Here is a 56,350-nt window from a genome sequence, read left to right as displayed (position 1 = left end):
GCATGGTGGGCACGCCGTGGGTCCTGGAAATCGGCCCTTTGTACCAGATGAATCCCTATCCGCCGGAGTGGCTGGTGCTGATCGCCGCCCTGGGCCTGACGCTGATCGGTTTGATCGTCTATCTGTTGGTGCGCCAGCTCGAGCGACGTTTGCGTGGCCTGGAAGCCGCCGCCACGCGTATCGCCAAGGGCAGCCTGGAAACCCGTGTGCCGGCGCGCGGTGCGGACTCGGTGGGACGGCTGGCCTCGGCGTTCAATGGCATGGCCGAACACTTGCAGCAGTTGCTGGCGATCCAGCGCGAACTGGTGCGCGCGGTGTCCCACGAATTGCGCACACCGGTGGCGCGCCTGCGCTTTGGCCTGGAGATGATCGGTTCGGCCACCACGCCGCAAGCCCTGGAAAAATACTGCCAGGGCATGGACCACGACATCGAGGATCTCGACCGGCTGGTGGACGAGATGCTGACCTACGCGCGGTTGGAGCAGGGCTCGCCGGCGCTGAACTTTCAGCGCATCGATCTGGATGCCTTGGTCGATCAGGTGATCGAAGAGCTGGCGCCGTTGCGCGCCGACGTTACGGTGCAACGCGGGTTGTGCCTGTCGGCCGCCGACAACGACGACGCCTGGGTCGAGGCTGAACCGCGCTATCTGCATCGGGCGATCCAGAACCTGGTGACCAATGCCATGCGCCATGCGCAATCACGGGTGACCATCAGCTATCAGGTAGGGCAGCAGCGATGCCGGGTGGATATCGAGGATGACGGGCCGGGTGTGCCGGAGTCAGCGTGGGAAAAGATCTTTACGCCGTTCCTGCGTCTGGACGATAGCCGCACCCGTGCATCTGGAGGCCATGGGTTAGGCCTGTCCATTGTGCGACGCATCATCCATTGGCATGACGGGCGCGCGTTGATCGGCAAGAGCAAGAGCCTGGGCGGGGCGTGTTTCAGCCTGAGCTGGCCGCGCAATCAGGAGAAGCGTTGAACCTTGTGCTGTCTGTTGCGGCCCCATCGCGAGCAAGCTCGCTCCCACACTGGATCTATGTCACGCCACAAATCCCTGTGGGAGCGAGCTTGCTCGCGATGGGGCCAGAATGGGCGCCAAAAAACCTCAGGCCCTGATACTGACCAGACTCAACAACTGCCCGTCCTTGACCCCGAACTGTGCATCCAGCTCGGTGCCATTGCGCCATTCGCTGGACAGATCAGTGAGCAATCGCAGCCGAACCTCGCCCGACTCACGCCACTCCAGCACTTCGGCATGTTCGAAGTAAAAGCGTTGCTGAACGATCGGATAGAGCGCCTTGAACAGGCTTTCCTTGACCGAGAAAGTCAGGGTGACCAGCAACGCCCGTCGATCGTGATCAGCGGCCGCCATGCGCTGTAGCTCCGGCGGATTGAGGATTTCCCCGGCCAGGCGTTCGGCCCGTTCGGCATTGAGCAGGTTTTCCAGGTCCATGCCCAAGCCGCGCCAATGGTCTTTGTTCGCCACGATCGCCGCGGCCCGGCCAGTGCTGTGGGTGATCGAGCCTGTGATATGAGCAGGCCAGACCGGTGCCCGGTCCTCACCGATGGCGGGAATGAAACTCAAGCCTTCCAGTCGCTGCAACGCGGCCCGGGCGCACACTCGCCCGGCGAGATACTCCGCCTGCCGTTTGGCCACCGAGCGCTGGATGTTCGCCGGTGCCTCGACAGCACTGCGCTGAAAGTCATCGCTGGCCAGTCGGGCGCTATCGAAATGAGTGCTCAGCAGGACCGTATCGGGCAGCAGGAACGGCAGCGGCCAATGGTCATCGAGGGGCGTGCAGCAGAAGGGCAGGGCGGGGGCTGGATTCATATAAGGCATTTTGCCGGGTTGGCTTGAGGCTGGGTAGTGCAAAGCTTCTGATCGGTGGTGCGGCCTTCGCGAGCAGGCTCGCTCACACAGTGGATCTGTGTGAGCGAGCCTGCTCGCGAAGCGGTCTACCGGCTCAGTTGAAGATCTTTTTGAAAAACGCCTGCATGTCCGCCCACGACTTTTCATCCGCGGCCTTGTTGTAGCCAATGTCCGGCCCGCCATGATCGCCATGGCCCAGTCGATCGGCATCCGGGTTGGTGAAGCCGTGCCTGGCACCGTCGAGGCTGACGAATTGATAGTCGGCGCCGGCCTTGTCCATCTCGCTCTTGAACGCCGTGATGTTCTCCGGGGTGACGATGCTGTCCAACGCCCCGTGTTCCACCAGTATTTTCGCTTTGACACTGCCCGGCGTTGCCGGCGTATTGGTTGCCAGCGCGCCATGGAAACTCACCACGCCTGCCAATGGCACGCCCTGTCTGGCGGTATTGAGCACCACGCCACCACCGAAGCAGTAGCCGATGGCGGCAATTTTATTCGGGTCGGTTTGCGGCTGTTTCTTCAGCAGGTCGAGCCCGGCCTGAAACCTCGCGCTCGATACGGCACTGTCTTTCGCCACCGCCTGCATGAAGGCCATGGCGTCCTTGGGGTGCTCGGTATTTTTGCCGTCGCCGTACATGTCGATGGCCAGGGCGCTGTAGCCCAGGCCGGCGAGATCACGGGCGCGACGCTTGGCGTAGTCGTTCAGGCCCCAGAACTCATGCACCACCACGACCCCGGGGCGCGGGCCTTTGATGGCATCGTCATAAGCGTAATAGCCGATCATTTTCGTGCCGTCGGCACTTTGGTAGGGGATTTCCCGGGTCTGGATGGCGGCCTGGCTGAGCCCGCTCAGGGCCAGCAGGAGGACAGCGAGGAACAGGCGCATGGTCGGAACTCCTGTTGAAACGTGTCGAAACATTCGGAAGGGGGCTGTTCAGCCCAGGTTCAGAGTGCGTTCAGGGGGAGTTCAGGGCGCGGTGCGTAACCTTGCTCCGTACCCAAAAAACAAACGGCACATGAGGAAACTCCCCAATGACTGGATTCAAAAAACTGCTTCTGGCATTCACGGTTCTGGGCGCAAGCACTGCGGCTTTGGCGTCCGACGACAACTTTGCCAGCCTTACTCTTGGACAGACCAGCGACAAGGTCAAAAAATCCCACGCACTGAACGACAATCTCAATCATCCGAATGCCGATGGAGTGATCGGAAAGGACACCACCTGGGGAGTTCGTCTCGGCCAGCAAAACACCAAGGGTCGCTACTACGCCACTTACGACAATGTGTCGGGCTCCCACAACGGCATTAAACTGCGTCAGGAAAATCTCCTGGGCAGCTACGATCTGTTCTACCCGGTGGGCGGCAGCACCAGGCTGTTCGGTGGTGCCACGGCCGGCCTGACCAAAATGACTCAGGAGTCGCCAGGCTTCAGCCGCGACAGCGATATCGGCTACGCCATCGGTGGCCAGATGGGTGTACTGCAACAGGTTTCGCAGAACACTTCGGTTGAACTGGGGTACCGTTACCTGCGCAGCAACGCCAGCACCGAGATGAGTGAGCGCGGCGGCAGCAAGCAGGGTTCGCTGGACCTGACCAGCAGCGCCCAGACCTACCTGTCCGCCAACTACGCTTTCTGACAAGCGTTTCGTGAACGGCCCGCGCCGGATCAGTCCGAGTGACTGATCCGGCGTTGCCATGTTAGCTATTGAGGTGCGACGTTGCGCCTCTGGAGATGTTGATTTGCCCGGGAGAGCAATATGAAATTGCTGGTCGTCGAAGATGAAGCGCTACTGCGTCATCACCTGCAAACCCGCCTGACGGAGAGCGGCCACGTGGTCGAGTCCGTGGCCAACGCCGAGGAAGCGCTGTACCAGACGGCACAGTTCAACTTTGACCTGGCGGTGATCGACCTAGGTTTGCCGGGCATGAGCGGGCTCGATCTGATCCGTCAGTTGCGCTCAAGCGGCAAGAGCTTCCCGATCCTGATCCTCACCGCGCGCGGCAACTGGCAGGACAAGGTCGAAGGCCTGGCCGCCGGCGCCGATGATTACCTGGTCAAGCCGTTTCAGTTCGAAGAGCTGGAGGCCCGCCTGAATGCCTTGCTGCGTCGCTCCAGCGGTTTCACCCAGTCGACCATCGTCGCTGGCCCGCTACTGCTGGATCTGAACCGCAAGCAGGCGTCCCTCGATGAACAGCCGCTGGCACTGACCGCGTATGAGTACCGCATTCTCGAATACCTGATGCGCCATCATCAGCAAGTGGTGCCCAAGGATCGCTTGATGGAACAGCTCTACCCGGATGACGACGAGCGCGATCCGAACGTGATCGAGGTGTTGGTCGGTCGTCTGCGCCGCAAACTGGAGGGGCCGGGCGGGTTCAAGCCGATCGACACCGTGCGCGGCCTGGGTTACCTGTTCAACGAGCGTTGCACTTGATCCGTTCGCTGCGCATACGCTTGATGCTCGCCGCCACGCTGTTGGCGGTGTTGTTCATGCTGGCGTTGCTGCCGGCCATGCAGGGTGCCTTCAGCCTGGCGCTGCAGGACTCCATCGAGCAGCGCCTGGCATCCGACGTGACCACGCTGATCTCCGCCGCCCGGGTGGAGAACAACAGCCTGCAGATGCCGGCGCAATTGCCCGACGAGCGCTTCAACCTCACCGACAGCCGATTGCTCGGCTACATCTATGACCGTGAAGGGCATCTGGTCTGGCGTTCGAAGGCGACCCAGGAAGAACGCATCAACTACAAGCCGCGCTACGACGGACGTGGCAGCGAATTTGCGCGGATCCGCGAAGCCAACGGCCAGGAGTTCTTCGTCTACGACGTCGAGGTCAAGTTGCTCGGCGGCAAAAGTGCAGCCTTCAGCATCGTGGCGTTGCAGCCGGTTCGCGAGTACGAGCTGACCCTCGAAGGCCTGCGGGAAAATCTCTATCTGGGTTTTGGCGCGGCACTGCTGGTGCTGCTGGCGTTGCTGTGGATCGGCCTGACCTGGGGCTTGCAGGCATTGCGGCGCTTGAGCCAGGAACTGGACCAGATCGAGGGTGGCACCCGCGAAAGCCTCAGTGAGGAACACCCCCGGGAATTGCTGCGCCTGACCGGTTCCCTCAACCGTTTGCTGCACAGCGAGCGGGAGCAGCGCAGTCGCTACCGTGATTCCCTCGACGACCTGGCCCATAGCCTGAAAACGCCGCTGGCGGTGTTGCAAGGCGTCAGTGAAGACATGGCCCAGCGTCCCGAGGATCGCGATCAGGCCTGGGTGCTGCAAACCCAGATCGAACGCATGAGCCAGCAGATCAGCTACCAGTTGCAGCGCGCCAGCCTGCGCAAAAGCGGCCTGGTACGTCATCAGGTGCACTTGCGGCCGGTACTGAAAAGCCTGTGCGACACGCTGGACAAGGTCTATCGCGACAAGCGCGTGCACGTCGCGTTCGACCTGCCCGACCCGTGCTACGTACCGATCGAGCAGGGCGCTCTGCTGGAGATGATGGGCAATCTGCTGGAAAACGCCTATCGCCTTTGCCTGGGCGAAATACGCATCAGCGTGCGTGAAACCCTCAGCGGCACCGAGTTGTGTGTCGAGGATGACGGCCCTGGCGTACCACAGGATCAGCGCGCACGGATTCTCGAGCGCGGAGAGCGCCTGGACCGCCAGCACCCGGGGCAGGGCATCGGCCTGGCGGTGGTCAAGGACATCATCGAAAGCTACAGCGCCAAGCTGACCCTTGGGGACTCACCGATGGGCGGGGCGGCGTTCAGGATTTACTTTCCGGTGGTTTGACCTGGCGTTTGATAGTGTTCTTTCGGGCCTCTTCGTCGGAACGCCGCCCGGAGCAAGCCCGCTCCCACAGGGTCTTGTGTGAGTCAGATGATTTGTGAACAACTTCGGCCATTGTGGGAGCGGGCTTGCCCGCGAAGAGGCCAGTGAAGACAGCAAAAAATCGGCTCTGAAACTCAGTTTTCCTGCGCCCGATAGGCCCCCGGTGTCAGCCCGGTCCACTTCTTGAACGCCCGGTGAAACGCCGACGGCTCGGAAAACCCCAGCTGCTCGGCGATCTGTTGCAACGAAAGGTCAGCGCGGCTCAGGTGATAAATCGCGATGTCCCGGCGCAGCTGGTCCTTCAACTCCTGAAAGCTCGAACCCTCTTCCCGCAAATGCCGGCGCAAGGTCTGCGGGCTAATGTGCAGGTGGGCGGCCACGGCTTCCAGGTCGGGCCAGTGTGAACTGTCACGACTGAGCAAGCGCCGCAAGCGGCTGCTCAAACTGTCGCCGTCGTCCGGGCGCGAGAGCAGGTCGGCGGGGGAGCGTTCGAGGAAATGCTTGAGGGTGCGTTCGTCCTGCAACAGCGGCATGGCCAGGTAACGGCTGTGGAACAACAGGCTGCTCTGGGGCCTGGAAAACTCAAGCGGACAGGAAAACAGCAGGTCGTACTCGGCGCCGTGTTCGGGCCTTGGGTAGCTGAACGTGGCCTGCTCCAGGCGAATGCGCTGGCCGATCAGCCAACTGCCGAAACGGTGCCAGATCACCAGCAGGCTTTCGCTGAGGAAATGGTCCGGGTCCCAGAGTCGCGAGTCGTCCAGGCTCAGGCGCACCCATTCATCTTCTCGGCTCAGGGTCAAACGCGGAGCCCCGGGGAATAGGCTATAAAACAATAAGCCGCGATGCAGTGCCTTTTCCAGATTGCGGCAATGAATCACGGCATGGCACATCATCGCGAAGCTGCCCGGCCTGCTTGGGGCTTGCCCGAACCCCAGGTACTCGTCGTCCAGCGCCAGCCATAGCGCCTGGATCAGTTGGGTGAACTGCTCCGGAGCGATGCGTGCCCGGGGCTCGTCCAGCAATTCGGGGCTGATTCCCAGTTGCTGTAGCAGGCCCGAATAGTCGTAGCCGTGCCGACGCGCGCCACCCAGGGCGGCGCGGGCAAAATGACTGGCGATGGTGCGTTCACGCATAGGAGGCAGATCCGACCGTTGAACGACGGATGGTAGCTGCGCACCGCGGGCGTGAACAGGGCGGATATCCGCCAAATAGCAGGACGACTTTTAATGGAAGGGCGGAAATCCGCCACATGCTTGTTACCGTCCGGTGACAGGGAATTGGCTGCAACCCCGGATATCAAAAGGCTTGCAGGGATTTTACGGAAGGTGGCACGGGCCTTGCGATACAGCGTGCAGAGGCCTGCCGTTGCGCAGCTCGAAAAAACAAATCCCTCCAGTGCAGGAGGGTTCGCAATTGCGGTGTAGCGGGCAACAGATGGATGTTGACACCGGGCACCCTTGAGGAACTTTGCAATGACGACTCGTCAGCCACTGTACAAATCCCTGTATTTCCAGGTGATCGTTGCAATTGTCATCGGTATCGCACTCGGTCACTTCTACCCACAGCTCGGTGTGGCCGTTAAGCCACTGGGTGACGGGTTCATCAAGCTGATCAAAATGATCATCGCCCCGATCATCTTCTGTACCGTTGTCAGCGGTATCGCCGGTATGCAGGACATGAAGTCGGTCGGCAAGACCGGTGGCTACGCGCTGCTGTACTTCGAGATCGTGTCGACCATTGCCTTGCTGGTCGGTCTGGTCGTGGTCAACATCGTGCAGCCGGGCAATGGCATGCACATCGACGTCGCCACCCTCGATGCCTCCAAGATTGCCACTTATGTTGCAGCTGGTGCGGACCAAAGCGTCGTCGGCTTCCTGCTGAACGTGATCCCGGCCACCATCGTCGGCGCCTTCGCCACCGGTGACATCCTGCAAGTGCTGATGTTCTCGGTGATCTTCGGTTTCGCCCTGCATCGCCTGGGTGCCTACGGCAAGCCGATCCTCGACTTCATCGATCGCTTCGCCCACGTGATGTTCAACATCATCAACATGATCATGAAGCTCGCGCCAATCGGTGCCTTCGGTGCCATGGCATTCACCATCGGTGCCTACGGTGTCGGCTCGCTGGTGCAGTTGGGTCAGTTGATGGCGTGCTTCTACATCACCTGCCTGCTGTTCATCCTGATCGTGCTGGGCTCCATCGCCCGCCTGCACGGCTTCAGCGTGCTGAGAATGATCCGCTACATCCGTGAGGAACTGCTGATCGTGCTGGGTACTTCTTCTTCGGAATCGGTGCTGCCACGCATGCTGATCAAGATGGAGCGTCTGGGCGCGCAGAAATCCGTCGTAGGCCTGGTGATCCCGACCGGCTACTCGTTCAACCTCGACGGTACTGCGATCTACCTGACCATGGCCGCGGTGTTCATTGCCCAGGCAACCGATACGCCCATGGACATCACGCACCAGATCACCCTGCTGGTGGTGTTGCTGCTGTCCTCCAAAGGCGCTGCGGGTGTGACCGGTAGCGGTTTCATCGTACTGGCTGCAACGCTGTCCGCCGTCGGCCACCTTCCGGTTGCCGGCCTGGCGCTGATCCTCGGTATCGACCGTTTCATGTCCGAAGCCCGTGCCCTGACCAACCTGATCGGTAACGCCGTGGCGACCATCGTTGTGGCCAAGTGGGTCAAGGAACTGGACACCGACGTGCTGCAAGCCGAGCTGGCTTCGGGCGGTCGCGGCATTGCCGACGAGCCTAAAGACGATGTTCTGGGCCACGTCGTAGAGGTAGCCCCGGCTAACGCCAAGTAAGCCTTGTCCTGATGAAAAACCCGCTTCGGCGGGTTTTTTCATGCCCGGCGTTTGAGCGTAACGGTCACTGCTCGTGGCGTATAAGGTGATTGCTGCAAAGCGATCGGCTGCCTAGGCTGTGGGCATCGTCAAGGGAGAACGCTCATGCTCGGTCCACTGGCATCACTCAAGGTTCTGGATTTCTCGACACTGCTGCCGGGGCCGTTCGCCTCGTTGCTGCTGGCGGACATGGGCGCCGAAGTGCTGCGCATCGAATCACCGACCCGCATGGACCTGTTGCGGGTGTTGCCGCCCCACGATCAAGGCGTGTCAGCCAGTCATGCCTACCTCAACCGCAACAAGCGCAGCCTCGCCCTGGACCTCAAACAGCCTGAGGCGCTGGATGTCATCAAGCAGCTGTTGCAGGACTACGACATCGTGCTGGAGCAATTCCGTCCCGGTGTCATGGAACGACTGGGCCTGGGATATGACGCCCTGAAGGCGATCAATCCAAAACTGATTTATGTGTCGATCACCGGCTACGGCCAGACCGGCCCCTACAAGGACCGCGCCGGCCATGACATCAACTACCTGGCCCTGTCCGGGTTGGCGAGTTACACCGGCCGCGCCGACACAGGGCCGCTGCCGTTGGGCATGCAGGTGGCGGATGTCGCCGGTGGTTCGTTGCACGGGGTGATTGGCCTGCTGGCGGCAGTCATTGCCCGGCAGCAAAGCGGTCAGGGCCAGCACCTGGATGTCAGCATGACCGACTGCGCGTTCAGCCTGAATGCGCTGGCGGGTGCCGGGTATCTGGCCTGCGGCGTCGAGCCGGGTCCGGAAAACCAGGTGCTCAATGGCGGCAGCTTCTACGATTACTACCGCTCCCGGGATGGGCGCTGGCTGTCGGTGGGCAGCCTGGAGCCGGTGTTCATGAAGCAGTTGTGCGCGGCGCTGGGGCTGGAGGAACTGGCTGGCCTCGGCCTGTCACCGCAACCGGCGCATCAGAAACAGCTAAAAGACGCGCTGAGGGTCGAATTCGAAAAGCATGATTTTGCCGAGTTGCGTGCGCTGTTCGCGGAACTGGATGCGTGCGTCGAACCGGTGTTGAGCCTGGGAGAAGCGCTGTGTCATCCGCAGTTGCAAGCGCGGGAGTTGGTGACCGATGTGCCGCGGGACGATGGTTCAACCCAGGCGCAGATGGCATGCCCGCTGAAGTTTTCAGAGGGCTTGCCTGAGCCGAAGCATATCGGCGTGGCGCTGGGGCAGCATACGGATCAGGTGTTGGGGGAGTTGGGGTTTAGCGTTGAGCGGATTGCTGAATTGCGGTTCGCCAAGGTAATTCTCTAGCGTCTGCTCCGGCCTCTTCGCGGGCAAGCCCGCTCCCACAGGGATTCGCGTCGATGACAGGTTCTGTGGACAACCCCGGCCAGTGTGGGAGCGGGCTTGCTCCGGGCGGCGTTCCGACGAAGAGGCCAGTACAGCCACCGCAAATCTCGCTACTCGACCCGCATCTCCCCACTGAACACCAAGGTGTTGCGACACCGCCGGCACAGATACCGCCGCCCTTGCCGAACCAGGCTGTGGCGCTGGGCCGAGAACGGGAAGTCGCTGTCGGCGCACGGGCACTTGTAGATGTAGCGGGTCACGCTGCGGCGTTTGACGTCATAGGTGTGGCAGCGGTTGGGCGGCAGTTCGTACACGCCGCGCATGATCAATTGCCACTCTTCGCCATGGGGCTGGATGCGGTCGCCGAACAGCTGGTGGGCGATCAGGTGCGCGACTTCATGGGCCACGGTCTGCTTGAGGAAGTCTTCGGCGTTTTCCCGGTACAGCTGCGGGTTGAAGCGCAGCAGGTTCTCGTGCAAATGCGCGACACCGGCTTTTTGCCCGCGCAGCTTGAGGCTCACCACGGGGCGCTTGAAAGGTCGTTTGAAAAAGGATTCGGCTAGTTGGAAACAGTCTTCGACGCGGGTATTGAGTTGCTCGGGCATGCTTGATGGATCTCCAGAGCGCTCGAGTATGCCGCAACACTCGGACCTTGCGAATCGCCAGGTTGATGAATGGTCGTGTGCCGCCTCGTTGCTGAAGAAAGAAAAGGCCGCCTTGCGGCGGCCCTTGTCGGCAGTTCCGATTTTCAGTGATGAGCGGCTAACTGGTGTAGACCGGGCCCACGCCGAGTCCCCAGACAATTACTGTGAATGCCATGATGGCGACCAGCACCACCAGGCCTACGGCGAGCACTGAACTTGAAAACAGGAAACCCTCGTCAGATGGAATGTTCATGAATGTCGGTAAGCCCACATACAGCAAGTACACCGTGTAGCAGATGGCGGCGGTGCCGACGATCATCCCCAGCCACAAGTGTGGGTACAAGGCCGCGAGGCCGCCGATGAACAGCGGTGTAGCGGTGTAGGTTGCAAACGCAATGCAGCGGGCCAGGCTTGGGTTGGCGTCATAGGTGCGGGCCATCCAGTGGATGAATGCGCCCATTACCGCGACACCGCCGAGCATCGCCAGGTACGACATGATCGTCATCCATATCGCGCTTTCTACGGTCAGCATGACGGGCGGTCGATTGCCGATGACCCAGCCGACCTGTGTGGTGCCAATAAAGGCAGACACGGCGGGGATCGCCGCCAGGATCAGCGTATGGGTCAGGTACATGTGGCTGATGCTTTCCTCCTGGTCGCCACGGATTTCTTTCCATTCTTGGTCAGGGTGGGTGAAGAGCCCCACTACGTGATGGATCATGCCAGTCACTCCTCTTGTTTTTACCATCGCCCCCCAGCGGAGCGCCTACGGGCCAATGCGGCCAAGCAAGTCATAGGTCTGAATTTGTACGCGACCTTATGTCGCAGTATAGGGAGGAGTTTCCCCAGTGGGAGTAGGGGCTTTAGAGCAAATCGCGCTGTAAACACAGTTGTTAATCGCCGCGGGGTCTGTGGCGAACAGCCCATTTGGCGAGGCACTTCGCCCCTGAGGTGTTTTTGCGTAAAATGCCGGCCTTTCGTCACACCTCACGGATTTCGCGTCATGGGCACTCTCACGGTCAACCAGAACAAACTGCAAAAGCGCCTTCGCCGACTGGCCGGTGAGGCAGTTGCCGATTTCAACATGATTGAAGACGGCGACAAGGTCATGGTCTGCCTGTCCGGTGGCAAGGACAGCTACACCATGCTCGATGTGCTGATGCACTTGCAGAAGGTCGCGCCGATCAAATTCGAGATCGTGGCCGTGAACATGGACCAGAAACAGCCGGGTTTCCCGGAGCACGTGCTGCCGGCCTACCTCAAGGAGCTGGGGATCGAGTACCACATCGTCGAGAAAGACACCTATTCGGTGGTCAAGGAGCTGATTCCGGAAGGCAAGACCACCTGCTCGCTGTGCTCGCGCCTGCGTCGTGGCACGCTATACACCTTTGCCGATGAAATCGGCGCGACCAAGATGGCACTCGGTCACCATCGCGACGACATCGTCGAAACGTTCTTCCTGAACATGTTCTTCAACGGTTCGCTCAAGGCCATGCCACCGAAGCTGCGCGCCGATGATGGTCGCAACGTGGTGATCCGCCCGCTGGCCTACTGCAACGAAAAAGACATCCAGGCCTACTCGGACTTCAAGCAATTCCCGATTATTCCGTGCAACCTCTGCGGTTCCCAGGAGAACCTGCAGCGTCAGGTGGTCAAGGAAATGCTGCTGGACTGGGAGCGCAAGACCCCTGGCCGTACCGAGAGCATTTTCCGCAGCCTGCAGAACGTGATCCCGTCGCAACTGGCGGACCGCAACCTGTTCGACTTCACCAGCCTGAAGATCGACGAAAGCGCGGCTTCGCGATTCGTCAACGTGGTCAACCTCTGATTAAAACTGTGGGAGCGGGTTTGCTCGCGAATGCGTAGTGTCAGTCGACATCAATGTTGAATGACGCACCGCCTTCGCGAGCAAGCCCGCTCCCACTTTGGTTTTTCGTTTCAATCCTCAGGAGAGGGCATGCGCGATTACAAGTGGCTCAATGAATACTGTCTGAACCGCTTCGGTTCGGCGGCTGAACTGGAAGCCCATCTGCCCGTTCCCAAGACCCCGGCGCAACTGCGCAAGATCAGCGACGATCGCTACCTCTCGATGATGGCGTTGCGGGTATTCCGCGCCGGGCTCAAGCACAGCCTGGTGGATGCCAAGTGGCCGGCCTTCGAAGAAGTGTTCTTCAAGTTCGACCCGGAAAAAGTCGTGCTGATGAGCGCCGAGCACCTTGAGCGCCTGATGCAGGACACGCGGATCATCCGTCACCTGGGCAAGCTCAAGAGCGTGCCGCGCAATGCGCAGTTCATACTGGACGTCGCCCATGAAAAGGGCAGCTTCGGTGCGCTGATCGCCGACTGGCCGGTGACCGATATCGTTGGGCTCTGGACCTTCCTGAAAAAACGCGGACATCAGTTGGGCGGGCTGTCAGCCCCGCGCTTCTTGCGGATGATCGGCAAGGACACCTTTGTGCCGAGCTATGACGTGGTGGCGGCGCTCAATGCGCAGAATATCATCGACAAAGTGCCGAGCAGTCTGCGCGACCTGGCGTTGGTGCAGGACGTGTTCAACCAGTGGCATGAGGAAAGTGGCGGGCGGCCGATGAGCCAGATTTCGATGATGCTGGCTTACACCGTCAATCATTGAGACCGCGTCGCCCCCTTCGTCGGAACGCCGCCCGGAGCAAGCCCGCTCCCACAAGGACCGCGTGAACCCTGTGGGAGCGAGCTTGCTCCGGGCGGCGTTCCGACGAAGGCGTCTGGTCAGGCGACGGAAATCTCGCCCTCGCCAGCCAGCTTACGGTTCAACTGGTACCGCCAGCGCACATACAACAGCGCTGAGCAGAACACCGCCAGGCTCGCGCCCATCTCCAGTAAGCCAAAGATTTGCCGGTTCGGGTCATAGGCAGCCAATGCGCCCTTGATGAAATACAGATTCACCACAAAGCACATCCACGAATGCCCGCGTGGGCTGCCGACGATCATCCCCGGCGCCAGAATCAGCAGCGGCACCAGCTCGATCAACAGAATCACCCAAGGGCGTGCACCGTGCAGGTCGGCGACCACCAGGTAGTAAACGCAAAGCAGCCCCACCAGGCCGAAAAAACACAGCAGGCTGATGACGCGCATCGCCTTGACCCGTGGTTCGAGCCATTCGAGGGCGGGCAGGATCTTCGGTTTCTTGGCCACCTCAGCTCTCCAGTTTCTGCGCAGTCTTGGCCAGACGCATGCCCAGCGCGCGGCACAGCGCCACTTCATGGGTATCCAGGCCGCTTTTGCCGTCGGCACCGGCGTGGTGGCTGGCGCCGTATGGCGTGCCGCCGCCCTGGGTTTCCAGCAGTGCCGATTCGCTGTACGGCAGGCCGGTGATCAGCATGCCGTGGTGCAACAACGGCAACATCATCGACAGCAGCGTGGTTTCCTGGCCGCCGTGCAGGCTGGCCGTAGAGGTAAACACACCGGCCGGTTTACCGACCAAAGCGCCGGTCAGCCACAGGTTGCTGGTACCGTCGAGAAAGTACTTGAGCGGCGCGGCCATGTTGCCGAAGCGGGTCGGGCTGCCGAGCGCCAGGCCGGCGCAGTTCTTCAGGTCGTCGAGGCTGGCATACAGCGCACCTTCGTCGGGAATCTCCGGCGAAACGGCTTCGCACTCGGTGGAAATCGCCGGCACCGTGCGCAGACGGGCCTCAAGCCCGGCCTGTTCGACACCACGGGCGATCTGCCGGGCCATTTCGTTGGTCGAGCCGCTGCGGCTGTAGTACAGAACCAGAATGTACGGTGCACTCATGGCAACAGTTCCAGGATCTGTTCCGGTGGGCGGCCGATGATGGCCTTGTCGCCGACTTCAAGAATCGGTCGCTCCATCAGTTTCGGGTGGGCGGCGATGGCGGCGATCAATTGCGCCTCGCTCAGGCTGCTGTCAGCCAGGTCGAGGGTCTTGTACTCGTCCTCGCCGGTGCGCAGCAATTGCCGGGCGCTGATCCCGAGTTTGCCCAGCAGGCTCTGAATCTGCGCTGCGTCCAGCGGGGTTTCCAGGTAACGGACCACGGTCGGGGTCAGGCCACGGACTTCAAGCAGTTCGAGCGCACCGCGGGATTTCGAGCAGCGCGGGTTGTGATAAAGCGTCAGATCGGTCATGAGCGGGTCGCATCTTGCGTAAGGTGGCGGCTATTCTAACTGTGCGGCGCGCAATCCAGAACCGTGAGAGGCGATGGGTCGCAGGCGCATTCTATTTTTGACAAGGAACACGACATGACAAGGCGACTGGCGGCAGCATTGGCGATCATCGGAGCGTTGATGCTGGGGGGCTGCGGTAATGACTATGGCATCGACCAGGACGGCCACAAGATCGCCGCCGACCGACTGGACGGCAAATGGCTGGTGCTTAACTACTGGGCAGAATGGTGCGGGCCTTGCCGTACCGAAATCCCGGAGTTGAATGCCTTGGCCGAGCAGCTCAAAGACAGGAAAATCGGTGTGTTCGGGGTCAATTTCGACAACGTCCAGGGGCAAGAGCTGAAGGGCGCGAGCGAGAAACTGGGGATCAGGTTCACCGTGCTGGCCCAGGACCCTTCCGAACTGTTCGAGCTTCCGCGCAGCGAGGCGTTGCCGGTGACCTACATCATCGATAACAAGGGCAAGGTGCGTGAGCAGTTGATGGGTGAACAGACGGCGGCGGGGGTGATGGCGAAGCTTGAGGCGTTGCAGGCAAAAAATTAAGGCAAAAGATCGCAGCCTTCGGCAGCTCCTACAGGTTTACGTCTAATCCTGTAGGAGCTGCCGAAGGCTGCGATCTTTTTTGCGGATCAACCCTCCTCAAGCCACCAACGCAACGGCTTGCCTTCGGCTGGCCAGAAGCGTATCTGCTCGATCGGGGAGACGTCCCAGCGCTGGACGTTTTCCAGGGCCTGAAGGAAGCGTTTTTCCTGTTCCATCAGCGCCGGCGCGCACAATTTGCGGGTGCTGCCGATTTTGCCGAAGGTCAGCTTGTCGCCATCGAGGGTGTACGGCGCAAACCAGTGGTTGCAGCCGCCATTGCCGTAGGCCCGGCCGTCTTCGCCGAGGGTGATGGTCAGGTGGCTGTAGTCCATCAACGGCCGCTCGCCGATCCACTCCAGAATGTAGCTGCGATTGTGTTCAAGCTGCACCGGCTCGGCGGCGCAGCCCAGCAGGCTGGCGCCGACCATGGCGGTCAGAGCGAGGCGTTTCATCACGCAGGCTCCTGGCATTTCGGGCACAGGTGTTTCTCGCCGACGGCGGTCCAGCCCAGCTCGGCAATCCGCGCGGTGGCGGCAGGCTTTTCGGCCTTGTTGCCCAGCTTGGCATCGACGGCGAACTCGAAGCTCAGCTCTTTGGCGCAGCTGTCACAGTTCACTTGCCAGGTGTGGATGGCCAGTTCGCCGAACACCGGGCCACTGGCCACCGCGACCCATTGGCCGGGCGGGTTGATCAGGTGGCGAACCGTTTCGACGGTCAGGCGCATGGACAAGTCCTTGGCACCCTTGAGGGTCACGACCAGCACGTCATTGTTGCGAATCGAACCACCGTTGCCGGTGACTTGATAGCGCCCCGGCACCAGGGCGCGGCATTCGGTGAGGGTGTGTTGCGGGTTCATCAGGCTGTAGCGGAAATCGTGTTCGACCATGGGTCCTCCAAATATGCGCGATATGCTATCACGGGCTTGCACACCGCACCGCGCAGGCAGATGACCTTCGATCTGTTTCAGTCTCCCGTCACCTGGTTTTCCGGGGTGCCCGCCGTCCAGGCTGCAATGTTGCGCAATGTGGTGGCGGCAATCGCGTCCAGCGCTTCGTGGGTCAGGAAGGCCTGGTGCGCGGTGACGATCACGTTAGGAAAGGTCAGCAGCCGTGCCAGCACATCGTCTTGCAGCGGCAGGTCGGAGCGGTCCTCGAAGAACAACTGCGCTTCTTCCTCATATACATCCAGCCCCAGGTAACCCAGGCGACCGTCTTTCAGGGCATCGATCAGTGCCGGGGTGTCCACCAGACCGCCACGCCCGGTATTGATCAGCATCGCGCCCGGTTGCATGTGCGCCAGGGACTCGCGGTTGATCAAGTGCCTGCTCTGCTCGTTGAGCGGACAGTGCAGGCTGATGATCTGCGATTCGGCCAGCAGTTGCGGCAGGCTCAGGTAGCGCGCACCGAGGGCTTCGACCTGCGGGTTGGGGCAGGGGTCATAGGCCAGCAACTGGCAGCCAAATCCGCTCATGATTTTAGCGAAGGTGGCGCCAATCTGACCGGTGCCGACCACGCCGACGGTCTTGCCCACCAGATCGAAACCGGTCAGTCCATGCAGGCTGAAATCGCCTTCACGGGTCCTGTTGTAGGCACGGTGCAAGCGTCGGTTGAGCGCCAGGATCAACCCCACCGCGTACTCGGCCACGGCATGGGGCGAGTAGGCCGGGACCCGCACAATCGCCAGTCCCAGGCGTTTCGCCGCTGCCAGGTCGACATGGTTGTAACCGGCCGAGCGCAGGGCGATCAGGCGAGTGCCGCCGGCAGCCAGGCGTTCAAGCACCGGGGCGCCGAGATCATCGTTGATAAAGGCGCAGACCACCTCGTGATGTTCCGCCAGTGCCGCCGTATCCAGGCTCAGTCGCGCCGCTTGAAAGTGCAGCTCGATGCCGGCGGGCAGCTCGGCGGCGAGAAAACTGTCGCGGTCGTAGATCTGGCTGCTGAAAAGAATCGTGCGCATGCTGTCCCCCTGAGAGTTGAAGCTTTCTGTAGCAGCTGGCGGAGCCTGCGTTCGGCGGCGAAGCCGTCGCAAAACAAGCCGCCGCAGTTCTGTAGGTTAGCCGCGGATACGGTTTTTACGACGGCTTCGCCGCCGAACGCAGCCTTCGGCAGCTGCTACATTAGCTTTCATGCAACCTGGCAGGGTTGCGCTGAATCAAGCATTGATACGCGCCTGGGCCGCCAGGCGATTGATTGCCCGGTCGAGCTCATCCAGTGCTACGCCGGCTTTCGGGTCCTGTTGCTTGAGCAGGGTTTCGCTGCGTTGGCAGGCCGCACGCAATTGCGGTACGCCGCAGTAACGCGTCGCGCCATGCAGGCGATGAACCCGTTCGATCAGGGCGCTGTGGTCGTTGCTTTGCTGAGCGAGGCGGATGGCTTCGCGGTCGGCTTCCAGGGATGCGAGCAACATCGCCAGCATGTCCGCCGCCAGATCAGCCTTGCCGGCGGCCAGGCGCAATCCTTCCTCGTGGTCGAGCACCAACAGGTCATGGGCGCCAGCATGCCCATCGCCGGAGCGCTCCGGGCTGTGATTACGCAGTGCCAGACCGGTCCACTTCAGCACCACCTGCGCCAATTGCCGTTCGCTGATCGGTTTGGTCAGGTAGTCGTCCATGCCGCTTTGCAGCAGCGCGCGTTTTTCGTTGGCCATGGCGTGGGCGGTGAGGGCCACGATCGGCAAAGGCGTGCAATGGCGTTCGCTTTCCCACTGGCGGATCGCCTCGGTGCTCTGGCGACCGTCCATGCCGGGCATCTGCACGTCCATCAACACCAGATCGAATGTCTCGTTCTGCACAGCCTTGACGGCGGCATAACCGCTTTCCACCGCGAGCACCCTGGCGCCCATGTCTTCGAGCAGGGTCTGTACCAGCATCAGGTTGGCCGGATTGTCGTCGACGCACAGCACCTTCGGGGCACGGCTGGACACCGGTTCGCCCGGCTCGCTGCGCATCGGGCGCGGGCTGACCAGATCAGACAGGGAGCGTCGCAGCTTGCGGGTGCAGGCCGGTTTCGCCTGAAGCTGGCTGTGGGGGTTGGGCACGGAAAGATGGAACAGTGTCTGTTCCGTGGTAGGGCACAGCACCAACACTTTGCAGCCAAGATGCTCGAGGTCCCAGATGTGCTGGTTCAGGCGTTCCGGCGGCATGTCGTTGCTGGTGATGCCGAGCACGGCAAGGTCGATCGCCTGGTCGGTCTGATGGGCGGCGGTGACGCCATTGGTCAGGCTTTCCAGGGTATTGAACGGTGTGGTGCTGAGGCCGCAGTCTTCCAGTTGATGCTGCAATGCCTGCCGCGCCAGCTCGTGGTTTTCCAGTACTGCCACCCGTCGTCCGAGCAAGGGCGCGCAAGGAAGGTCTTCGACATCGTCGCGGGCTTTGGGCAGGCTCAGGCTGATCCAGAACTCCGAGCCTTCCCCCGGCGTGCTGTCGACGCCGATCTCGCCGCCCATCTGTTCGATCAGACGCTTGGAAATCACCAGGCCCAGGCCAGTGCCGCCGGGTTGTCGCGACAGCGAGTTGTCGGCCTGGCTGAAGGCCTGGAACAGGGCGCGTACGTCCTGGTTCGACAGACCGATGCCGGTGTCCTGAATGCTGATGCGCAACTGCACGGTGTCTTCGTGTTCTTCTTCGAGCATGGCGCGGGCGACGATGGTGCCTTCGCGGGTGAACTTGATCGCGTTGCTCACCAGGTTCGTCAGGATCTGCTTGAGCCGCAGCGGGTCGCCCACCAGTGACAGCGGTGTGTCCCGGTACACCAGGCTCACCAGTTCCAGCTGCTTGGCGTGGGCGGCGGGGGCGAGGATGGTCAGGGTGTCCTGGAGCAGGTCGCGCAGGTTGAACGGAATATGGTCGAGCACCAGCTTGCCGGCCTCGATTTTCGAAAAGTCGAGAATCTCGTTGATGATGCCCAGCAGGCTGTCGGCGGATTTTTCGATGGTGCCCAGGTAGTCAAGCTGGCGCGGGGTGAGCTCGCTTTTTTGCAGCAGGTGGGTGAAGCCGAGAATGCCGTTGAGCGGCGTGCGGATTTCATGGCTCATGTTGGCCAGGAATTCGGACTTGATCCGGCTCGCCTCCAGAGCCTCCTTGCGCGCCAGGTCCAGCTCGATGTTCTGGATCTCGATGGTTTCCAGGTTCTGGCGCACGTCTTCGGTGGCCTGGTCGATGCTGTGCTGCAATTCTTCCTGCGCATTTTGCAGGGTGCCGGCCATGCGGTTGATGCCGGAGGCCAGTTCGTCCAGTTCCTGGCTGCCGAGGGGCGGCAAGCGGGTTTCCAGGTGACCGTCCTTGAGTTGGGCCACTGCCTGCTTGATCTGACTCAACGGCCGATTGATCGTTCGGCCCATACGCAGGGCCAGCAGTGCCGCACCCGTCAGTCCCGCAATGATCAGCATCAGGCTGGCGAACAGGCTGCGGTAACCGCGCAACAGCATGCTGTTATGGGACAGTTCAAGTTCGACCCAGCCCAGCAGGCGGTCGGCCTCTTCGGGTATCACGTCCCCGGCCAGGTTGCGGTGTTTGCCGAATACCGGCAGCAGATAGCGGGTCGCATCGCTGCCACTGCGGCGCAGCATCTGCGTGCCACTGCCTGAGGGTGTCTGGTTGAGCATGGTCGGGCCGGCGTGGGCCAGCAGCGTGCGGTCAGGAGCCAGGAAGGTCACGGCCCGCACGTCGGTTTGTTCCAGGGCCTGGGTGGCGATGCGCTCGAGCAGTTCGTTGTCCTGATGGCCCATGGCTGGCGCTGTCAGTGGCGCCAGTTGCTCGGCGATCATTTCGCCGCGCTGCATGAGTTGGGATTGCAGGTCAGCCTGTTGCATCCAGGTAAAATAACCCCCCAGCACCAACGCCATCAGGCTGGTTGGCAGCAGGGTCAGCAACAGCACGCGGCCTTTGATTCCCAGTTTCTTGAGCACGCATCTCTCCTGCATCCCGCAATTTATTGACCTGCACATGCATCCGCCATGCACCACCTTGCGCAGTGTAGCTATTTGCTCGCGGGCAATCTTCGTAAAAATGGTGCGGTCATTCGTCGGCCCGGGCAACTCTTTGGCAATGCGGACAAACCGTGGGTTGCCCCTGGCGAGGCAATCTTGAATAATCACTTAACTGAGAATTATTTGCAGATAGTCATGACTCCCATCACTGCCGGCCCCCCGCGAATCCTGTCCATCGAAGACGACCTTGTGCTCGGCGCCTACGTTCATGAGCATCTGGACCGCAGCGGCTTCCAGGTGACCTGGTGCCAGAACGGTCAGGAAGGCCTGGACATCGCCCGTCGGCAACCTTTCGACGTGGTGTTGATGGATATTCTGCTGCCGGGCCTGGACGGTCTGGCGGTACTGACCCAATTGCGCCAGAGCCATTCCACCCCGGTGTTGCTGATGTCGGCCCTCGGCGCCGAGGCCGATCGCATCAGCGGCTTTCGTCTGGGGGCCGATGATTACCTGCCAAAGCCCTTCAGCATGGTGGAGTTGCGGGTGCGCATCGAAGCCATACTACGGCGGGTGGCACTCGACCGCCGGCCGGTGCCGACAGTGCCTGCTCCTTCGATGGACAGCCTGCGCTTCGACGATGAAAGCTTCGAGGTCTTTTATGGCGAACAGGCTGCCGGCCTGACCCGCAGCGAGTATCGGTTGCTGGAGACGTTGCACCGCAGTACCGATGAAGTGTTGAGTAAAGCCTTCCTTTATCAACAGGTGCTGCAACGCGGTTACGCGACCCATGACCGCAGCCTGGACATGCACATCAGCCAGATTCGTCGCAAGCTCAAGGCCATTGGCTACACCGAGCGCGAAGTGCGTACGGTATGGGGCAAGGGTTACATCCTGAGTGCCACTGATGAAATGTAACTTGCCGGGCAGGCATTCGCTGTTCTGGAAACTGGCCTGTCTATTGGTCGCTTTCTGTCTGCTGATGATCTGGCTGAGTTGGTCCTGGGGCCGGTACATGGAGCAGCGTAACCAGTTCCTCTCCGATGAGGCCCGCGGCACCCTGACACGCTATGCCGCCGAGGCCGAGCAGGCATGGCGGCAGCGCCAGAGCGCCGGTGTCGATGACTGGCTGCAAGGCATGCATCGGCGGGAAAAAGGCTGGGTCGGTGTCATCGGCGGTGATTTGCAGTCCTTGAGCAACCAATCGCTGACGGACAAGGAAGTCGAACGCCTGACTTTTTTACGCGGTCTCGATTGGCCGATCCACAAGAAAGGCCAACCGTGGATGCGCATACCGTTTCCCGGTGACCCGTCCGCCGGCAGCCTGGTGATCGAGCTGCCCAAGCGCTTCGTACCCGGGCGTTACCGGGTGTTCTGGCGGGTGATCACCAACGGCGTGATTCCCGGATTGTTCACCTTGCTGCTGTGCGTCGGGCTGTATCGCGAGTTGGTGGTGCCGCTCAACAGCCTGCGTGAACAGGCCAATGCCTGGCGTGCCGATCAACTGAACGTACGACTGTCGACCCGGACCACCAATCGATCGGATGAACTGGGTGAGTTGGGTCGGGCGTTCGATCACATGTCTGAACGTCTGCAAAGCACCGTGGCCTTGCAGCAGCAACTGCTGCGCGACTTGTCCCACGAATTGCGTACGCCCCTGAGCCGCCTGCGGGTGGCCAGTGAAAGTGAGCAGGGGCTGGAAGCCTTGCGCGAACGCATCGGTCGCGAGGTCGATGGCATGCAACGCCTGGTGGAAGACACGCTGCAGCTGGCCTGGCTGGACACCGAGCGCACCCGCTTGCCCGACGAAGCGATCCAGATCCAGGCGCTGTGGGAGATGCTCACGGAAAATGCCTGCTATGAAAGTGGCTGGCCTGATACTCGGCTGCAATGCACGGTGGATGCATCCTGCTGGGTACGCGGTCATCTCAACACTCTGGCCCAGGCATTGGAAAACATTCTGCGTAATGCGATTCGGCATTCACCGGCTGGCGGCATTGTCCAACTGAGCGGTCAGCGTGATGGCGATTTCTGGCACCTGTGGCTGGAAGATCAGGGCGGCGGCGTGGCGCAAGCTGATCTGGAGCGGATCTTCCTGCCGTTCACCCGACTCGACGGTTCGCGGCCGGGGGATGGTGGGTTCGGCCTGGGCCTGAGCATCGCCAGGAATGCGGTGCAGCGTCAGGGCGGACAGCTTTGGGCGCAGAACACCGGGAGCGGGTTGCGGATGAATATGCAGTTGGTGGCGGATGATGGAACTGTCAGTGATGACGTCTGTGCAAGCCCGCTCGCGTAGAGGCTCTCCTATCCTCCAGTGCTCTGATTTTGCCAGAGCGTTCCCGAGTTTCTGTACGACATTTCCCAAGGGGTATCACCGGTTATTTCAAGCATCCCTGGCAGTTTAAGCTCACGCTTTTACTCATGTTCAAGGACCCCGGCATGATTGCACCCCACGTTCCCGGCAACCCAGCCGAGGACCGTTTCAATGAAGTGCTTGCGCTCATTCAACGTGCCAGGCGCCAGGCCATGCAGACGGTCAATACCCACCTGATCGAGTTGTACTGGCAGGTTGGTGCCTATATCAGCCGCAAGCTGGAGAAAGCTGAATGGGGCGATTCCGTGGTCGGTCAACTCGCCGTGCACCTGGCTCAGACTCAACCGGGTTTGCGTGGTTTTACCCGTCCCAATCTGTTTCGTATGCGTCAGTTCTACGAGACTTACCGGGGCGACGTGAAAGTCTCACCGCTGGTGAGACAATTACCCTGGACCCAAAATCTGGTCATCTTCAGCCAAAGCAAACTCCCGGAAGAGCGGGAGTTTTACTTACGTATGGCGATCCAGGAGAAATGGTCGAAGCGCGAACTGGAGCGACAGTTCAAGGCAGCGCTGTTTGAACGCAGCGTGACCCATCCGGCCAAAGTCTCCGCAGTTTTGAAACAAGCCCACCCCTCTGCGTTAGAGATATTCCGTGATGCCTACATGGTCGAGTTTCTCGACTTGCCCGGCGCCCATGCCGAAACGGATCTGCATCGGGGCTTACTGGGGCGCCTCAAGCAGTTCTTGAGTGAGCTTGGCCGCGATTTCTGTTTTGTCGGCTCCGAATACCCTTTACAAGTCGGCGGGCGTGATTTTGCACTGGACCTGTTGTTCTTTCACCGCGGTCTCAACTGCCTGGTGGCCATCGAGCTCAAGGTCGGCCGTTTCGAACCGGAGTATTTGGGCAAGTTGGGCTTCTATCTGGAAGCTCTGGATCGCGAAGAACGCAAACCTCATGAAAACCCCGCAATTGGGGTATTGCTCTGCGCCAGTAAAGATGACGAAGTTGTCGAGTACGCCCTCAACCGCAGCTTGTCTCCAGCACTGATCGCTGAGTATCAGGTGCGGCTACCGGATAAACAGTTGTTGCAGGCCAAACTGCATGAGTTTTATGCACTACTGAATACGGCGCAAGGGGAGGGCGGAGAAGCGACTTCAGGTTCTACTTTGTGATTGCCTTTCGGCGCCTCTTTAGGATCGCGTAAGGAAAATGGAAGGGGGGCTTCCCAAAAAATGCCACCCTTATTCCCATAAGCCATAAGCACCACACTTTGCGTGATATGGCCTGGGAACGTTTGCCGGTATGATAGGTGCCCCCGCAGTCTGGATTGCGAATACGCCATGACCTTGCAGTACCCAACCATCGCCGATTGCGTCGGCAACACTCCGCTGGTCCGTTTGCAGCGCCTGCCCGGCGCCACCAGCAATACCCTATTGCTCAAGCTCGAAGGGAACAACCCGGCGGGTTCGGTCAAGGACCGTCCGGCGCTGTCGATGATCACCCGCGCCGAACTGCGCGGGCAGATCCACACCGGCGATACGCTGATCGAAGCGACCTCGGGCAACACCGGGATCGCCCTGGCCATGGCCGCCGCGATCAAGGGTTACAAGATGATCCTGATCATGCCCGACAACTCCAGCGCCGAGCGCAAGGCAGCCATGACGGCCTATGGCGCCGAGCTGATTCTGGTCAGCCAGGAGCAAGGCATGGAAGGCGCCCGTGACCTGGCGCAGAAGATGGAAGCCGAAGGTCGCGGCAAGGTACTGGATCAGTTCGCCAACGGTGACAACCCCGAGGCGCACTACACCACCACCGGCCCGGAAATCTGGCGCCAGACCCAGGGCACCATCACCCATTTCGTCAGCTCCATGGGCACCACCGGCACCATCATGGGCGTGTCGCGCTACTTGAAAGAGCAGAACGACAACGTGCAGATCATCGGCCTGCAACCGATGGAAGGCTCGGCGATCCCGGGTATCCGCCGCTGGCCTCAGGAATACCTGCCGAAGATCTACCAGGCCGACCGCGTGGACCGGATCGTCGACATGGCCCAAAGCGAAGCCGAAGACGTGACCCGTCGTCTGGCCCGCGAAGAAGGCATTTTCTGTGGCGTGTCCTCGGGCGGTGCCGTAGCGGCAATGCTGCGTCTGTCCACAGAAGTTGAAAACGCGGTGATCGTCGCGATCATCTGCGACCGTGGCGACCGTTACCTGTCGACCGGCATTTTCGACGCGCCCAACTGATGGCCAAACATGAAAGAGGCCTGCGCTTCCAGCCCACCGGCGGCAGCAAGGCCCCGCAAGTCCCGACCGGCAAAAAGCAGCGCCTGACCATCGAGCGTCTGGCCAATGACGGTCGCGGTATCGCGTTTTTCGAAGGCCGCACCTGGTTCGTCATCGGCGCATTGGCCGGTGAAGAGATCGAGGCGCGCGTCCTCGGTGCCCACGGCAAAGTGGTCGAGGCGCGTACCGAACGGGTGTTCAAGGCCAGCGAATTACGCCGCGCGGCACCGTGCGCCCATGCCGGCCGTTGCGGCGGATGCAGCGTGCAGCATCTGCCCCACAATGAACAACTCGCCCTGAAACAGCGCATGCTCGCCGAGCAGTTGTCGAGGGTCGCGGGTGTCGAACCCGAAGAGTGGGCGGCGCCATTGAGCGGTGCTGAGTTCGCTTACCGGCGTCGCGCCCGCGTGGCGGTGCGCTGGGACATGAAGGCGAAAAAACTCGAAGTCGGTTTCCGTGCCGCCGGCAGCCAGGACATCGTTGGCATCGATGATTGCCCGGTGCTGGTACAGCCCTTGCAGCCGATCATGGCCAGCTTGCCGGAGATGCTGCGGCGCTTGAGCAAACCTCAGGCACTGGGGCACGTGGAGTTGTTCAGCGGCTCGACGCTGGCGGTTTTGCTGCGACACATGGCGCCGTTGTCTGAAAGTGACATGACCATCCTCAAGGATTTCTGCGCGTTCCATGAAGCCCAGTTGTGGCTGCATGGCGACGGCGAACCGCAACCGGTCGAGGCTGACCAGTCGCTGGGCTATCGTCTTGAACAGTGGGATCTGGAACTGGCTTACCGACCTGGGGATTTCATCCAGGTCAACGCTGGCGTCAACGAAGCGATGGTCGCCCAGGCGCTGGACTGGTTGAAGCCGACGGCGGATGAGCGCGTACTCGATCTGTTCTGCGGCTTGGGCAACTTTGCCTTGCCATTGGCCAAGGCTGCTCGCGAAGTGGTGGCAGTGGAAGGTGTGCAGGTGATGGTCGACCGGGCGGCGGCGAATGCGGCTAGCAATAATCTGCATAACGCGAGGTTTTTTCAGGCCGATTTATCCCAGCCTTTGACGGACGCTGAATGGGCCGCCGAAGGCTTTTGTGCGGTACTCTTGGACCCACCGCGTGACGGTGCTTTCGAGGTCGTGCGCAAGCTCAGGACCCTGGGCGCCGAACGATTGGTGTATGTGTCGTGCAACCCGGCAACGCTGGCGCGCGACACGGTCGAATTGATCAAGCAGGGCTACCGGTTAAAACGTGCCGGGATTCTCGATATGTTTCCTCAAACGGCACATGTCGAGGCCATGGCGTTATTTGAAGCGAGCTAGGATGCTCGTCTGGTCCGACTGGCCCGCCCGTGCAGCCGCGCACTCAGCCCGACGTGGGCGCACGGGCAACGAAGGTCAGCGATTTGACGCATTGAATCTGCGTCGTAGGGAAGGTAAGCAAGATGGTACAGGTGAGAGCACACCAGCCGATCAACACCGACGGCAGTATCAATCTCGAGGCTTGGCTCGATCATGCGGTCAGTGTCGATCTGGCACTGGATCGCGAAGCCTTGAAAGAGGCCTGCGAGTACGCTCGCGAGGCTGAGCAGCAAGCCAATGCGGCACAGAATCTGTGGTCGGAAGGTAACTCGACTTTCCGTACCGGGCTTGAGATCGCCGAGATTCTCGCCGACCTCAAACTCGACCAGGACTCACTGGTCGCCGCGATCCTGTATCGAGGCGTACGTGAAGGCCAGATCAAGTTGCCGGCGGTCAGCCAGCGCTTCGGTCCGGTGGTGTCCAAGCTCATCGACGGCGTGCAGCGCATGGCCGCGATCAGCGACAGTCTGAGCCCGCGCAAATCCCTGGTGCTGGGCACCCAGGGCCAGGTGGAAAACCTGCGCAAGATGCTGGTGGCCATGGTCGACGACGTTCGCGTCGCCCTGATCAAGCTGGCCGAACGCACCTGCGCGATCCGTGCGGTGAAGACCGCCGACGACGAAAAGCGCAATCGCGTGGCCCGTGAAGTCTTCGACATCTACGCGCCGCTGGCCCATCGCCTGGGTATCGGTCACATCAAGTGGGAACTGGAAGACTTGTCCTTCCGTTACCTGGAGCCTGACCAGTACAAGCAGATCGCCAAGTTGCTCCATGAGCGGCGACTGGATCGCGAACGCTTTATCAGCGACGTGATGAGCCAGCTGAAAAACGAATTGCAGGCCACCGGTGTCGATGCCGACATCAGCGGCCGGGCCAAACACATCTATTCGATCTGGCGCAAAATGCAGCGCAAGGGTCTGGAGTTCAGCCAGATCTACGACGTGCGTGCCGTTCGCGTGCTGGTGCCGGAAATGCGCGACTGTTACACCGCGCTCGGCATCGTCCACACCCTGTGGCGACACATCCCGAAAGAGTTCGACGACTACATCGCCAACCCCAAGGAAAACGGCTATCGCTCGTTGCACACCGCGGTGATCGGGCCCGAGGGCAAGGTGCTGGAAGTGCAGATCCGCACCCACGCGATGCACGAAGAAGCCGAACTCGGTGTATGCGCGCACTGGCGCTACAAAGGCACCGACGTCAAGTCCGGCTCCAATCACTACGAAGAGAAAATCTCCTGGCTGCGCCAGGTGCTCGAATGGCACGAAGAGCTGGGTGACATCGGTGGCCTGGCGGAACAGTTGCGGGTCGATATCGAGCCGGACCGGGTCTACATCTTCACCCCGGACGGTCACGCCATCGACTTGCCGAAGGGCGCGACCCCGCTGGACTTCGCCTACCGCGTCCACACCGAAATCGGTCACAACTGCCGTGGCGCCAAGATCAACGGGCGCATCGTGCCGCTCAACTACAGCCTGCAAACTGGTGAACAGGTCGAGATCATCACCAGCAAGCACGGCACCCCGAGCCGCGACTGGTTGAACCCGAACCTGGGCTATGTCACCACGTCGCGGGCACGGGCGAAGATCGTTCACTGGTTCAAGTTGCAGGCTCGCGACCAGAACGTCGCGGCTGGTAAAACCCTGCTCGAGCGCGAACTCAATCGACTCGGTCTGCCGGCGGTGGATTTCGACAAGCTGGCCGACAAGGCCAACATGAAAACCGCCGAAGATATGTTCGCCGCCCTCGGCGCCGGGGATCTGCGCCTGGCGCAACTGGTCAACCTGGCGCAACAACTGGTCGAGCCGGAGCGTGGCAACGAACAGCTTGAACTAATACCGCGCAAGGCCACCGGCTACAAACCGGGCAAGCGCGGCGATATCCAGATCCAGGGCGTCGGCAACCTGATGACCCAGATGGCCGGTTGCTGCCAGCCGCTGCCGGGGGATGCCATCGTCGGTTACATCACCCAGGGCCGTGGCGTGAGCATTCACCGCCAGGACTGCGCCTCGGTGCTGCAACTGAGCGGGCGGGAGCCAGAGCGGATCATCCAGGTCAGCTGGGGCCCGGTGCCGGTGCTCACCTATCCGGTGGATATCGTCATTCGCGCCTACGACCGTTCCGGTTTGCTGCGTGACGTCTCGCAGGTGCTGCTCAATGAGCGGATCAACGTGCTGGCGGTCAACACCCGCTCGAACAAGGAGGACAACACCGCGTTGATGTCCCTGACCATCGAGATTCCGGGGCTGGATGCGTTGGGACGGTTGCTGGGGCGGATTTCCCAGTTGCCGAACATCATCGAAACCCGGCGTAACCGTACGCCGTGAAGACCGGTGCCGATCCAATGTGGGAGCGGGCTTGCTCGCGAAAGCGGTGTGTCAGTCGACAACTGTGTTGCCTGATACTCCCTCTTCGCGAGCAAGCCCGCTCCCACAGGGTCCAGTAGAGTTTGATAAATGTATTCACTTGAAGATTTATTGCACCTGATGAACCGTCTGCGCGACCCGCAGTACGGTTGCCCGTGGGATCTCAAGCAAACCTGGGCCACCATCGTCCCGCACACCCTTGAAGAAGCCTATGAAGTTGCCGATGCCATTGAGCGCGGTGACTTCGATCACGTGCAGGGTGAGCTCGGCGACTTGTTGTTCCAGGTGGTTTATTACAGCCAACTGGCCCGTGAAGAAGGGCGCTTCGAGTTCGCCGGCGTGGTCGATAACATCACCCGCAAGTTGATCCGTCGTCATCCCCATGTGTTCCCCACGGGCGATCTCTATGCACCGCTGGATGTCCCGCGCCTGAGTGAAGCGCAGGTCAAGCAGCGCTGGGAAGAGATCAAGGCCGAGGAGCGTGCGGAGAAATCCTCAGCTCCAGAGCAGCTGTCATTGCTCGATGACGTCCCCGCTGCATTGCCGGCGTTGTCACGTGCGGCGAAATTGCAAAAGCGCGCAGGGCAGGTCGGCTTCGACTGGCCGGACGCCTTGCCGGTGCTCGATAAAGTGCGTGAAGAGCTCGATGAAGTCCTCGAAGCCATGTCGGAAAATGATCCCGAGGCCGTGGCCGACGAGATCGGTGACCTGCTGTTTTCCGTGGTCAATCTGGCGCGGCATCTCAAGGTTGATCCGGAAACCGCACTGCGTGGCGCCAACGGCAAGTTTGAAAGACGCTTTCGTTTTATCGAACAGGCATTGCGCGACACCCGCCGTCCCATGGAAGATTGCACCCTCGAAGAGTTGGACGCCTTGTGGGGCGAAGCCAAACGTCAGGAAAAGAATTTGCCCAGCTGCGGTTGAGCAGTGGCCTAAGTGAGTAATAAGCACCATGAGCATTTCCCTTCGCGACCAGTTGCTCAAAGCAGGGCTGGTCAACCAGAAGCAGGCCAAGCAGGTCAGCAAAGACAAGCAGAAACAGCAACGCCTGGCCCACAAAGGCCAGATCGAGCTGGATGACTCCCAGCAACGCGCGGCACAGGAAGCCATGGCCGAGAAGGTCAAGCGCGACCAGGAGCTCAACCGCCAGCAGCAGGAAAAGGCCGAGGCCAAGGCCCGTGCCGCGCAGGTCAAGCAATTGATCGAAGTCTCGCGCCTGCCGAAATTGACGACCGAGGATTACTACAACTTCGTCGACGACAAGAAGGTCAAGCGCATCTGCGTCAACACCCTGATGCGCAACAAGCTCAGCAGCGGTTCGCTGGCCATCGTGCATCACGCTGGCGGCTACGAAGTGATTCCGCGCGAGGCGGCACTGAAGATTCAGGAGCGCGACCCGCAACGCATCGTGCAGTTGAATGTGCAGACCGAAGAAGTCAGCGTCGAGGATGATCCGTACGCGGCCTACAAGATCCCTGATGATCTGATGTGGTAGTCGCGTCTCTGGCATTACATGTTTGTTAGTACGTTGCTGGATTAATCAATTGAACCCGAAAGATCGCGCCGATACGATCTCTCGGGTTTTCTTTTGCCCGGAATATTCTCAGGGGAGAGAACTAATGGAATGAAGTTCAATGACGGCATGGGCGACGGTGAGTGCGAGGTGGTGAAACTTGAGGCGGGCCGGATCGTCGGTGTTGTTCCTTCGGTGGTGATCGACGACTCCCTTCATTTAGCGGTCATTCAGATTGCCTGAGCCGCGTGCTCCGATCGCAGCCTGCCCGTGGGGGGAGGGGCAGGCTGCACGGTGGTGGAGTCTGTCTTCAACGGCTTGCGAGCTCGCGATCACGCTCGAGCATTTCCAGTTCGGCCCTGTAGTGCTGCGCTTCGGTCTCGGAGTGGAACATCCCGACCAGCAGGTCTTGTTGATGCACGTCCCAGATCCGGATACCGGCGGCTACACCCTCGTGGGATTTATGTGAATCGTCGCGTTCAGTTACTTTTACTGTCATCTGCTAGCTCCAATCTCTGTTATCTGCAGCAAGGCGTGTGCAGGCCTCTGTTATAGGGGTTGGTAGCTTGCTAAGTAAACGACTGAATTTGGTACGGGTTTTTTGCAAAAACGGAAACAGTCCTGCAGCCCGCGGAATCCGCGACATTCAGTCTTCGGGCGTTTAGTTTCATGACAAACGTTTCATGTTGAGAGCACCGAAAATCCTGTTTAGAGCACAGGTATTGCCTCTGTCCCGGGCTTTTCTCAAGGCAAAAAAAACGCCCCGAACCAGTCGGGGCGTTTTCATGTGCGGCTCAGCAGCGGGGAATTACTTGCCTTCCCAGCGCTTCAGTACCAGCGTGGCGTTGGTGCCACCGAAACCGAAGCTGTTGCTCATCACGGTGTTGATGGTGGCGTTTTCGCGGGTCTTGGTCAGCACCGGCAGGTCGGCCACTTCAGGGTCCAGCTCGTCGATGTTGGCGGAGCCGGCAATGAAGTTGCCTTCCATCATCAGCATGCAGTAGATCGCTTCGTGAACGCCGGCGGCGCCCAGGGAGTGACCCGACAGGCTCTTGGTGGAGCTGATGGCCGGAGCCTTGTCGCCGAACACTTCACGCACACCTTTCATTTCCGCGACGTCGCCGACCGGGGTCGAGGTGCCGTGAGTGTTCAGGTAGTCGATCGGAGTATCGACGGTGGAGAGCGCCTGCTGCATGCAGCGGATCGCGCCTTCGCCACTTGGGGCAACCATGTCGTAGCCGTCGGAGGTCGCGCCGTAGCCGACGATTTCCGCGTAGATCTTGGCGCCACGGGCCAGAGCGTGTTCCAGCTCTTCAACCACGACCATGCCGCCACCGCCGGCGATGACGAAACCGTCACGGTCAGCGTCGTAGGCACGGGAAGCTTTTTCCGGAGTGTCGTTGCGCTTGCTGGACAGGGCGCCCATGGCGTCGAACAGGAACGACTGGCTCCAGTGCTCTTCTTCACCGCCACCGGCGAAGACGATGTCCTGCTTGCCCATCTGGATCTGTTCCATGGCGGTACCGATGCAGTGAGCACTGGTAGCGCAGGCAGAAGCGATGGAGTAGTTCAGGCCCTTGATCTTGAACGGAGTGGCCAGGCATGCCGAAACGGTGCTGCTCATGGTCCGCGTTACGCGGTATGGGCCGACGCGCTTGACGCCTTTCTCGCGCAGGATGTCCAGCGCTTCCATCTGGTTCAGGGTCGATGCGCCACCGGAACCGGCGATCAGGCCGGTACGCGGGTTGGACACCTGCTCTTCGGTCAGGCCGGAGTCGGTGATGGCGTCTTTCATGGCCAGGTAGGCATAAGCTGCCGCGTGGCCGACGAAGCGATAGATCTTGCGATCGATCAGTTCTTCAAGGTTGAGGTCAATGGAGCCGGAAACCTGGCTACGCAGACCCATTTCGGCATATTCCGGATTGAACCGGATGCCAGGGCGGCTTGCACGCAGGTTAGCGGAGACGGTCTCTTTGTCATTGCCCAGGCAAGAAACGATGCCCAGACCAGTGATAACGACGCGGCGCATGCGGATAACCCTTAGAAGTTGTCAGTGGAGGTGAACACGCCGACCCGGAGGCCTTCGGCGGTGTAGATTTCGCGACCGTCGACAGTGACCGAACCGTCGGCGATGGCCAGGTTCAGCTTGCCCTTGAGGACGCGCTTGATATGAATGTTATAGGTGACTTTCTTGGCGGTCGGCAGGACCTGGCCGAAGAATTTCACTTCGCCCGAACCCAGCGCACGGCCACGGCCCGGCAGGCCTTGCCAGCCCAGGAAGAAGCCGACCAGTTGCCACATGGCGTCGAGGCCCAGGCAGCCCGGCATCACCGGATCGCCTTCGAAGTGGCAGGCGAAGAACCACAGGTCCGGATTGATATCCAGCTCGGCGACCAATTCACCTTTGCCGTACTTGCCACCTTCTTCGCTGATCAGGGTGATGCGATCAACCATCAGCATGTTCGGGGCGGGCAGTTGCGCGTTACCTGGGCCGAACAGCTCACCGCGACTGCAGCGCAGCAGGTCTTCCCGGGTAAAGGCGTTTTGTTTGGTCATGCGAGCTCCTCAATAGTCCCATGCGGCAGGTGGGGCAAATCTTCCCGGCCGATCGAAGCGTTCATGCCTCGAACCGGCAGCCTACTCATAGACTATTGCGTTGTGGTGAAAGTCACAGCACCAAGGACATGAATGTACACTTGTGCACTGAAATTATTATTCAAGCCCCTTTTCGGGCCTGTTCGGGTGACTAAGACTGCCGCACTTTCGCCTTTCACGCCAGTCGCAGATGGTCGAAAGGCCTGTACTACTGCACCCAACGGTGCAGAATTTGCTGCAGATCAGTCCGTTTGAACGGCTTGGCCAGGTAATCGTTCATCCCCGCCGACAGACAGGCTTCGCGGTCTCCCTGCAAGGCGTTGGCGGTCAGGGCGATGATCGGCAGGTCGGTGCAACCGGGCAGGTTGCGGATTTGTCGGGTGGCTTCATAGCCATCGATGATCGGCAAGCGGCAATCCATCAGGATCGCTTCGAAAATCAGGCTCTCGGCACTGCGAACCGCCTGCGCGCCGTCGGCGGCGACACTGACCTTGAAGCCCAGGCTGCGCAACATGGCTTCGATGACGGTCTGGTTGACCGGGTTGTCTTCGACCAACAGCACATTGCGCCCTTCGCCGTTGCTGTTGCGCGATTGCGCGCGAGGGGGTAACAACGGTTGTGTCTGCTGGTGCAGAGCCAGGGGGATTTCCAGGGTGAACACCGAACCGCGGCCTTCCTCGCTCTGCGCGCGCAAGGTGCCCCCCATGCGTTCGGCCAGGGTGCGGGCAATCGGCAGGCCCAGCCCCGTGCCGCCGTAGCGCCTTGAAATGGAACTGTCGGCCTGCTGGAAGGCGTTGAACATCAATTCCAGGCTTTGCGCCGGGATGCCGATGCCGCTGTCGCGCACGGTGCAGGTGAACCACAGCAGCTCGTGGTCCAGCGACTGCCACTGCGCCTCGATGGTGACGCGGCCCTTTTCGGTGAACTTCAGCGCGTTGCCGACCAGGTTGACCAGTATCTGCCGGATACGCGTCGGGTCGCCCTTTACCTGCAAGCCGCGCATGTCGTCGGGGATCATCAGTTGCAGGTCCAGACCGCGTTGCGCGGCGCTGTGCTGGAACGACTGGGCGCAACTGACGATCAGGTCGGCGAGGTTGAACGGGATGTGCTCGAGTTCCAGCTCCGAACGTTCGATCCGCGAGAAATCCAGGATGTCGTTGATGACCTTGAGCAAGTGCTCGGTGGATTCCGAGGCCAGCGCCGCGTACTCCACCTGCTCCTCGGTCATGTCGGTGGTTTCGAGCAACTGCAGCATGCCCAGTACGCCATTCATCGGCGTGCGCAGTTCATGGCTCATCATGGCGAGGAAATCGGATTTGGCGTTGTTGGCCTTTTCCGCTTCTTCGCGGGTCTGGATCAGCTGTGCCATGGCCTGATGCTGTTCGCGGCTGGCCTGGTCGAGACCACTGGCGAGGTTGTTGATGTGTTGCGACAGCGCCCCCAGTTCGGTGTCGTCGACAATCGGCAGCGGTGTCCTGTAGTCGCCGTCCTGGATTGCCTTGACCGCATTGCCGATATCGCGGATCGGTTGCGACAGGCTGCCCGCCAGGCGTCGGGCCACGAGGAAGGTAAACAGCAGGGCAAACAGCGCCAGGATGGCGGCCTTGAGCACGATTTCCTGTTGGCGTCGGCTGAAGGCGTCGTTGGACAGCCCGACGATCACCCGGCCCAGATAGTCCTCGACCGGGGCCGCGGTGGCGGTTTTGCTGCTCTGGAAAAAATCATTGTGCAACGCGATGCGCTGGAGCCGTATCGGAGCCTGGAACACCTCGAGCTGCTGCGCGCGATTGTGGTGTTCGTTCGGTTGTTCGACGTACACCAGAACCCGGTTGGCGCTGTCCTGGATTTCCAGAAAGCTCACGTTGGGCGTGGCCAGCGTCGCCTTGAGCAAGGTTTCGAGCACTTCGATGTTGCCCGAAATCACTCCGTACTCGGTGGCCGGGGCCAGTTGATTGGCGATCAACTGGCCGGTGTGGGTGATTTCCTGACGTAGATCCTGGATGCGCACGAACGTGAAGAAGCTGATCAGCAACAAGGTCAGCAGCAGTGCAGGGCCGAGGCTGATGAGTTGGGTACGGGTGTTGATGTCCCAGCGACGGCGCAAGCTCATGGACGGCGTTCTCCTTCGGCCAGCAGTGTGGCGACAGACGCTTCGTTTATCTGTTCGATGCCCAATGAACGCGCCACCTGCCGGTTGCTCGCGACCTTGAATCGATGGGGGTAGTGCGTGCGCGGCCAGGTGGCCGGTGGTCGGTCGAGCAATTCGTCGAGGACCGCCAGCCAGTCGCTCTGATCGCTATAGGTGCTGGCCAGGCTCCCGGCCTTGACGAATCCGGCGTTGGGGCCGATCAGCGCCACTTGCCGCGAGTAGCTGCTCAGCAGCAGGTTTTTTGCGGTTTGCGGGTTGTACAGGTCGGCATCGTCCAGGCCCAGCAACACGTCACTGTTATTAAGGAGGGCCTGTAATGGACGACTGTCGTGGATGTTGTCCCAGCGCTGGGTGACCACCTCAAGACCCAGGGGGAGGGCGGCCTGACGCAGCTCATTCAAGAGGAACTCACTGTGGGTGTCGTAGAGCACACCGATGCGTCTGGCCTGGGGCAACAAGGTGCGGGTCAAGCGCAACTGGCGGTCCAGTGGTGGATCGCTCCAAAGCAGGCAAAGGCGCGCAGGCAGCGAGTTGTTCAAGCGTTGCCGGGCTTGCAGGCGGCTGATGCGCAATACGAGTGTCGCCGGGCCCTGGGTGTTTTGCAGGCGCCAGTCGAGGCTGGGCAGGTCGAGCAGTATCAAGCGGATGTTTTCCGGCAGCTTGTCCGGTATTGGCATTTTGGCCAGCGTCTGGAAGCGTACGTTGTCGCTTGGCCGCAGCTCGCTCAGGGCCTGGGTAAACGCCCGCACAGCGGGGCTGTCTTCGGCCCCCGTGAGCAAAATGTCGGCCGCGTTACTCGCCAGGCTGCCCAGCAGGCCGCTTGTCAGCAGGCAGAGTATGGCCAGCAGCCGACCCAGGGGCGGCATTCTGCAGGCCGGACGATTCGGCATCTTAAAGCTCCAGCTCCGCGCTGAAATACATCACGTGGCGCTGGTCATGATTATTGTCGATGAAGGTGGTCGGCTGATTGTCCAGCCGTTGCTGGAGCACCCCGGCCAGTTCCAGGCTGGCCTTGCCCAGGGCGATACGTTTGGCGATGCGCGCATCGACCCGTTCGAAGCGGTAGCCGTTGAGGGCGTCATCGCCATAATAGAAAAGCGCACTGTTCCAGCCCCGACCCCAATCGCGCAACCATCCGGCCGAGCCACTGTTGCTTGCAGTCTGCCTGGCATCCAGCGGGTTGCTGGCGTCGGCATCGACGTAGGCGTAGGTCAGTCGCAGGCGATCGAGGCTGCCGACGCGCCAGTCAAGCTGGGTTTCGGCTCCCGAAAAACGTGCTTTGTTGGCGTTGCTGGCGATGTACTGATTGTTGCGCAGCGGTTCACTGATCATGCCGGTGATTTCGTCGTGGAACAGCTTCAAGTCGAGCGCCAGCCCCTGTTCGGGAAAATAGCCGTTGTAGCCCAGTTCCCGAGAGCGCATGTGCTCTTGGTCGAGGTCGCCTGGGCCACGGGTCTTGACGAAATAACGGGCGCTGGACTGGCCGAAGGCACCGGGCTTGAGATTGGTGACCTGATAACTCCAGTTGACGTTGTTCTCGAACATGTCCGGCGAACGGACGGCCTCGGAGTACACCGCACGCAAGCCGTGGCGCGGATTGATGAGGTAGTTGACCGCCATGCGAGGTGTCAGCGAACTGCCGATCAGCCGTGTGTCCTCGAACATGGCACCGCCTTGCAGCAGCCAGTGTTCGGTGGCACGCCACTCGAACTGGCCGAACGCCCGCCAGATCGTGTCATCGAGAGTGCCATTGAAATAGGTTTCGGAATCCGCCCGGTCGTAACGATAGTTTATCCCGCTGACCAGCCGCAGGTTATCGGCAAGGCTCAGAGTGTCCTGCAATTCGAGGTCGTAACGCGATTCCCGGGTGCTCTGGTCGATGTCGCCGCAAACGGTCTGGCTCGCGCCGTTGCGCCATTGATCGAGTACCTGGTTGGCCAGCGCCTGCTCGGCGGGTGTGCCGGCCGGCGCACCAGGGCCGAGGAAACGCGTGATATTGCGGGCCAGGCGCTCGGTGTAGTTCGGGTTCATTTGCCAGAGTTCGGTCAGTTGCGGGCTGAACGATATTTCAGCGTCGCAGGCGCGCCAGGTTTGCTGGCGATCCCAGTGTTGGGCCGAACCCTGGATATAAAGGCTGTGGTCGGGATCGATGTCCAGATTCCAGCGCAATGACCCGGCGTAATCCTTGGCGGTGACGTCGGAGTCGTTGCCCGCTCGGGTAATTCCCGGGAACACCGGCCGGTAGGTATAGGGCCGCTGGTTGGTGCCGTCCTTGGCATTCACTTGCCAATCGAGGCTTTGCCGTTCGTCGAGGCTCTGGCTGACTGCGAGGTTGAAGCGATCGAGGCGACGACTGTCATGGTAATCAGCGCCGGTTCGGTCGGTGTCGAAGCCGTCGTCTTGCTGGCCGGACAGGGACAGGCGCATGTCACCATCCTCCCAGCCCAGGCCCTGGCTGGCATAAAAATCGTTGATGCCGCGCTGGCCCCGGGTGATCTTCATGCGGGTACCGTGGCTGTCGGCCGGCCGCCGGGTAATGATGTTGACCACCGCCATCAGGGCGTTGGCGCCGTAGCTGACGGTATTGGGCCCGCGAAAGACTTCGATGCGCTCGATGTCTTCCATGGCCACCGGAATGTCGCTCCAGTCCACGGTGGCCAGGCCGGCGCGATACACCGAGCGCCCGTCTATCAGCACTTGCATGCGTCGTGCTTGCGTCGCGTTGGTGCCGTGGTAGTTCACCGCGGCCTGGTTGCCGCTGATGTTGCCGACCATCATCCCCGGCACCAGGCGCAGCAGTTCGCTGATGTCACGGGCACCGCTGGCGTGGATCAGGGCGCTGTCGATCACCGTCATGCTGCCCGGCACTGCCGCCGGCGACTGCTTCAGGCGCGTGGCCGTCAGCACTTGCGGCAGCGGTTCGCTGTCCAGGAACAAGTCGTCGGCCAGCACCGGCGAGCTGAAAATCAGCGCCAGTACCAGAGGCGAATGCGGTGAAGGAGCGCCCGGAGACACAACAGATCCCAGTCAGTGATTGTTGGCGCGCATGTTAACTGAGCCGAATGACTTTTCCATTCACGATGTCTGCATTTTCCTCGGTTTTATCGGTCTTCTTCCTACGGGTGCAGGTATTTGATGTCGGGGCTGGCCGCCGATGGGCTGCCCCGTATAATGCCGACATCGCCACTGGTATGGATTAACGGATTGCATATGACTGAACAGCGCCCGATTGCGGTCCTGGGAGGCGGAAGTTTTGGAACCGCCGTGGCTAATCTGTTGGCCGAGAACGGGCATCAGGTCCTTCAGTGGATGCGTGACCCCGAACAGGCCGAGGCCATTCGGGTCAATCGCGAGAACCCGCGTTACCTCAAAGGCATCAAGATTCTGCCCGGCGTCACACCGGTCACCGACCTGCAAGCCACCCTGGACGCCTGCGACCTGTGTTTCGTTGCATTGCCCTCCAGCGCGCTGCGTTCGGTGCTGGTGCCCCACGCCGAACGCTTGACCGGCAAAATGCTGGTGAGCCTGACCAAAGGCATCGAAGCCAACACGTTCAAGCTGATGAGCGAGATCCTCGAAGAGATAGCCCCGCAGGCGCGCATCGGCGTCCTGTCCGGGCCCAACCTGGCCCGTGAAATCGCCGAACATGCACTGACGGCCACTGTGGTGGCCAGTGAAGACGAAGAACTCTGCCAGCAGGTTCAGGCCGCGCTGCACGGGCGCACGTTTCGTGTGTACGCCAGCGCCGACCGTTTCGGCGTGGAACTGGGCGGGGCGTTGAAAAACGTCTACGCGATCATCGCCGGCATGGCGGTGGCGCTGGGCATGGGGGAAAATACCAAGAGCATGCTGATCACCCGGGCATTGGCGGAAATGACCCGCTTTGCGGTGAATCAGGGCGCGAACCCGATGACCTTCCTGGGGCTGGCGGGCGTGGGCGATCTGATCGTGACCTGTTCGTCGCCCAAGAGCCGCAACTATCAGGTCGGCTTTGCCCTCGGCCAGGGCCTGAGCCTGGACGAGGCGGTCACGCGCCTGGGTGAAGTCGCCGAAGGGGTCAACACCCTTAAAGTGCTCAAGGCCAAGGCCCAGGAGGTTGGCGTGTACATGCCGCTGGTCGCCGGGCTGCACGCGATCCTGTTCGAGGGCCGCACGCTGGAGCAGGTCATCGCTCTGTTAATGCGTGGCGAGCCGAAAACCGACGTCGATTTTATTTCCACCAGTGGTTTCAATTAATCACGCTTGCCAGAAAAGCAGGGAGTTGCGCATGAACGATCCAAAAGTAGAAGCCAAGTACGAATCCATCCTGCTGCGGGTGCTGTGGATGATCGTCTTCGTGCTGGTGTGGCAAGTGGCGCAGTTCATCCTCGGCGCCGTCGTGCTGGTGCAGTTGATCTATCGTTTGTTCTATGGCGCCCCAAGCGCCAGCCTGATGAACTTCGGCGACAGCCTGAGCCAGTTTCTGGCGCAGATCGGTCGTTTCGGCAGCTTTCACAGCGACCAGAAGCCTTGGCCGTTCGCCGACTGGCCGACGCCGCGTACACCGGAAGGTGAGGCGCCACATGTCGTGGCACCGGCACCGCATCCGGCCCGAGATGAGGAACCCAAGCTATGAAACTCTGGGTATTGCGTCATGGTGAAGCTGTATCACACGGCTCCCGTCCCCACGATTCGGAGCGGGAACTGACGGATAACGGTCGTAAGGAAGTATTGAAAATCGCCGCAGAGCTGGTGGGGCAGCCGCTGACCGGCATTTACGCCAGTCCGTACCTGCGAGCGCAGCAAACAGCGCAACTGGTACGGGAGGCATTGGGTTTCGAACCGGAAATCCGCACCGTCGAGTGGCTGACACCGGACACGGAGCCGGACAAGGTGGCCGAACAGATGGTCGCGGTAAGCAACGTGTTGCTGGTCAGTCACAACCCGCTGGTGGGGAATCTGGTGAGCTATCTGCAACATGGCGCCGGACATCCGCCGGAAAGGGTCAGCACTGCCGGTCTGGCGGAGCTCAAGGGTGATGAGCTGTTGGTCGGGTCAATGAAACTCGACAGCATCAAGCATCCATAACACCGCTTTTCTGTGGGAGCGTGGCTTGCCCGCGAAGGCATCGACTCGGTCATACCTGATAAACCGCGGAGCCTGCATCGCGGGCAAGCCACGCTCCCACAGGTACGTCATAACCCGAAAAGTTTTGTATGAAATAGTCAACCAAGCACTTGCTTGGTTGACTACGCTTGCTCCAGACAAAAAACAAAGGAGCGAGTCGCATGTCTGCTGCTTTTCGTTTGCCGCTGGACGTTTTCTACGAGCGTGAGGCCCGTCATCCCCGCCAGCGCTTTCTGGTCCAGCCTGTTGGCGGCGGCCAGGTCGAGAGCCTGACCTGGGCCGATGTCGGTCATCAGGCACGCTGTGCCGCCCACTGGCTGCGAGCGCGGGAACTGCCACAGGGCAGCCATATCGCCCTGATCTCGAAGAACTGTGCGCACTGGATCATTGCCGACCTGGCGATCTGGATGGCCGGGCATGTCTCGGTGCCGTTGTACCCAAACCTGACCGCCGAGACCGTTGCCCAGGTACTCGAACATTCGGAGGCGGCACTGGCATTCATCGGCAAGCTCGACGACTGGCCAGGCATGTCCCGTGGCGTCAGCCCCGACCTGCCCACCATCAGCCTGCCCCTGCATCCTCCCGGCGACTTTGATTTCAGTTGGGACGACCTGCAACGCAACTCGCCCATCCAGGACAATCCCAAACCTGACGCCGATCAACTGGCGACCATCATCTACACATCCGGCACCACGGGCATGCCCAAGGGCGTGATGCACAGCTTCAGCAATCTGGGGTTCGCCACCACACGGGGCACTGCGTTGTTCGGCCTCAACGAGTCGGACCGGCTGTTGTCCTATCTGCCGTTGTGCCACGTTGCCGAGCGGATGTTCGTCGAACTGGCGTCGATCTATACCGGCCAAACGGTGTTTTTCGCCGAGAGCCTCGATACTTTCCTAACCGACCTGAAGCGTGCGCGCCCGACCGCACTGTTTGGCGTGCCGCGCATCTGGACCAAATTCCAGATGGGCGTGTACAGCAAGATCCCGGCAAAACGTCTCGACTTCCTGCTCGGCCTGCCGATCATCGGCAAACGGGTCGGGCATAAAGTCCTCGCCGGGTTGGGGCTGGATGCGTTGCGTGTTGCTTTGTCGGGCGCGGCGCCGGTACCGCAGACCTTGCTTCAGTGGTACCGCAAACTGGGCCTGGATGTGCTGGAGGTCTACGGCATGACCGAGAGTTGCGGCTACTCCCACATCGGCATACCGGGCGAGCACAAACCGGGCTGGATCGGCAAGCCGTGTCCGGACGTCGAAGTGCGGATCGCCGAGACGGGGGAGGTCATGGTGCGCAGTGGTGCAACCATGATCGGGTATTACAAGGAACCGGAAAAAACCGCCGACACCATTACTGAGGACGGTTTCCTTCGTACCGGCGACAAGGGCGAGGAGGACGCCGAAGGCAATCTGCGCCTGACCGGGCGCCTGAAGGAAATCTTCAAGACCAGCAAAGGCAAGTACGTGGCCCCGGCACCGATTGAAAATCGCCTGGCCGTGCATTCGCGCATCGAGCAGGTCTGCGTGGTGGGCGATGGCTTGAGCGCACCGCTGGGATTGTGCGTGTTGTCGGCGGTCGGCCAGCAGGATGCCGGCGGGGCCGCGCGCGCCGGCCTGCATTCGAGCCTGGAAAAACTGCTGGAAGAGGTCAACGGCGCCCTCGACAAGCATGAACAACTGCGGCGCCTGGTGGTGGTCAAGGACAGTTGGGCCGTGGAAAACGGCTTCCTCACCCCGACCCTGAAGATCAAGCGCAACGTGATCGAAGCGGCCTACGGTGAGCGCTTTGAGGAATGGAGCGAGCGCAGCGAAGCGGTGCTGTGGCAGGATTGATCCACGAACAAGACCAACGAGGAACCTCTGCGATGAGCCTGTGGCGCACCATCCCGAACATTGAGCAGTTGAACGCAATCCAGAAAAACACCATTGGCGAGGTGCTGGACATCCGTTTCGAGGCCTTTGACGACGAGTCCCTGACCGCCAGCATGGTCGTCGATCACCGCACCCACCAGCCCTACGGCTTGCTGCATGGTGGTGCCTCGGTGGTGCTGGCCGAATCGGTCGGCTCGATGGCCAGTTACCTGTGCATCGATGCCAGCAAGTTCTATTGCGTGGGCCTGGAAATCAACGCCAACCATTTGCGCGGCCTGCGCAGTGGACGGGTGACGGCGGTGGCCAAGCCGATCCACATCGGCCGCACGACCCATGTCTGGGACATTCGCCTGACCAGCGATGAGGGCAAGGCCAGTTGTGTGTCGCGATTGACCATGGCAGTGGTGCCGTTGGGTGAGAATCCGCCGGCGCGTTGAGCTCAAGCCATCGCTTTGACCGGACTGTCATCATTCCTGTCAGTTACGGTCATTGCTCAAGGACGCGGTCTTGCGGACAATCAATGCCTGTTCTCGCTCATGGATTTGCAGGTATGTCGCAACAGATCTTTTTCGCCCACGCCAATGGTTTTCCTTCGGGGACCTACGGCAAGTTGTTTGCGGCGCTGGCACCCGAGTTTCAGGTGACGCATCTGGAGCAGCACGCCCACGACCCGCGTTACCCGGCGGACGACAACTGGTACAACCTGGTGGATGAGCTGATCCATCACCTGCAACAACAGGCCGAGCCCGTGTGGGGTGTCGGTCACTCCTTCGGTGGCGTGTTGCACCTGCATGCGGCGTTGCGCTGCCCTGAGCTGTATCGCGGGGTGGTGATGCTCGACTCGCCCGTGCTGACCCGCACCGACCAATGGGTCATACGGGCGGCCAAACGCTTTGGTTTCATCGACCGCTTGACCCCGGCCGGGCGTACCCTGGGCCGCCGTGAAGAATTCGCCGACCTGGAAAGTGCCCGCAAGTATTTCGCCGGCAAAACCCTGTTTCGCGGGTTCGACCCGGAATGTTTCGATGCCTACCTGCAACACGGTTTGCATCAAGTCGGCGACAAGTTGCGTCTGCGCTTCGACCCGGCCACGGAAATCAGCATCTATCGCGGCGTGCCGCACACAAGCCCAGGTAGCACCCGGCAGTTGCAAGTGCCGCTGGCGGTGGTTCGCGGGCACAACAGCCGCGTGGTGATGCGCCATCACGCCAGTTCGGTAGACCGCCTGCCCCTGGGTGAGTCGTTGACCATGCCTGGCGGCCACATGTTTCCGCTCGAACGTCCCCTTGATACCGCTGACATGCTCAAAGGCCTGTTCCATCGCTGGGGCGGCCGTCGACAGCAGGATTGCGCATGAACCACGTCGTCGAAGAGGTCCGCCTGAGCCTGCCGCACATTGAACTGGCGGCGCACCTGTTCGGCCCTGAAGACGGTCTGCCGGTGATTGCCCTGCATGGCTGGCTGGACAACGCCAACAGCTTTGCCCGTCTGGCGCCGAAGCTCAAAGGCTTGCGCATCATCGCGCTGGACATGGCCGGTCACGGTCATTCCGGGCATCGCCCGCCGGGCGCCGGCTACGCCATGTGGGACTATGCCCACGATGTGCTGCAAGTGGCCGAACAGCTTGGACTGCGCAAGTTTGCGCTGATGGGGCATTCGATGGGCGCCATTGCTTCGTTGATCATCGCCGGGTCGATGCCCGAGCGGATCACCCACCTGGCGTTGATCGACGGCATCATTCCTCCTACAGACAAAGGTGAAAACGCTGCCGAGCGCATGGGCATGGCCCTGCAGGCGCAACTGGACCTGCGGGAAAAGCGCAAGCCGGTCTATGACACCCTCGACCGAGCCATCGAAGCGCGTATGAAGGGCCTGGTGGCGGTCAGCCGCGAAGCCGCTGAACTGCTGGCGCAGCGTGGCTTGATGCCGGTGCCGGGTGGTTACACCTGGCGCACCGACAATCGCCTCACACTGCCATCGCCGCTGCGTCTTACCACCGAACAGGCCATGGCCTTTGTCCAGCGGATCAAGTGTCCTGCAACTCTGGTGGTCGCTGCCGACGGCATGCTCGCCAAACACCCGGAGTTGCTGGAGCGTCTACCCTTTAGCCGGGAACAGCTGCCAGGCGGCCACCATTTGCACCTCAATGACGAGTCCGGTGCCGATCTTGTCGCAGACTGTTTCAATCGGTTTTTCGCCATTCCTTGACTTGCGCCGGGCAACTGTCGAGGCTTGGCGGGTTGAAAAGGGAGACAACCATGATAGATCTCTACACCGCTGCGACCCCGAATGGCCACAAGGTCTCTATCGTGCTCGAGGAACTCGGCCTGCCCTACAGAGTGCATGCCTTGAGTTTCGACAAAAAGGAGCAGAAGTCCGCGGACTTCCTCAAGATCAACCCCAATGGCCGGATTCCGGCGATTGTCGACCGCGCCAACGGCGATTTCGCCGTGTTCGAATCCGGCGCCATCCTGATTTACCTCGCGCAACAGACCGGCAAACTGATGCCGAGCGACCCGAAGGGACGTTCGCTGGTATTGCAGTGGCTGATGTTCCAGATGGGCGGCATCGGCCCGATGCAGGGCCAGGCCAACGTGTTCTTCCGCTATTTTCCGGAAAAACTCCAGGGCGCCATCGACCGCTATCAGCATGAAACCCGTCGCCTCTACGAGGTGCTCGACACGCGGTTGCAAAGCGTGGAGTTCCTCGCCGGCGAGTACAGCATCGCCGACATCGCCACCTTTCCCTGGGTGCGCGGTTACGAGTGGTCGGGCGTCTCGGTGGAGGGCTTGACGGCGCTGCAACGCTGGATGGCAACCCTGGAGGCCCGTCCGGCGGTGCAGCGTGGTTTGCAGGTACCGAAACGCGCCGATGAAGCCAGTATTATCAAGGGCGCCCAGGCCATGCTGATCCGATGAGTCTATCCATGCGTTCATTCAGTTTGCTGGTGCTGTGCAGTTTCAGTTCCTTGTCGTTCGCCGCCGATGTCCCGGGCAGTCAGGACCTGCCGATAGTGCCGCGCATGGTCGACGCCCAGATTGTCGACTATCGCCCCGCTGCCGAACTGGAGCGGATCTACCCCTTGGGCTCGATCCGCAAGATCAGTGGCCAGTTACGTTTCGACGGCCAGGTCAGTGCCCGCGGCAACGTCACTTCGGTGACCTACGAGTTGCCACCGGAGCATTCATCCATCGAGGCGTTCACCGCTGCCCGCGAGGCTTTGCAAAAGCAGGATGCCGGGTTGCTCTTTTGGTGCCAGGCGCGCGATTGCGGCGAAAGCAGCCTCTGGGCCAATGAGGTCTTCGGCAACGCCAAGCTGTACGGTGCCGACGATCAACAAGCCTATTTGCTGCTGCGACTTGCCGCTCCACGGGACAACACGCTCGTCGCGCTGTACAGCATCACCCGCGGTAATCGCAAAGCCTACCTGCATGTCGAGCAGTTCGACGCATCGGCACCGCTAGGCGAGTTGCTGCCGACTTCCGCGACCTTGCTGCGTGAACTCAGGAGCACCGGCGAGCTCGATTTTCCCACGTTGAACAGCGCACCTGACGAGACTTGGTTGCGCCTGATTTCTCGCGGACTGAATCTGGACACCACCTTGCGGGTCAGTATTTCCGGAGCGAACGCCGAAGCCTGGCGTCAGGCACTGATTGCCCAGGGCGTGCGTGCCGCTCGGATGGAAAGCGGCAGTGCCGAAGGCTCTGGCCTGCACATCGAGCTATTGCGCTAGGCTGTACCGGGCGAGCGTGCACGCTGCGTTCGCCTACTCTTTTGCTGACTGATATTTTCGGGATTTTCGATGATCAATAACGATCGCCTGTTGGTGCAGATCCTGCTCGTCGTGCTGTTCGGCGCGAGCTTCTGGGTGATGGCGCCGTTCTGGTCGGCGATGTTCTGGGGCGCGGTCCTGGCATTCGCCAGTTGGCCACTGATGCGCCTGCTGACCCGTTGGCTCAACGGCCGCGAGTCTCTGGCGGCGGCATTGCTGACGCTGGGCTGGATGGTGCTGGTCGCGGCACCCCTGGTGTGGCTGGGTTTCAACCTCGCCGATCATGTGCGTGATGCCACCGCATTCATCAAGGATGCGCAGGTCGAGGGGCTGCCCGAAGCACCGGTCTGGCTGGGTTCGATTCCCCTGGTGGGCGAGCGGCTGGTCGGACTCTGGAACAGCATCGATGAGCAGGGCGCGGCGATGATGGTGTCGCTCAAGCCTTATCTGGGGCAGATGGGTAACTGGTTGCTGGCGCGCAGCGCGCAGATCGGCGGCGGTATTCTCGAACTGACCCTGAGCATCGTCTTCGTGTTCTTTTTCTATCGTGACGGACCGCGCCTGGCGGCGTTTGTACACACATTGCTGGAGCGGCTGATCGGTCAACGGGCCGGCTACTACATCGAACTGGTGGCGGGCACGGTACAGCGGGTGGTGAACGGCGTGATCGGCACCGCGGCGGCCCAGGCGATCCTGGCGCTGATCGGGTTCCTGATTGCCGGCGTACCGGGTGCGCTGGTGCTTGGCATCGTGACGTTCATGCTCAGCCTGATCCCGATGGGCCCGCCGCTGGTGTGGATTCCGGCGACCGCGTGGCTGGCCTGGAAAGGCGAGTACGGGATGGCCATATTCCTCGGTATCTGGGGCACATTCGTCATCAGCGGCGTCGACAACGTGCTCAAGCCGTATCTGATCAGCCGTGGCGGTAACCTGCCGCTGGTCATTGTGCTGCTTGGGGTGTTTGGCGGGTTGATTGCCTTTGGATTTATCGGCCTGTTCATCGGCCCGACATTGCTGGCGGTGGCCTACAGTCTGTTGATCGACTGGAGCAAGACTCAGGCGCGGGTCGAAGATCGCCGGCCCTGAGATTTGTATTTGCTTAGGGCCTATTCGTCGGAACGCCACCCGGAGCAAGCCCGCTCCCACACTGGTTTTGTGATCGAATCAGATCAATGTGGGAGCGGGCTTGCTCCGGGCGGCGTTCCGACGAAGCTTTTGACTCAGGTCGCCACGTTCAGGTGCTTGCCCACACTCGCCACGTTATCGAGCGAGTACTGCTTGCTCAGGTTGGCAATCATTTTTTGCAGCGCTTCATTTACGCTCCCTTGATCGGAAGAACGGGTGGTGTTCTGCTCGCGACCGGCCTGCAGGGCTGTTTTGAGTTCATCACTGCTGACGCCACCGCTGCTGTCGCTGTCCAGCGCCTTGAGTAGCGCGGCACTGGTGTCGGTGCTGGTCGACGAGTCGTTGTTGCTGGCCTGCAACGCGCTGCTCAGTTCGGTGGTGCTGACGCTGCCGTCACTGTCGGCATCGAGCTGGCTGAACAGTTCGTCGCTGGACACCTGTTGTGGCGGTGGCGGCGGTGGAGCCATCGCGGCCATTTCTTCGCCGCTCAGGTTGCCACTGCCATCGCTGTCGAGGTCGGCGAAATTCTTGCTCAGGCTGACCAGCAAACCGTCGTCGGATTTTTGTGACAGGGCACTGTCGAGTTCATCCTGATCGACGGAACCGTCGCTGTTGCTGTCGAGTTTGGCCAGCAGGTCCTTCTGGAATTGCTGGCTGCGGGTACTATTGGTTGTGCTGCTGGTGCTGGTGTAGTTCGAGTAATTACTGCTGATGCTACCGATCATCGGGCTCACTCCCTGGAAAGATAAACCGGTGGTGTACCGGCTTATGCAGACTCAAGGGGTGAGTTGTCGTGGGTATGTGGAGTTTGTACCGATTGCTAAACACATAGATCGCCAAGCCCCTGAGCCTGTGGGAGCGGGCTTGCTCGCGAAGGCAATCTGTCAGTTGATACATCAGTTGACCGATACACCGCTTTCGCGAGCAAGCCCGCTCCCGCAAGGGGCCGGTGTGGCTTTCAGGCGCGCGGCAGGCGTATCACCGCTGTCAGGCCACCGCCCGGGGTTTCTTCCAGTGTCAGCTGCCCGCCCATTCGTTGCGCGGCTTCCCGGGCAATGGTCATGCCCAGGCCTACGCCGCCGGAATTGCGATTGCGCGAGCCTTCAAGGCGAAAGAAGGGTTCGAACACCGCTTCACGTTGTTCCGGGGCGATGCCCGGGCCGTGGTCGATGACCCGAATCACCAACTGTTCACGATGGTCTTGCAGGGTAATCAGCGCCTGTCCGGCATAGCGCAAGGCGTTGTCCATCAGGTTGTTGATGCAGGAGCGCAAGGCCATCGGCTGCACCTGTAGGGGCGCGCAGTGGCCGCTGGCCTGGACGTTCGCGCCCTGGTCCTGGGCATTTTCGCTCAGGGATTCCACCAACGCCTGCACGTCCATCCACTGTGGGGCTTCGCTGGTGCGCTGTTCATGCAGATAGGTGAGGGTGGCGTCGAGCATGCTGATCATGTCGTCGAGGTCCTGGCGCATCTGGCCTTGCAGCTTGTCGTCGTCGATTTTCTCCAGCCGCAGCTTGAGCCGCGACAATGGCGTGCGCAGATCGTGGGACACCGCGCCGAGCATGCGCGAGCGCTGCTTGACTTGTTCCAGGATGCGGCGCTGCATTTTGTTGAACGTGTGCGCCGCTTGCCGCGCTTCCCGTGGTCCCGATTCATCCAGTGGCGGGCTGTCGAGGTCTTCGCTCAATCGCTCGGCCGCGTCGCTCAGGCGCTGGATCGGCCGGCTCAGCAGTTTGGCGCCGTACCAGGCGGCGATGATCAGTGTGACCAACTGAAACGTCAGGGGCACCAGGGGGCCGCCGAACCACGGCCGTGGTGGCCGTTTCTCGTGGTTTGGGTCCATTGGCGGGGGTGGCCCGTCCAGGCCTTCGGAAAACTCCGGTGGAGGCGGTGGTGGTGGTGGCGGGCCGTAATGGTGAAACCAGGCAAAGGCCAGCAGGTGCGCGAGGATAATCGCCAGCAACAGCACGCCAAACAGGCGGCCGAACAGCGTATCGAAGCGCCCGCGCATCAGCCGATGTCTCGGGCATCGAACAGGTAACCCTCGCCGCGAACGGTCTTGATCAACTGAGGAGCCTTGGGGTCGTCGCCGAGTTTCTGGCGCAGGCGCGACACCAGCAGGTCGATGCTGCGGTCAAAGGCTTCGATAGAACGACCGCGAGCGGCGTCCAGCAGTTGCTCACGGCTGAGCACGCGGCGCGGACGTTCGATAAACACCCAGAGCAGGCGGAATTCGGCGTTGGACAGCGGCACCACCAGGCCATCATCGGCGATCAGTTGCCGCAGCACGCTGTTCAAGCGCCAATTGTCGAAACGAATGTTCGCCCGCTGTTCGCTGCGGTCATCGCGCACCCGGCGCAGGATGGTCTGGATTCGCGCCACCAGCTCGCGGGGCTCGAACGGCTTGGCCATGTAGTCGTCGGCGCCCAGTTCGAGGCCGATGATCCGGTCGGTGGGTTCGCAACGGGCGGTGAGCATCAGGATCGGGATGTCCGACTCGGCGCGCAGCCAGCGGCACAGCGACAGACCGTCTTCACCGGGCAGCATCAGGTCGAGCACCACCACATCGAAATGCTCCGCCTGCATCGCCAGGCGCATCGCGGCGCCATCGGTGACGCCGCTGGCGTGGATGTTGAACCGGGCCAGGTAGTCGATCATCAATTCGCGGATCGGGACGTCATCGTCGACGATCAGGGCGCGAATGCTCCAGCGTTTGTCGTCACCGGGCGTTTTTTGGTCGTCGTTCACGGGTGCTTGGGCGTTGTGCATGCGTGCGTTCATCTGCCAGGTAGGCTGCCAACCACAAAGATAGGCTGCGAGGTTGTGGTTCCAGCATAGGCGTCCGGCCCTGAGGCGGGAAGTGCCGTTGCAGGGACATGTTGCGGTTGCCGAGGGTAGCGGGCCCGGGTGTTGCCGGCGTGTCGTGTGTGTATCGAACTCGACACAATGGCCTTGGGGGCTAGTCTTGCCTGAGCCGTTGCGACGATTTACCGATCATCGGGTCCCGCAGCGGCGCTGGTTCCGCTACAATGCGCGCCGATTTCGACTTGCCTGAGAGCCCACTCATGTCCGCCTGCCAGACTCCCATCATCGTCGCCCTGGATTTCCCTACCCGTGACGCCGCACTGAAGCTGGCCGATCAGTTGGACCCGAAGCTGTGCCGGGTCAAAGTCGGCAAGGAACTGTTCACCAGTTGCGCCTCGGAAATCGTCGGTACCCTGCGCGACAAGGGTTTCGAAGTGTTCCTGGACCTCAAGTTCCACGACATCCCGAACACCACCGCGATGGCCGTCAAGGCGGCTGCGGAAATGGGCGTGTGGATGGTCAACGTGCATTGCTCCGGTGGCCTGCGCATGATGGCTGCGTGCCGTGAAGTGCTGGATCAGCGAACCGGTCCCAAGCCGCTGCTGATCGGTGTGACCGTGTTGACCAGCATGGAGCGTGAAGACCTGGCGGGCATCGGCCTGGACATCGAGCCCCAGGAGCAGGTGCTGCGCCTGGCCGCCCTGGCGGAAAAAGCCGGGATGGACGGCCTGGTGTGCTCGGCCCTGGAAGCCCAGGCGCTGAAATCGGCGCACCCGTCGCTGCAACTGGTGACCCCGGGGATTCGTCCGGCGGGCAGCGCCCAGGACGATCAGCGTCGCATTCTGACCCCGCGTCAGGCGCTGGATGCCGGCTCCGACTATCTGGTGATCGGCCGTCCGATCAGCCAGGCGGCGGATCCAGCGAAGGCACTGGCTTCGGTCGTGGCTGAACTGGCCTGATCAGACAACGCAGAACCAAATGTGGGAGCGGCGGTGCGGCGATCCGACTTGCTCGCGAAGAGGGCGTGTCAGTCGACATCAATATCGACTGACCCACCGCTTTCGCGAGCAAGCCCGCTCCCACATTAGTTGTGGTTGCCTTAGATCTTCAGCACCAACTTCCCGAAATTCTCGCCGCTGAACAATTTCATCAGTGTCTCCGGGAAAGTCTCCAGTCCTTCGACGATGTCTTCCTTGCTCTTGAGCTGCCCCTTGGCCATCCAGCCGGCCATTTCCTGGGCGGCGCTGGCGTATTGGGCGGCGTAGTCCATCACCACAAAACCTTCCATGCGCGCGCGGTTGACCAGCAGTGACAGGTAGTTGGCCGGTCCCTTGACCGCCTCCTTGTTGTTGTACTGGCTGATGGCGCCGCAAATCACCACCCGCGCCTTCATGTTCAAACGGCTCAACACCGCGTCGAGAATGTCGCCACCCACGTTATCGAAATAAACGTCGACGCCTTTCGGGCACTCGCGCTTGAGGCCGGCGAGGACGTCTTCGCTCTTGTAGTCGATAGCGCCATCGAAACCCAGCTCATCGATCAGGAACTTGCACTTGTCGGCGCCGCCGGCAATGCCAACCACCCGGCAGCCTTTGATCTTGGCGATCTGCCCGGCAATGCTGCCCACGGCGCCCGCTGCGCCCGACAGCACCACGGTGTCACCGGCCTTCGGAGCGCCGACGTCGAGCAGGGCGAAGTACGCCGTCATCCCGGTCATGCCCAGCGCGGACAAGTAACGTGGCAGCGGCGCCAGTTTCGGATCGACCTTGTAGAAGCCTCGCGGCTCGCCGAGGAAGAAATCCTGCACGCCCAGGGCACCGTTGACGTAATCCCCGACCGCGAACCCCGGGTTGTTCGACGCAATGACTTTGCCCACGCCCAAGGCTCGCATGACTTCGCCGAGCCCGACCGGCGGGATGTAGGACTTGCCCTCGTTCATCCAGCCACGCATGGCCGGATCCAGGGACAGGTATTGGTTTTCGACCAGGATCTGACCCGCCGCCGGCTCGCCGACCGGTACTTCCTGGTAGGTGAATGTCTCACGGGTCGCCGCGCCAACCGGACGTTTGGCGAGCAGGAATTGGCGATTGGTCTGGGAGGTCATGGCAGGCGCTCAAGATGAATGAAGCTTTGTTGATAGCTGGTCAGCGCCGTTGCCGCAAGTTCGGCTGATGCGGCGAATGCAGGTTGATCCAGTGTAGTGATAGTTGGTACGGCAGTTCCATCACTGCAACTCATGGGCCCCCAACCGGAGCCTTGATAGTGCTGCCGTGTTCAAGACCTCCATGGCTAGACTGGTCCTACGCGATTCCCCGCATTCTTCTTTTCGAGGACATAACAATGAGCATGACGTTTTCCGGCCAGGTGGTCGTGGTAACAGGCGGGGCGGCCGGTATTGGCCGCGCGACTGCCCAGGCATTTGCCGCCGAGGGCCTTAAGGTAGTAGTGGCCGATATGGACACTGCGGGCGGCGAGGGCACGGTGGCGCTGATTCGTACGGCCGGTGGCGAAGCGACCTTCGTGCGCTGCAACGTTACCCTGGAAAGCGATGTAAAAAATCTGATGGAGGAGGTGATCAATACTTACGGTCGTCTCGACTATGCCTTCAACAATGCCGGCATCGAAATCGAGAAAGGCAAGTTGGCCGAAGGTACGCTCGACGAGTTCGACGCGATCATGGGCGTCAACGTCAAAGGTGTCTGGCTGTGCATGAAATATCAGTTGCCGCTGCTGCTGGCGCAAGGGGGCGGCGCGATTGTCAATACGGCGTCGGTGGCCGGCCTTGGGGCCGCGCCGAAAATGAGCATCTACGCAGCCTCTAAACACGCAGTGATCGGCCTGACCAAGTCGGCGGCCATTGAATACGCCAAGAAGAAGATCCGGGTCAACGCGGTGTGCCCGGCGGTGATCGACACGGATATGTTCCGCCGCGCCTATGAAGCCGACCCGAAAAAAGGCGAGTTCGCCAACGCCATGCATCCGGTCGGTCGCATCGGCAAGGTCGAAGAGATCGCCAGCGCGGTGCTCTACCTGTGCAGCGATGGCGCGGCGTTCACCACAGGGCACTCATTGGCTGTGGACGGTGGCGTCACCGCGTTTTAAAACGATGCACCGATGCCAGGTACACCGGGAACCTGTGGGAGCGGGCTTGCTCGCGATGAGGGAGTGTCAGCCGACATCGATGTCGCCTGACACGCCGCGATCGCGAGCAAGCCCGCTCCCACTTTTTTTGGGGTTCCGTCAAAGGGCCAGGCAATGTGTTTCAAATGATTAGATCCAATGGTTTTGGCGGCGTTGTCGCACATGTCCTCGAACGCTCCTGTGATTAACTGCTTCTCGCAAAATCAACAGGAGTTTGCTTGCTCATGGAATTGAGAATCGACCGACAGGCGCTGGTGCCCGTGGTACAGCAAATTGTTGACGCACTGACCCACTGGCTTCATTCCAGCGGGGTATCGCCCGGTACGCGACTGCCTTCGGTGCGACAGATCGCGCGGATCAATTTGCTCAGTCAGGTAAGCGTCGCCCAGGCCTGTGAACGCCTGGTGACGCAGGGGATGCTGGTGTCAGGTCATGGCGCCGGCTATGCGGTTGCCGACCCGGCATTGGCCACAGGCGCAAAGCACGAGCCTGTCTGGTTCGAGGGGGCTGAGCCCGAGATCGGGATCTGTTCGACTGAGTTGAGACTGGGCTATGGCGGGCTGCCTGAAAGCTGGCGCGAGACAGACGATCTGATTTACGCGATTCGGCAAGTCAGTCGTGCCGACACGGCCAGCCTGTTCAACTACAGCACGCCACTGGGTTTGTCGGCCTTGCGACAACAGATCCTCAAGCACCTCCGGCAGCTGGATATCCGGGCGCAGGACAACCGGATCATGACCACGGCGGGTGCCAGTCAGGGGCTTGACCTGATCGTGCGGACACTGTTCAAGGCCGGTGACTGTGTGGTCGTGGAGAGTCCTGGTTATCCGGTGCTGTTCGATCTGCTCAGGCTGCACGGCATCCACATGATCGAGGTACCGCGAACACCGCGCGGGCCGGACGTGGACGTGCTCGAATCGGTACTGGTCAAACACCGGCCTCAAGGGCTGCTGATCAATAGCTTCTATCACAACCCGACTGGCAGCAGCCTTGCACCGGTCGTGGCGCGCCGCGTGCTGCAGCTGGCCAGGACCTTTGGCGTGCAGGTGATCGAAGACGACGTTTATGCGGATTTGCACAGCGGTTCCGGTACGCGTCTGGCTGCACTGGACGACAACGTGATCTACGTGGGCAGCTTTTCCAAGACACTCAGCAGTTCCTTGCGGGTCGGATTCGTGGTGGCCGCTGCCGAAGTCATTACGCGTCTGGCCGAGGTCAAGATGATCAGTGGCATGGGTGCCTCGCGATTTTGCGAATCGGTGCTGGCGTGCCTGTTGGCTAACGGTGCCTACCGCAAACTGGTGCAGCGTCAGCGCCAACGCTTGAGCAGCGACCGGCTGGCGGTGTTGCAAATGCTCGAAGATGCCGAATGGGAGATTTTCGGCAAGCCGGCGGGAGGCTTGTTCATCTGGGCGCGATCACGAATGTCCGACTACGATCAGCTGCGGACCCAGGCCCGGCGCCTGGGTGTACTGCTGTCGTCAAAGACCGCCTTCAACCCCTCGGGGGAGGCCAGTGACTGGCAGCGTATCAACGTGACATATGCCTGTGATCCGCGTGCCCGGGCGTTCTTCAGGGCCACTGCCCGGGATCGACCTCAAGCGTTCTGAAAACGACGTTGGCGTAGCTTTTTGCCATTATTCCGGCGCCAGAGCCTTGTGTTGCCACTGGCCCGTTGCGAATCTGCGTCTACAGAATCTGGCAGGGGACTAAGAGCAATGAATTCGGCCGTGCAAGGACGTTTTGCCAACCTCGGTATGGCGAAAAAACTGGGTGTCGGGTTTGTCCTGGTGCTGTTGTTGACCGCATTGGTGGCGGGCATTGGCGTTTGGTCCCTGCAAACCATCAGCCAGCGCTTCGACGGGCTCAAGCAAATGTCATCGCTCAACAGCGGTTTGCTCAAGGTGCGGCTACTGGAGCAGGAGTACGCCTTGCACGACAATCCGAAAACCGTCGATGCCCTGCACGAGGGCGTTGATGGCCTGATCGCCCTGGCCGGCCAGCTCAAGGCCGCATCCGCGGCCAACGTGCCGGTGATGAATGATGTCGAACAGTCCCTGGGAGCCTATCGCAAGGCCTTCGACGAGTTTGTCTCGCTCACCCAGGCCAAGGACCTGGCCCTGGAAATGGCCAGTTGGTCGGTGTCCAGCGTGGCCAATAATCTTGATGTATTGCAGTCCGGGCTCGCCGATGACGGCACCTATACGCTGAAGGATTCCGAAGGCAAGGACGGTGCGCAATTCATCGAGCAGGCCAGCCAGGTCAGCCAGGTTTCACGCTTGATGCTGCAAGCCATGAATGAAGCCCGCGTGCGCCTGGATCAAAGCCGCAAAGGCGACGACAGCGCCGGGCAGGGCAAGATCGAACAGGCCAGCCAGGCACTGGCCCAGGCCGAGCAGCTCAAGACCACGGTCAAGGACGAGGGGTACCAGACCGTCCTCAATGAGGTGACAGGCCATATCGCCAGTTTCAGTGACAAGCTCGCCGAGTACACCGGCCTGCTGGAGCAGGAAAAAACCGTCTATCAACAATTGCACCAGCGCGCAGCCCAAGTGGTCGAGCGGGTGGATCAGGCTTATGTCGCGCAAGACCTGGCGATGCAGGCGGAACTGAAAAAGAACTCGCTGCTGATCATTGGCTCTTCCGCGTTGGCCTTGCTGGTTGGGCTGGTTGCCGCTTGGTTCATCACCCGGTTGATCGTGGCACCGCTGCGTAGCGTGATTCAGGTGGCGCAACAGATTGCCTCGGGGGATTTGAGTGCGACCATCGACGTGACCCGCCGTGACGAAATCGGTCAGTTGATGCAGGCAATGCAGCAAATGGGCGCGGGGCTCAGCCAAATAGTCAGCGGCTTGCAGTCGGGTATCGAGCAGTTGGCGACTTCCGCCCAATCGTTGTCGGCGGTGACTGAACAGACCAATCTCGAAGTCAGTACGCAAAAGGAGGAAACCGAACAGGTCGCCACCGCAATGAATCAGATGACGGCCACGGTGCATGATGTCGCGCGCAATGCAGAGGAGGCGGCCCAGGCCGCGCAAACGGCTGACGGCAAGGTTGAAAGTGGTCAGCAAGTGGTGCGCCAGAGCATGGCACGGATCGAGCAGTTGGCGGATTCGGCTACCTCGGCCAGTTCGAGCATCGAAAGCCTGAGCGCGGAAATCCAGAACATCGGCACGGTGTTGAGTGTGATCAAAAGCGTGGCGGAGCAGACCAACCTGCTGGCATTGAACGCGGCGATCGAGGCGGCCCGGGCCGGGGAGCAGGGCAGGGGCTTCGCGGTGGTGGCCGATGAAGTGCGTGCGTTGGCCAAGCGAACCCAGCAATCGACCGAGGAAATCGAACGCCTGGTCAGCGCCTTGCGCTCGGCGGCGCAGTCGTCGGTGCAGCAGATCCAGAGCAGTGGCGAACTGGTGAAGCTGGCGGTCAGCGATGCCTTGCAGACCGAGAGTGCGCTGGGAAGCATTGCGGCGGCGGTGTCGTTGATCCAGCAGATGAACCAGCAGATCGCCGCGGCGGCCGAGGAGCAGAGCTCGGTGGCCGAGGAGATCAATCGCAGTGTCACCAGCATTCGCGCCAGTGCCGATCAGTCATCGCTGGCGATGCAGGGCAATGCCGCGTCCAGTATTCAGCTGGCGCAACTGGGGGTTGAGCTGAAGGGGATGGTGGGGCATTTCAGGCTTTGAAGTGATTTTGTAGCAGCTGCCGAGCCCGCGAGGCTGCGTTCGGCTGCATAGCAGTCGTGAGTCCAGCTGACGCGGTCTGCCTGACGTACCGCGATTACTGGTTTTACG

54 protein-coding genes and 1 pseudogene (1 of these 55 cut by a window edge) are annotated in these 56,350 nt (G+C 61.0%); 33 read left to right on the top strand and 22 right to left on the bottom strand.

Annotated elements, in window-relative coordinates:
- On the top strand, positions 1–980 hold the 3' portion of the coding sequence (locus PMI34_RS09880) for an ATP-binding protein (RefSeq protein WP_008051515.1). Its footprint begins 631 nt before the window's first position; the window shows 980 of its 1,611 coding nt (coding positions 632–1,611); its start codon lies beyond the left edge, outside the window; the stop codon is at positions 978–980.
- A gap of 126 nt (positions 981–1,106) precedes the next feature.
- On the opposite strand, the gene PMI34_RS09885 is transcribed toward PMI34_RS09880, so the two are convergent.
- Positions 1,107–1,832 carry a 4'-phosphopantetheinyl transferase family protein gene (locus PMI34_RS09885; RefSeq protein WP_202949457.1) on the bottom strand — a complete coding sequence of 242 codons (726 nt, stop codon included), beginning with the start codon at positions 1,830–1,832 and terminating at the stop codon, positions 1,107–1,109.
- Between the two features lie 133 nt (positions 1,833–1,965).
- A complete protein-coding gene (locus PMI34_RS09890; protein ID WP_008051513.1) occupies positions 1,966–2,757 on the bottom strand; it encodes a dienelactone hydrolase family protein in 792 nt (263 codons plus the stop codon).
- Between the two features lie 146 nt (positions 2,758–2,903).
- On the opposite strand from PMI34_RS09890, the gene PMI34_RS09895 reads away from it, so the two are divergent.
- From PMI34_RS09895 to PMI34_RS09905, 3 genes are all read left to right on the top strand, one after another.
- On the top strand, positions 2,904–3,506 hold the full coding sequence (locus tag PMI34_RS09895; RefSeq protein ID WP_008051512.1) for a hypothetical protein: 603 nt from the start codon (positions 2,904–2,906) through the stop codon (positions 3,504–3,506).
- A gap of 120 nt (positions 3,507–3,626) precedes the next feature.
- On the top strand, positions 3,627–4,304 hold the full coding sequence (locus PMI34_RS09900; protein WP_008051507.1) for a response regulator transcription factor: 678 nt from the start codon (positions 3,627–3,629) through the stop codon (positions 4,302–4,304).
- A complete protein-coding gene (locus PMI34_RS09905; protein WP_008051504.1) occupies positions 4,301–5,647 on the top strand; it encodes an ATP-binding protein in 1,347 nt (448 codons plus the stop codon). The genes PMI34_RS09900 and PMI34_RS09905 overlap by 4 nt, the downstream gene beginning before the upstream one ends.
- A gap of 173 nt (positions 5,648–5,820) precedes the next feature.
- Here the strand turns inward: PMI34_RS09905 and PMI34_RS09910 are convergent, their stop codons facing one another.
- Positions 5,821–6,819, bottom strand: a complete 999-nt coding sequence (locus PMI34_RS09910) for an AraC family transcriptional regulator (protein WP_008051503.1) — start codon at positions 6,817–6,819, stop codon at positions 5,821–5,823.
- 339 nt (positions 6,820–7,158) lie between these two features.
- Here PMI34_RS09910 and PMI34_RS09915 point away from each other — a divergent pair, with 339 nt between their 5' ends.
- Positions 7,159–8,493, top strand: a complete 1,335-nt coding sequence (locus tag PMI34_RS09915; RefSeq protein ID WP_008051501.1) for a dicarboxylate/amino acid:cation symporter — start codon at positions 7,159–7,161, stop codon at positions 8,491–8,493.
- Between the two features lie 144 nt (positions 8,494–8,637).
- Complete coding sequence (locus PMI34_RS09920; RefSeq protein WP_008051498.1) at positions 8,638–9,819, top strand: CaiB/BaiF CoA transferase family protein; 1,182 nt, start codon at positions 8,638–8,640, stop codon at positions 9,817–9,819.
- A 149-nt stretch (positions 9,820–9,968) separates the two neighbouring features.
- On the opposite strand, the gene PMI34_RS09925 is transcribed toward PMI34_RS09920, so the two are convergent.
- Both PMI34_RS09925 and PMI34_RS09930 read right to left on the bottom strand, forming a co-directional pair.
- Complete coding sequence (locus PMI34_RS09925; protein WP_008051497.1) at positions 9,969–10,463, bottom strand: SprT family zinc-dependent metalloprotease; 495 nt, start codon at positions 10,461–10,463, stop codon at positions 9,969–9,971.
- Positions 10,464–10,620: 157 nt separating this feature from the next.
- Positions 10,621–11,223, bottom strand: coding sequence for a Yip1 family protein (locus PMI34_RS09930; protein WP_008051494.1), 603 nt, complete (start codon positions 11,221–11,223; stop codon positions 10,621–10,623).
- Between the two features lie 282 nt (positions 11,224–11,505).
- Between PMI34_RS09930 and ttcA the strand changes: the two genes are divergently transcribed.
- Positions 11,506–12,330: a tRNA 2-thiocytidine(32) synthetase TtcA gene (gene ttcA, locus PMI34_RS09935; RefSeq protein ID WP_008051493.1), complete on the top strand. Its 825-nt coding sequence runs from the start codon at positions 11,506–11,508 to the stop codon at positions 12,328–12,330.
- A gap of 129 nt (positions 12,331–12,459) precedes the next feature.
- Positions 12,460–13,134: a DNA-3-methyladenine glycosylase I gene (locus PMI34_RS09940; protein ID WP_008051492.1), complete on the top strand. Its 675-nt coding sequence runs from the start codon at positions 12,460–12,462 to the stop codon at positions 13,132–13,134.
- Between the two features lie 116 nt (positions 13,135–13,250).
- On the opposite strand, the gene PMI34_RS09945 is transcribed toward PMI34_RS09940, so the two are convergent.
- From PMI34_RS09945 to arsC, 3 genes are read right to left on the bottom strand one after another with little or no spacing between them, the layout of a single operon-like run.
- Complete coding sequence (locus PMI34_RS09945) at positions 13,251–13,676, bottom strand: DUF2069 domain-containing protein (RefSeq protein ID WP_008051491.1); 426 nt, start codon at positions 13,674–13,676, stop codon at positions 13,251–13,253.
- A gap of 1 nt (position 13,677) precedes the next feature.
- On the bottom strand, positions 13,678–14,274 hold the full coding sequence (wrbA, locus tag PMI34_RS09950) for an NAD(P)H:quinone oxidoreductase (RefSeq protein ID WP_008003645.1): 597 nt from the start codon (positions 14,272–14,274) through the stop codon (positions 13,678–13,680).
- Positions 14,271–14,624, bottom strand: a complete 354-nt coding sequence (gene arsC, locus PMI34_RS09955; RefSeq protein ID WP_008051490.1) for an arsenate reductase (glutaredoxin) — start codon at positions 14,622–14,624, stop codon at positions 14,271–14,273. Before arsC ends, wrbA begins: the two co-directional genes overlap by 4 nt.
- 114 nt (positions 14,625–14,738) lie before the next feature.
- Here arsC and PMI34_RS09960 point away from each other — a divergent pair, with 114 nt between their 5' ends.
- On the top strand, positions 14,739–15,206 hold the full coding sequence (locus PMI34_RS09960; protein ID WP_008051488.1) for a TlpA disulfide reductase family protein: 468 nt from the start codon (positions 14,739–14,741) through the stop codon (positions 15,204–15,206).
- A gap of 86 nt (positions 15,207–15,292) precedes the next feature.
- Here the strand turns inward: PMI34_RS09960 and PMI34_RS09965 are convergent, their stop codons facing one another.
- The 4 genes from PMI34_RS09965 to PMI34_RS09980 all read right to left on the bottom strand — a co-directional run bounded on the left by PMI34_RS09965 (position 15,293) and on the right by PMI34_RS09980 (position 20,150).
- Positions 15,293–15,697 carry an META domain-containing protein gene (locus PMI34_RS09965; RefSeq protein ID WP_008051487.1) on the bottom strand — a complete coding sequence of 135 codons (405 nt, stop codon included), beginning with the start codon at positions 15,695–15,697 and terminating at the stop codon, positions 15,293–15,295.
- A complete protein-coding gene (locus PMI34_RS09970) occupies positions 15,697–16,131 on the bottom strand; it encodes a hypothetical protein (protein ID WP_008051485.1) in 435 nt (144 codons plus the stop codon). The genes PMI34_RS09965 and PMI34_RS09970 overlap by 1 nt, the downstream gene beginning before the upstream one ends.
- Positions 16,132–16,208: 77 nt before the next feature.
- Positions 16,209–17,201 carry a 2-hydroxyacid dehydrogenase gene (locus PMI34_RS09975; RefSeq protein WP_008051483.1) on the bottom strand — a complete coding sequence of 331 codons (993 nt, stop codon included), beginning with the start codon at positions 17,199–17,201 and terminating at the stop codon, positions 16,209–16,211.
- A 195-nt stretch (positions 17,202–17,396) separates the two neighbouring features.
- The gene (locus tag PMI34_RS09980; RefSeq protein WP_008051482.1) at positions 17,397–20,150 is read right to left on the bottom strand and encodes a response regulator; all 2,754 of its coding nucleotides are present in this window, start codon (positions 20,148–20,150) and stop codon (positions 17,397–17,399) included.
- Between the two features lie 216 nt (positions 20,151–20,366).
- On the opposite strand from PMI34_RS09980, the gene PMI34_RS09985 reads away from it, so the two are divergent.
- The 9 genes from PMI34_RS09985 to PMI34_RS29545 all read left to right on the top strand — a co-directional run bounded on the left by PMI34_RS09985 (position 20,367) and on the right by PMI34_RS29545 (position 30,241).
- Positions 20,367–21,086, top strand: coding sequence for a response regulator transcription factor (locus PMI34_RS09985; RefSeq protein WP_008051481.1), 720 nt, complete (start codon positions 20,367–20,369; stop codon positions 21,084–21,086).
- Positions 21,076–22,464: a sensor histidine kinase gene (locus PMI34_RS09990; protein WP_008051480.1), complete on the top strand. Its 1,389-nt coding sequence runs from the start codon at positions 21,076–21,078 to the stop codon at positions 22,462–22,464. Before PMI34_RS09985 ends, PMI34_RS09990 begins: the two co-directional genes overlap by 11 nt.
- A gap of 143 nt (positions 22,465–22,607) precedes the next feature.
- A complete protein-coding gene (locus tag PMI34_RS09995; protein ID WP_008051479.1) occupies positions 22,608–23,657 on the top strand; it encodes a PDDEXK nuclease domain-containing protein in 1,050 nt (349 codons plus the stop codon).
- Between the two features lie 168 nt (positions 23,658–23,825).
- Positions 23,826–24,728 carry a cysteine synthase CysM gene (gene cysM / locus PMI34_RS10000; RefSeq protein ID WP_008051478.1) on the top strand — a complete coding sequence of 301 codons (903 nt, stop codon included), beginning with the start codon at positions 23,826–23,828 and terminating at the stop codon, positions 24,726–24,728.
- Positions 24,728–26,080 carry a 23S rRNA (uracil(1939)-C(5))-methyltransferase RlmD gene (rlmD, locus tag PMI34_RS10005; protein ID WP_008051477.1) on the top strand — a complete coding sequence of 451 codons (1,353 nt, stop codon included), beginning with the start codon at positions 24,728–24,730 and terminating at the stop codon, positions 26,078–26,080. The genes cysM and rlmD overlap by 1 nt, the downstream gene beginning before the upstream one ends.
- A 122-nt stretch (positions 26,081–26,202) precedes the next feature.
- Positions 26,203–28,446, top strand: coding sequence for a GTP diphosphokinase (relA, locus tag PMI34_RS10010; RefSeq protein ID WP_008051475.1), 2,244 nt, complete (start codon positions 26,203–26,205; stop codon positions 28,444–28,446).
- A gap of 129 nt (positions 28,447–28,575) precedes the next feature.
- Positions 28,576–29,409, top strand: a complete 834-nt coding sequence (gene mazG, locus PMI34_RS10015; protein ID WP_008051469.1) for a nucleoside triphosphate pyrophosphohydrolase — start codon at positions 28,576–28,578, stop codon at positions 29,407–29,409.
- Positions 29,410–29,437: 28 nt separating this feature from the next.
- The gene (locus tag PMI34_RS10020) at positions 29,438–29,980 is read left to right on the top strand and encodes a DUF2058 domain-containing protein (protein ID WP_008051468.1); all 543 of its coding nucleotides are present in this window, start codon (positions 29,438–29,440) and stop codon (positions 29,978–29,980) included.
- Positions 29,981–30,109: 129 nt separating this feature from the next.
- On the top strand, positions 30,110–30,241 hold the full coding sequence (locus tag PMI34_RS29545; protein ID WP_008051466.1) for a hypothetical protein: 132 nt from the start codon (positions 30,110–30,112) through the stop codon (positions 30,239–30,241).
- 67 nt (positions 30,242–30,308) lie between these two features.
- Here the strand turns inward: PMI34_RS29545 and PMI34_RS10025 are convergent, their stop codons facing one another.
- The 6 genes from PMI34_RS10025 to PMI34_RS10050 form a co-directional block, all read right to left on the bottom strand.
- On the bottom strand, positions 30,309–30,497 hold the full coding sequence (locus PMI34_RS10025; RefSeq protein ID WP_008051464.1) for a hypothetical protein: 189 nt from the start codon (positions 30,495–30,497) through the stop codon (positions 30,309–30,311).
- Positions 30,498–30,806: 309 nt separating this feature from the next.
- On the bottom strand, positions 30,807–32,027 hold the full coding sequence (fabB, locus tag PMI34_RS10030) for a beta-ketoacyl-ACP synthase I (protein WP_007974551.1): 1,221 nt from the start codon (positions 32,025–32,027) through the stop codon (positions 30,807–30,809).
- An 11-nt stretch (positions 32,028–32,038) separates the two neighbouring features.
- On the bottom strand, positions 32,039–32,554 hold the full coding sequence (gene fabA / locus PMI34_RS10035) for a 3-hydroxyacyl-[acyl-carrier-protein] dehydratase FabA (protein WP_003227150.1): 516 nt from the start codon (positions 32,552–32,554) through the stop codon (positions 32,039–32,041).
- A gap of 247 nt (positions 32,555–32,801) precedes the next feature.
- Positions 32,802–34,703, bottom strand: coding sequence for an ATP-binding protein (locus PMI34_RS10040; protein WP_008051462.1), 1,902 nt, complete (start codon positions 34,701–34,703; stop codon positions 32,802–32,804).
- The gene (locus PMI34_RS10045; protein ID WP_008051457.1) at positions 34,700–35,632 is read right to left on the bottom strand and encodes an ABC transporter substrate-binding protein; all 933 of its coding nucleotides are present in this window, start codon (positions 35,630–35,632) and stop codon (positions 34,700–34,702) included. Before PMI34_RS10045 ends, PMI34_RS10040 begins: the two co-directional genes overlap by 4 nt.
- A gap of 1 nt (position 35,633) precedes the next feature.
- A complete protein-coding gene (locus PMI34_RS10050; protein ID WP_008051456.1) occupies positions 35,634–37,757 on the bottom strand; it encodes a TonB-dependent receptor plug domain-containing protein in 2,124 nt (707 codons plus the stop codon).
- 195 nt (positions 37,758–37,952) lie between these two features.
- Between PMI34_RS10050 and PMI34_RS10055 the strand changes: the two genes are divergently transcribed.
- The 10 genes from PMI34_RS10055 to PMI34_RS10100 all read left to right on the top strand — a co-directional run bounded on the left by PMI34_RS10055 (position 37,953) and on the right by PMI34_RS10100 (position 46,574).
- Positions 37,953–38,978: an NAD(P)H-dependent glycerol-3-phosphate dehydrogenase gene (locus tag PMI34_RS10055; protein ID WP_032829760.1), complete on the top strand. Its 1,026-nt coding sequence runs from the start codon at positions 37,953–37,955 to the stop codon at positions 38,976–38,978.
- A gap of 31 nt (positions 38,979–39,009) precedes the next feature.
- Positions 39,010–39,357, top strand: a complete 348-nt coding sequence (locus PMI34_RS10060) for a DUF4389 domain-containing protein (protein WP_007974561.1) — start codon at positions 39,010–39,012, stop codon at positions 39,355–39,357.
- Positions 39,354–39,809: a phosphohistidine phosphatase SixA gene (gene sixA / locus PMI34_RS10065; RefSeq protein ID WP_008051454.1), complete on the top strand. Its 456-nt coding sequence runs from the start codon at positions 39,354–39,356 to the stop codon at positions 39,807–39,809. Before PMI34_RS10060 ends, sixA begins: the two co-directional genes overlap by 4 nt.
- Before the next feature lie 200 nt (positions 39,810–40,009).
- Positions 40,010–41,677, top strand: a complete 1,668-nt coding sequence (locus PMI34_RS10070) for an AMP-binding protein (RefSeq protein WP_008051453.1) — start codon at positions 40,010–40,012, stop codon at positions 41,675–41,677.
- Between the two features lie 32 nt (positions 41,678–41,709).
- Positions 41,710–42,153 carry a hotdog fold thioesterase gene (locus tag PMI34_RS10075; RefSeq protein WP_008051452.1) on the top strand — a complete coding sequence of 148 codons (444 nt, stop codon included), beginning with the start codon at positions 41,710–41,712 and terminating at the stop codon, positions 42,151–42,153.
- 113 nt (positions 42,154–42,266) lie between these two features.
- Entirely contained in the window at positions 42,267–43,073 is an 807-nt protein-coding gene (locus PMI34_RS10080; RefSeq protein ID WP_008051451.1) for an alpha/beta fold hydrolase, read from the top strand.
- Entirely contained in the window at positions 43,070–43,924 is an 855-nt protein-coding gene (locus tag PMI34_RS10085; RefSeq protein ID WP_008051450.1) for an alpha/beta hydrolase, read from the top strand. Before PMI34_RS10080 ends, PMI34_RS10085 begins: the two co-directional genes overlap by 4 nt.
- A gap of 50 nt (positions 43,925–43,974) precedes the next feature.
- The gene (locus PMI34_RS10090) at positions 43,975–44,634 is read left to right on the top strand and encodes a glutathione S-transferase family protein (protein ID WP_008051449.1); all 660 of its coding nucleotides are present in this window, start codon (positions 43,975–43,977) and stop codon (positions 44,632–44,634) included.
- 8 nt (positions 44,635–44,642) lie between these two features.
- A complete protein-coding gene (locus PMI34_RS10095; protein ID WP_008051448.1) occupies positions 44,643–45,449 on the top strand; it encodes a DUF4892 domain-containing protein in 807 nt (268 codons plus the stop codon).
- Positions 45,450–45,518: 69 nt separating this feature from the next.
- The gene (locus tag PMI34_RS10100) at positions 45,519–46,574 is read left to right on the top strand and encodes an AI-2E family transporter (RefSeq protein WP_008051446.1); all 1,056 of its coding nucleotides are present in this window, start codon (positions 45,519–45,521) and stop codon (positions 46,572–46,574) included.
- 134 nt (positions 46,575–46,708) lie between these two features.
- On the opposite strand, the gene xopAW is transcribed toward PMI34_RS10100, so the two are convergent.
- The 3 genes from xopAW to PMI34_RS10115 form a co-directional block, all read right to left on the bottom strand.
- Positions 46,709–47,338, bottom strand: a complete 630-nt coding sequence (xopAW, locus tag PMI34_RS10105) for a XopAW family type III secretion system calcium-binding effector (protein ID WP_008051445.1) — start codon at positions 47,336–47,338, stop codon at positions 46,709–46,711.
- A gap of 233 nt (positions 47,339–47,571) precedes the next feature.
- The gene (locus PMI34_RS10110; RefSeq protein WP_008051444.1) at positions 47,572–48,624 is read right to left on the bottom strand and encodes a sensor histidine kinase; all 1,053 of its coding nucleotides are present in this window, start codon (positions 48,622–48,624) and stop codon (positions 47,572–47,574) included.
- Positions 48,624–49,382 (bottom strand): response regulator, encoded by a 759-nt coding sequence (locus tag PMI34_RS10115; RefSeq protein WP_032829759.1) that lies wholly within the window; start codon positions 49,380–49,382, stop codon positions 48,624–48,626. The genes PMI34_RS10110 and PMI34_RS10115 overlap by 1 nt, the downstream gene beginning before the upstream one ends.
- 296 nt (positions 49,383–49,678) lie before the next feature.
- On the opposite strand from PMI34_RS10115, the gene pyrF reads away from it, so the two are divergent.
- Complete coding sequence (gene pyrF / locus PMI34_RS10120) at positions 49,679–50,377, top strand: orotidine-5'-phosphate decarboxylase (RefSeq protein ID WP_008051442.1); 699 nt, start codon at positions 49,679–49,681, stop codon at positions 50,375–50,377.
- A gap of 140 nt (positions 50,378–50,517) precedes the next feature.
- Here the strand turns inward: pyrF and PMI34_RS10125 are convergent, their stop codons facing one another.
- Entirely contained in the window at positions 50,518–51,522 is a 1,005-nt protein-coding gene (locus PMI34_RS10125; protein ID WP_008051441.1) for an NADP-dependent oxidoreductase, read from the bottom strand.
- Between the two features lie 236 nt (positions 51,523–51,758).
- Between PMI34_RS10125 and PMI34_RS10130 the strand changes: the two genes are divergently transcribed.
- From PMI34_RS10130 to PMI34_RS29775, 4 genes and pseudogenes are all read left to right on the top strand, one after another.
- Positions 51,759–52,520 carry an SDR family oxidoreductase gene (locus tag PMI34_RS10130; protein WP_008051440.1) on the top strand — a complete coding sequence of 254 codons (762 nt, stop codon included), beginning with the start codon at positions 51,759–51,761 and terminating at the stop codon, positions 52,518–52,520.
- Between the two features lie 263 nt (positions 52,521–52,783).
- A complete protein-coding gene (locus tag PMI34_RS10135) occupies positions 52,784–54,169 on the top strand; it encodes an aminotransferase-like domain-containing protein (protein WP_008051436.1) in 1,386 nt (461 codons plus the stop codon).
- 108 nt (positions 54,170–54,277) lie between these two features.
- Positions 54,278–55,384 (top strand): annotated as a pseudogene (locus PMI34_RS29780) (HAMP domain-containing protein); the annotation flags it as partial.
- Positions 55,361–56,242: a methyl-accepting chemotaxis protein gene (locus PMI34_RS29775; RefSeq protein ID WP_443216128.1), complete on the top strand. Its 882-nt coding sequence runs from the start codon at positions 55,361–55,363 to the stop codon at positions 56,240–56,242. The pseudogene PMI34_RS29780 and the gene PMI34_RS29775, both read left to right, overlap by 24 nt.
- Positions 56,243–56,350 lie beyond the last annotated feature (108 nt).

The sequence above is a fragment of the Pseudomonas sp. GM74 genome (genome assembly GCF_000282455.1).
GTDB lineage: Bacteria > Pseudomonadota > Gammaproteobacteria > Pseudomonadales > Pseudomonadaceae > Aquipseudomonas.
This window is presented reverse-complemented; position numbering and strand designations above follow the sequence as displayed.

Bases quoted from the DNA above. Each gene is read 5' to 3' on its own strand.
- PMI34_RS09970 (WP_008051485.1), bottom strand. From the start codon at position 16,131: ATGGTCGAACACGATTTCCGCTACAGCCTGATGAACCCGCAACACACC.
- PMI34_RS10040 (WP_008051462.1), bottom strand. From the start codon at position 34,703: ATGAGCTTGCGCCGTCGCTGGGACATCAACACCCGTACCCAACTCATC.
- PMI34_RS29775 (WP_443216128.1), top strand. From the start codon at position 55,361: ATGCAGGCAATGCAGCAAATGGGCGCGGGGCTCAGCCAAATAGTCAGC.
- arsC (WP_008051490.1), bottom strand. From the start codon at position 14,624: ATGACCGATCTGACGCTTTATCACAACCCGCGCTGCTCGAAATCCCGC.
- PMI34_RS10115 (WP_032829759.1), bottom strand. From the start codon at position 49,382: ATGCACAACGCCCAAGCACCCGTGAACGACGACCAAAAAACGCCCGGT.
- PMI34_RS10075 (WP_008051452.1), top strand. From the start codon at position 41,710: ATGAGCCTGTGGCGCACCATCCCGAACATTGAGCAGTTGAACGCAATC.
- PMI34_RS10125 (WP_008051441.1), bottom strand. From the start codon at position 51,522: ATGACCTCCCAGACCAATCGCCAATTCCTGCTCGCCAAACGTCCGGTT.
- mazG (WP_008051469.1), top strand. From the start codon at position 28,576: ATGTATTCACTTGAAGATTTATTGCACCTGATGAACCGTCTGCGCGAC.
- PMI34_RS10100 (WP_008051446.1), top strand. From the start codon at position 45,519: ATGATCAATAACGATCGCCTGTTGGTGCAGATCCTGCTCGTCGTGCTG.
- PMI34_RS09900 (WP_008051507.1), top strand. From the start codon at position 3,627: ATGAAATTGCTGGTCGTCGAAGATGAAGCGCTACTGCGTCATCACCTG.
- PMI34_RS10055 (WP_032829760.1), top strand. From the start codon at position 37,953: ATGACTGAACAGCGCCCGATTGCGGTCCTGGGAGGCGGAAGTTTTGGA.
- PMI34_RS09985 (WP_008051481.1), top strand. From the start codon at position 20,367: ATGACTCCCATCACTGCCGGCCCCCCGCGAATCCTGTCCATCGAAGAC.
- PMI34_RS10045 (WP_008051457.1), bottom strand. From the start codon at position 35,632: ATGCCGAATCGTCCGGCCTGCAGAATGCCGCCCCTGGGTCGGCTGCTG.
- PMI34_RS10080 (WP_008051451.1), top strand. From the start codon at position 42,267: ATGTCGCAACAGATCTTTTTCGCCCACGCCAATGGTTTTCCTTCGGGG.
- PMI34_RS10085 (WP_008051450.1), top strand. From the start codon at position 43,070: ATGAACCACGTCGTCGAAGAGGTCCGCCTGAGCCTGCCGCACATTGAA.
- PMI34_RS09895 (WP_008051512.1), top strand. From the start codon at position 2,904: ATGACTGGATTCAAAAAACTGCTTCTGGCATTCACGGTTCTGGGCGCA.
- PMI34_RS09885 (WP_202949457.1), bottom strand. From the start codon at position 1,832: ATGAATCCAGCCCCCGCCCTGCCCTTCTGCTGCACGCCCCTCGATGAC.
- PMI34_RS09990 (WP_008051480.1), top strand. From the start codon at position 21,076: ATGAAATGTAACTTGCCGGGCAGGCATTCGCTGTTCTGGAAACTGGCC.
- PMI34_RS09940 (WP_008051492.1), top strand. From the start codon at position 12,460: ATGCGCGATTACAAGTGGCTCAATGAATACTGTCTGAACCGCTTCGGT.
- fabA (WP_003227150.1), bottom strand. From the start codon at position 32,554: ATGACCAAACAAAACGCCTTTACCCGGGAAGACCTGCTGCGCTGCAGT.
- PMI34_RS09995 (WP_008051479.1), top strand. From the start codon at position 22,608: ATGATTGCACCCCACGTTCCCGGCAACCCAGCCGAGGACCGTTTCAAT.
- PMI34_RS09965 (WP_008051487.1), bottom strand. From the start codon at position 15,697: ATGAAACGCCTCGCTCTGACCGCCATGGTCGGCGCCAGCCTGCTGGGC.
- wrbA (WP_008003645.1), bottom strand. From the start codon at position 14,274: ATGAGTGCACCGTACATTCTGGTTCTGTACTACAGCCGCAGCGGCTCG.
- PMI34_RS09915 (WP_008051501.1), top strand. From the start codon at position 7,159: ATGACGACTCGTCAGCCACTGTACAAATCCCTGTATTTCCAGGTGATC.
- PMI34_RS29545 (WP_008051466.1), top strand. From the start codon at position 30,110: ATGAAGTTCAATGACGGCATGGGCGACGGTGAGTGCGAGGTGGTGAAA.
- PMI34_RS10070 (WP_008051453.1), top strand. From the start codon at position 40,010: ATGTCTGCTGCTTTTCGTTTGCCGCTGGACGTTTTCTACGAGCGTGAG.
- ttcA (WP_008051493.1), top strand. From the start codon at position 11,506: ATGGGCACTCTCACGGTCAACCAGAACAAACTGCAAAAGCGCCTTCGC.
- PMI34_RS10110 (WP_008051444.1), bottom strand. From the start codon at position 48,624: ATGCGCGGGCGCTTCGATACGCTGTTCGGCCGCCTGTTTGGCGTGCTG.
- PMI34_RS09890 (WP_008051513.1), bottom strand. From the start codon at position 2,757: ATGCGCCTGTTCCTCGCTGTCCTCCTGCTGGCCCTGAGCGGGCTCAGC.
- cysM (WP_008051478.1), top strand. From the start codon at position 23,826: ATGACCTTGCAGTACCCAACCATCGCCGATTGCGTCGGCAACACTCCG.
- relA (WP_008051475.1), top strand. From the start codon at position 26,203: ATGGTACAGGTGAGAGCACACCAGCCGATCAACACCGACGGCAGTATC.
- xopAW (WP_008051445.1), bottom strand. From the start codon at position 47,338: ATGATCGGTAGCATCAGCAGTAATTACTCGAACTACACCAGCACCAGC.
- PMI34_RS09960 (WP_008051488.1), top strand. From the start codon at position 14,739: ATGACAAGGCGACTGGCGGCAGCATTGGCGATCATCGGAGCGTTGATG.
- PMI34_RS10130 (WP_008051440.1), top strand. From the start codon at position 51,759: ATGAGCATGACGTTTTCCGGCCAGGTGGTCGTGGTAACAGGCGGGGCG.
- PMI34_RS09925 (WP_008051497.1), bottom strand. From the start codon at position 10,463: ATGCCCGAGCAACTCAATACCCGCGTCGAAGACTGTTTCCAACTAGCC.
- PMI34_RS10060 (WP_007974561.1), top strand. From the start codon at position 39,010: ATGAACGATCCAAAAGTAGAAGCCAAGTACGAATCCATCCTGCTGCGG.
- pyrF (WP_008051442.1), top strand. From the start codon at position 49,679: ATGTCCGCCTGCCAGACTCCCATCATCGTCGCCCTGGATTTCCCTACC.
- PMI34_RS10095 (WP_008051448.1), top strand. From the start codon at position 44,643: ATGCGTTCATTCAGTTTGCTGGTGCTGTGCAGTTTCAGTTCCTTGTCG.
- PMI34_RS10135 (WP_008051436.1), top strand. From the start codon at position 52,784: ATGGAATTGAGAATCGACCGACAGGCGCTGGTGCCCGTGGTACAGCAA.
- PMI34_RS09975 (WP_008051483.1), bottom strand. From the start codon at position 17,201: ATGCGCACGATTCTTTTCAGCAGCCAGATCTACGACCGCGACAGTTTT.
- sixA (WP_008051454.1), top strand. From the start codon at position 39,354: ATGAAACTCTGGGTATTGCGTCATGGTGAAGCTGTATCACACGGCTCC.
- fabB (WP_007974551.1), bottom strand. From the start codon at position 32,027: ATGCGCCGCGTCGTTATCACTGGTCTGGGCATCGTTTCTTGCCTGGGC.
- PMI34_RS10090 (WP_008051449.1), top strand. From the start codon at position 43,975: ATGATAGATCTCTACACCGCTGCGACCCCGAATGGCCACAAGGTCTCT.
- PMI34_RS09910 (WP_008051503.1), bottom strand. From the start codon at position 6,819: ATGCGTGAACGCACCATCGCCAGTCATTTTGCCCGCGCCGCCCTGGGT.
- PMI34_RS10025 (WP_008051464.1), bottom strand. From the start codon at position 30,497: ATGACAGTAAAAGTAACTGAACGCGACGATTCACATAAATCCCACGAG.
- PMI34_RS10020 (WP_008051468.1), top strand. From the start codon at position 29,438: ATGAGCATTTCCCTTCGCGACCAGTTGCTCAAAGCAGGGCTGGTCAAC.
- PMI34_RS09930 (WP_008051494.1), bottom strand. From the start codon at position 11,223: ATGATCCATCACGTAGTGGGGCTCTTCACCCACCCTGACCAAGAATGG.
- rlmD (WP_008051477.1), top strand. From the start codon at position 24,728: ATGGCCAAACATGAAAGAGGCCTGCGCTTCCAGCCCACCGGCGGCAGC.
- PMI34_RS09920 (WP_008051498.1), top strand. From the start codon at position 8,638: ATGCTCGGTCCACTGGCATCACTCAAGGTTCTGGATTTCTCGACACTG.